The sequence below is a fragment of the Lentibacillus salinarum genome, assembly GCF_042679865.1.
GTDB lineage: Bacteria > Bacillota > Bacilli > Bacillales > Amphibacillaceae > Lentibacillus > Lentibacillus salinarum.
The window spans coordinates 1-57,671 of record NZ_JBHTNH010000026.1 but is presented as its reverse complement, the minus strand read 5'-3'; the positions used below and the strand labels follow the sequence as shown (position 1 = coordinate 57,671).

The following is a 57,671-nucleotide window of genomic DNA, read 5'->3' as shown; positions in this document are numbered from 1 at the left end:
ATTGGTTATAATTGTCAATTCTTTATCTTTTATATAATCTACCATTTCCACAGTGGTGGTACCGGAATCAATAAAAATAATATCCCCGTTTTCAACGAATTCAGCTGCTGCCTTGCCGATTTTCTGTTTACTCTCGATGTTGTGTACTTTTCTGTCATCAAACGGTACCGTTGTGTTGGGTTTATTAACCTCTACACCCCCATAGACCTTTTTAAACGCCCCACCTTCTATTAAAGTTTGGACATCTCTTCTGATCGTATTTTTTGACACACCGAATTCCTTCACCAGTTCGTCCAACGAAGCCGAACCATGTTCATTGATATACGCTTTGATTTTATCCAATCGTTTTATTTTTAACACCTGTTATCATTCCTTTGTTTCATACAGTGGTATTTCAAGATGGGTTTATTTTGGTTAACTCTTGATATGATTCTACCATTGTTATGGCTTTCATACAATCTTTTTACAAGTTTTATCTAATCAAGTCCGAAAAACTTGAATCTCATTCCAAATAAAAACAAAAAACCAAGGTCTATATTCTCCTCCTGAGATAGACCTTAGTTTTATTATTAGTTACCTATTAAAATGAGCGATCAACCCTTGACAGCTCCCATTGTCATTCCCTTAACCAGGTGTTTTTGCACAACGAAGGAAAAAATCAATACCGGAATAACGGATACAGTCGCTGCAGCCGTCAAGGCTCCCCAATTTGTTTCATATTGCGTGATAAATGTTGAAATACCTGCAGGGAGTGTCATCATGTCTGTTGAGTTTAAAAGAAACATCGCAAACATAAATTCATTCCATGTCAAAATTAATGTGAATATCGACGTTGCCACAAATCCGGGCAACACAAGGGGCAGTACAATAATATGAAATGCTTTCATCCTGGATGCACCATCAATCATGGCAGATTCCTCAAGTTCTTTCGGTACCTCATCAAAGAATGCTTTTAACATCCAGACAACAAAAGGCAAATTAAAGCCCGTATAAACAATCAGCATCGCCCAATAAGTATTAATCAGCCCCAGTTGCTGCATAATAAGATACATCGGTATAACCACAACAATCGGTGGCAGCATTCGAGCTGTTAAAATGAGAAATGATAACCGCTCGTTTCGATTTTTCTTCAATTTGAAACGTGCCAAACTATAGGCAGCATAGGCGCCGATTCCCAAACATAAAATCATCGATACAAACGAAATAATCATACTGTTAAGGAAAAATTGTATAAAAGTGCTCCCTTCTGCAAAGATACCACTAACTGGATCAAAGTAATGCTCCCAGGTCAGATCCTTAGGAAAGAATGTTTGTGTATTGGCGAACAACTCATTTTCATTTTTTAAACTTGTAATCACCATCCAGTATAACGGAAACAGTACAAATAGGATCGAACCCGCCAAAAAAATGATTCGAAAAATCGTGGATCCAAGTTCACCTCGTGCAATCATACTATTAATTTTAGACATCGGCAGTTCACCCTCCTGTTAGTTTTTAGCTTGCGTTGTATTCATCATTCTGATCAATATAGTCGAGATGATGATTGTAATGATCAACACAATAAACAACCCTGCTGCAGCAAATCCGAAATCAGTGAACTTCATCGATGTACGGTACATCAGAAAACTGATTGTTTCAGTTGCTCGTCCAGGGCCTCCCTGTGTCAGCACAAATACCTGGTCAAATGTACGCAAGGCATCCATCGTTCGAATAACTAACGCAACGACAAGAATTGGCTTTAACATCGGGATTGTAACAAATCGAATGATCTGAAACTTGGATGCACCATCAATTGCCGCCGACTCAAATGGATCCTGCGGCAATGCCTGTAATCCGGCAAGAATTATCAGAAAGCACATCGGCATCCATTGCCAAATATCTACAAAAACCAATGACATAAATGCCAAAGTTGGTTCACCTAAAAAGTTTATCTTCGGCAAGCCAACACCCTGCAGTAAGTAATTAATGATACCCATGTCTGTATTTAGCATAAGGCGGAAAACAATAGCAACCACAAGCGGTGATAACATCATGGGGATAATCAGTACCCAGCGTAAATAGCGCATAGCTTTTCCATCTTTTGAAACCATCAGTGCTAACGTAAAACCAAGTACTATCTCAATTGATACTGCAAACAATGTATATAGCAGGGTAACCATAATAGCATTCCAGAAATCCGAACTGCTAAAAACATCTGCATAGTTGGACAGACCGGTAAATCCTGTGGCATTCCCAAATGTGTCATACGAAGAAAACGATACGACAAGTGAGTAGATGATTGGAAATAGCGTGACAATACCCAATAAAATTAAAGTTGGTAGCAACAATAAATAGGGAAGCCTGGTCTCTTTTTTTAATCTAGAGGATGGTCCATCGTTTTTTGGGTCCTTCATTCTCTTTTGACTGCTCTGAGTTTTTTCCACTTGAAAATTGTCATTATCCGCCTGGTGAGCCAGATTATCGCTGTTACGCATTCTCCGTTGAACCTCCCTTTGTCTTGGAAAATAATAGAGGGAACAGCGCCGACATGGCGACGCTGCTCACATGACCATCAGTTGTAATAACCATTATCCTCCATCAGTTTTTCTATTTCATCCGCAGCCTGAGTAAGCGCTTCTTCAGGTGTCAAATCTTCAGTTAAGGCCTGATTCAAAACAGTTCCGTAAATGGATTCAACCTCTGAATACAGCGGTGTACGCGGACGGAAATTCGCATTTTCCAATCCATCGGCTACCGCCTCAAGATATGGGATGTCCTCATTTAGTTCAGAATCTGTCAAGACACTTTTGCGCGTTGGAAGCCCACCAGATCTGGTCATTTCAACTTGAACCTCTTCAGAAGATGCCCATTTGATGAATTCGAGTGCGGGATCCTTATTCTCGGAAATTTGCGGAATCCCCATAATCCAGTTGCCAATCATTGGTGCATGCTCTTGCCCTTCAGCTTTTGGCACCAAAGAATAACCGATTTTTCCTTTAACAGCAGAATCTTCTTTTTCCATTTCTTCTCCCCAAACCGGCCAAACAACTGACATCAGGCCATCTCCTTGTCCCATGACACGTCCAAGCTCATCAGCGTTATAGTTAGCCACACCATCCGGTGCATATTCTTTCAAACTTACATATAACTCCAATGCTTCGATCGCTTCCGGGTTATCCAGAGTTACATTCCACTCATCATCGAAGAAATTAGCTCCGTGTGACCACAAAAAGGCACTGAAATTTGAAGCAATCGCATTCCCTCTTGCTCCACGGGGAACGAAACCATATTCGATTTCATCTTTATGTTCCTCTGCTGCCGTTACAACGTCATCCCAGGTCTCAGGTGCCTCATCTAAAATATCCTTACGATAGAAGAATAGTTGGACATTCCCCACTGCCGGAACGCCATAATAACGTGGTTCTTCATCCGGATCTGACCCAGGAAGACGCGGACCGCTGGGAGCAGGCCACATGCTGACTTGACGGGACATTTTTGCAAAATCATCATCCGGCGTGTAATCCAATTCATCAAGCGGTGTTAGAAAATCTCCCCCCGCAAACATTGGCATCCAAGGATCGTCCGCAAAAATGACGTCGTAGGCTCCCCCCTCGGAGCGTAAATCATTGTAAATACGTTCATAAAGTGTGTCATAGTTAAACTCGTTCAGATCGACTTTAATCCCTGTCTCTTCTTCAAATTGCGGAACCAATTCACTAATCGCTTTCGTCTCTGCTCCCTTAACCATGGCCACCGAAATGGATTGTTCACCGTCTGAGCTTGAACCGCCATCCGATTCCCCTCCAGCATCATCACTGCTGCAAGCGCCAAGGATAAAAACAAATGTGAACAGCAAAGCACCAAATAACTTCTTCATTAATTTTTCACTCCTCCTAAATAATGTTAAAACGCTTTCAAAAGGATTTAAAAATAACAAATACCTACCCCATTATCCCCCTTTTTCTATTAAGTTAAGCGCTTTCCTATATACTATCATAGAATATAGATTTGACCAAGTTTTTTTCTGAAATTTTTTTAAAGTAGAAATCAGATAATTAACGGAGAGGTTTAATGAAAAGCCAGCTGCTGTTGAAAAAGGCTCCAAGTAGCACTTTGGTAGGGAATCCAGGATCTATCTGTATGATGACTGACCTATTTTAAAATACGGAGGTCTATTGATATGAACCGTCAGTTTTTATGAAATAAACGCCGGTTAGAGGTGTCAGGGTGCGGTTATCGGAAACCTAAAAGTATTCAGATTAGGTAACCGCTTCCCTTTTATGTTTATGACTTGATCGTTTCTACTCATGTAAAATACTTGTAAATAGAACTTGAAGTCATTTTGGATGGTCTTCTGTCTTTTCCTTTCAGCTCTTTTTTTCCAAAACCTTTTTTACTGCCTGTACAACATGATCAGTCGTCAGTTCATATTTCTTAAGCAAATCTTCATTTGGGGCTGATTCTGAATTTCTGTCTGTCACCCCTACCCGAACCATTGGAACAGGTTTATTCTCGACAAGGACTTCTGCAAATAGCACTTCCTAATCCGCCCATAATACTTTGCTCTCCTGCCGTTACGATGGCACCAGTTGCATTAGCTGCTTCTATAATCGCGTTATATTCAAGGGGGTTAATGGAAGGCATGTGAATAATGGAAATGGGCGCTATGTCATATCCGGATGGGCTTGCAGACGCGAATCAATGGCATCAAAGGTGTCCAACTCATTGATTGGAAAATAGCCGCGAAGTGCCAGCACGGTATACAGACCTACTGCAGAATGACCTTTTGACAGAACGAATCGATCACGATTTTCATCTAATGGATTTTCAGGCGTTATCGTCATTTCATTAAAATATACATTAACCAATACATCAATGGCCGACAAAGGCCCACCAATATGTACGGCACCGGCAATGATGAATTGTTCTAACCAGTAACTTCCTTAATTCTGCTGACTTGTTTTTCAAGAATGTCATTTTTTCCTTAGATAGCAATTGATGCAAAATCGACACCTACAGATAAATGCGCTCATTTTAAATTCAGTAAAGCGCTTAATCAAACATGTAAAAAGTAAAGGGCATTTATAATATATATATGCCCTCTCAATCTACTACTATTTTCTGCTTAATCATGCTCTAAAGGCTACTTTCCGGTGCAATCAGACGATTTGCGCTAAATGTATTGACACCAGTTTCTAAGCTTACGTTATTCTTTATGACAAATATACCATATCTTTTTTCTTGAACGATTGTAATGCCGCATTAGCAATCTCCAAACTCTTCTTTCCGTCCTTAGCATCAATTCGGGGAGTCTGACCATTTTGTACACAAGCTATAAAGTGCTCGATTTCTGCAAGAAAAGCCGCTTCAAATTTCGTCATAAAATCCGGAATATTATCGTGATAGCTGATATTATTTTTTAAGACGATATTATTGTGATGTTGGATAGAACCAATTTGAATAGCCCCTTCCGTACCGACTACCTCAGCACGAATATCATAACCGTAAACAGCATTTCTGCTGGCATCAATATTAGCTACTGCGCCATTATGAAATTCTAACACTGTAGCCGTTTGATCAACGTCGTCATATTTTTTCATAAATGGATGAAGAAGAACCGTCCCAAATGACTGAACGGATTTTATCTCGTCGTCCATTAAAAAACGCGCAATGTCATAATCATGAATACACATATCTATGAAAATACCGCCACTTTTTTCTATAAATGCTTCAGGCGGGGCTCCCGGATCACGACTCACAGCGCCAAAGTAAATTGGCTCCCCAATATCACCCTGCTCGATTCTTTGTTTAGCATGGGCATAAGCAGGATCAAATCGCCGCATGAATCCCACCTGACAAATGACTTTATTGTTCTCGACTTCTTTGATAGCCTCATCTGCTTCCTCAAGTGTTTCGGTTATAGGTTTGTCCACAAAAATATGCTTGTTCCTTCTGGCTGCCTGAATAATCAGTTCTGCATGGGTTGGAGAAGGACTGGCTATAATAACAGCATCAATGTCAGGACTGTCAAACACTTCCTGCGGCTCATCAGTCCACCAGTCGACACCAAGCTCTGATGCTGCCTTTCTTGCACTTTCTTGACGTGATGTCACAACCGCTGTTAATTCAGCGCCTTTAACTCTTTCTGCAATATTTTTTGCATGAACCATTCCCAGTCTTCCTGCACCAATTACTGCACAACGAATATTATTCACGGGTTATCACCGCCTTTTATATGAGATTAAAATTGCTTTATATATTTATTGAGCATGCATGGATAAAGCGCTTACCTTCAAAGCAAATAGTTTCACATCATTATATCGGTCAATCCGGTGATTTTATTGCCGAACGGACTAGGCTAATTCAATCTGGGAACCACTATCTCAAATACTACCTCGTGGAGGCTGCTAGACAAGGTTCGAGTGCACAACCCTGTTTATGCTGAGTATTACGCCAAAAAGCTAACGGAACTGAAACAATTTCCCGAGAAATGTATCCTTGCGCTTAGAGCTCGTAAACAGGTGGTTGGTCTTTTATCGCTGAAGAACATCCAAATTTACTACCCGAATTAGGGGTGGCTTAGTATAATAATACCGCTGCTCTGAAATAACCTAATTTTACTTGGCTGGGTTACTACAGGAGGACAGTTTAACCGTTAGGTCTTAAAGGAATACTTTAAATTTTTTCAACGAAACAATGGCTGCAGGTTTTTTGATCAACTTTCTTATAAAAATAAATAGTAAAAATGAACGCCTCTTGACTTTACCAAAACTTATTCTAACTTGTTCAGTCTTACTTCTTTCAATAGGTGAGCCTTGTGTTTAGGTAAAACTCAAGGTGTCTATATAAAAGAACATTACCTATATAACACGAAACGAAACGTTCTATTCTTTAACACCACCGCCACTCATTCCTGTAATGAGATATCTTTGAAAAATGATTGCAATAATGACTGGTGGTATCGAAGCTATAATCCCCCCAGTGGCTGTCATTCCAAAGTCTGTAAGATGGCGCCCACTAAATTCAGCGATCGCAACAGATATCGTTTTTGCTTCAAGATTTGAAGTGAAAATTAATGCATAGAAGAATTCTTCCCAGGCCATTAAGAAAGCCATTATCCCCGTCGCAATAAAGCCAGGTCTCGCGATCGGAACAATAATATGCCAAAGAGTTTGAAAACGATTGCATCCATCTATTGCTGCTGCTTCCTCAAAATCATTACTTATGGAAGAAAAATAGCTTTGCATTATCCAAACAACAAAAGGAATAATAAAAGTTGCATCCAGTAAAATAAGTGTTAGCTTCATGTTTAGCATATTCAGATTGCTGAATAGCAAATAAAGTGGAATCACAATAACCACCGGCGGTATCATATAGGTAAATAAGAATAAATAAATCATGTTTTTCCTGAATCTGAACTTAAGCCTCGCAAATGCATATGCCGCCACACCGCCAACAACTAAAGATAATATTGTGACTGCAATAGCTACTTGAACTGTATTAAACATTGCAACACGAAAAGTCTCTGCCATTTCATTCCCATGATTCAGAAAAATATCTGCATATCTTTGCCACGTAATGTTCTCTGGAATCCATTGAAGAGGTACTTCTTTTAAATCTTGCGTATGTGAAATACTGGTAATAAACATCCAAACAAACGGTCCTAACGTAAATGCAGTTATGATTACAGCAAAGATATACTGAATAATCTTTAACGGTCTGTTTTTAGACATGGTTAAGACTCCTCCCGCTTCAATGTTTTAATATAAAAGAATGTTAATATGCCAATGATAAAGGCGATTAAGTAGGAATAAGTTGCGCCTCCGGAATAATTAAGATTTTCAAACACTTCGGAATACGCCTTATATCCCAGCACCATTGTACCGTCTGCTGGACCCCCGCCAGTCATGACGTAAATTAAATCAAATACTTTGAAGGTTTCCATTGTACGGATAACAACAATAACTAAGATCATCGGCTTTAAGTATGGCAGCGTAATGGAAAAGAATCGGCGGAATATCCCTGCCCCATCAACGATTGCAGCTTCATACACAGAATTATTGACTAATTTTAAAGCAGAAAGCATAAATATAACAACGAGAGGAGTCATTTTCCAAGCATCTGCTAAAATAATCATATTCATAGCTGTCCATGGGGAACCAAGCCAGGACTGATATTCAGGTATAATATTTAATTGAGTGAGCAGAGCATTGAAAGCTCCATATTCCGGATGATAAATCCACTTCCAAATTGTACTGCTTACAACATTCGGTATAGCCCACGGAATAATTATAATGGCCGTTAAAAAGCCCAGCCCCTTTAGTCTTTCGTTCAGCAGCAAAGCAATTAAAATCCCCAGAAATAATTCAAGACCGATAGATACAAAAGAAAAGTAAGCAGACCGTCCTGCCGCTGCCCAAAATGCAGAATCCCCCAAAACTTCTATGTAATTAGATAGTCCATTAAATTCCCCGGTTCCACCCATCGAAAGATCCATATCCTGAAATGTATATCCAAAAGTACGTAACAGTGGATAAATAACAATCCCAAATACGATTAACACAGCGGGTAAAATTATAAGCCACGCAAATCTTTGTTCAGTTAGCCCCTTTTTCATGTTAATACAACCTCCATGGTTTACATAACGCTAATAAAACCTTTAATATATGCAAAAATCGTATGTTTCTTTCGTGACATTAATGGTAATGTCCACCTGCTTACAAAGCAGGTGGATCTTGTTCATAGGTTATTGCATTACACTCTCTGCTTCTTTTTGTAAATCTTTTAAACCTGTTTCAACATCTTTATTCCCTGTCAATACCTCCTGAACACCTACTTGAATTGTTTGTGACAATTCGCCATAGGCAGGTATTTTAGGTCGGCTTACCATATGATTAAACTGCTCTTCAGCGGTTTCTACCAATTCCGGATTATCTTCCAATACTTTTTCATCTGTATAGAGCGATTTCCAAATTGGCAAGGTGATTTCTATATTGTTCTTTTGAACTTCTTTTGATGTTAAGAATTGAATGTACTTCCAAGCTTCCTCAGGATTCTCACTTCCGGAAGTAATCCCTAAACCTTCGCCGCCGTAAACTGTTGAACTTTTCACATCTTCAGAACCCGGAACTATAGTGATCCCAAGCTTGTCAGCAATATCTGAATTTTTCACTTCGTTATACATAAAAGACCAGTTTAAAGCAAATGCAGAATCTTCATTGATGAAGTTATCCAATACATCCTGCTCCAGATATTCCGTGGAATTAGGATTGGATAGTCCAGTTTCTAGAGTATCTACCATAAACTCAGTTGCTTCTTTTATATTTTCATTTGTAAATGTTGGTTCGCCATTTTTAACTATGTCTCCACCAAGACCACTTGAAACGGCAACATAATCACAGACCAGAGCCTCACCCTGACTCCAACTCCACACAGTAGGATGCTCAACTATATCTTGATCTTTAATCTTTTGTGCTTGTTCTTTAAATTCCTCCCAAGTTTTTGGTGGGGAATCGATGCCTCCCTCTTCCAGCATTTCCTTATTGTAAAATAAGAATTTAGCATCATTTTTCCATGGCATTGCGTACATTTTGTCGTTATAAGTTACACCGTTAAGGATCGGATCAAAAATATCATCTTTATCCTCTTGAGATATCTCTCCTGGAACCTCCTGCAGGATACCAGCATTAGCAAATTGTGCCAGCCAAGGCAAATCGACCATTGTCACATCGTAATCACCGGTTTTAGCTGATGTTAAGATCTTTTGTTTCATAGAATTATAAGCAACAAATTCTAATTCTACATTAATGTTAGGATTTTCCTCCTCAAACTGTTTTGTGAGTTCTTTCATATCGTCTTCAGCCCCATCTCCACTTGGGAAAATAGCATTCACCGTCACGCTTTCATCTCCACTACCACTTTTTCCATTACTTGAGTCCTCAGAGTTTCCGTTTGAACATCCAACAACTACTAAAAGCAAAAACAGCAAAATGAATATTCTGAACATTAAATTTTTAAGTTTCATTACTATATCCTCTCCCTATTAGTTTTATCTATCTAAACATTAATGAAATCGCTTTATTAAAACGAATTAAAAAATTACACGAAATTTTTAGATGCTGCGGTCTTATCAAAAATAAATTCAGCAATTTCCAGATTGTTCAATAGACTGGCCGGTACCTTATGCGTGACCGGTCCGTTTATAATTTGATCTACAATAGGAGCTTTACTTTCCCCACTTGCAATTGTAACAATTTCCTTGGTCGACAGGATCAATTTCATTCCTAACGTTATCCCTTTTGAAACATTTACTGGAGAACTGAAATATTTTCTCGCGGATTCTCTGGTTATATTATCAAGTGTTACAATGTGTACCAATTCATCCACGGGAACGTCTGGTTCATTAAATCCTAAATGACCATTCTCTCCAATGCCCAGTAGTATAAAATCTAAACCGCCTAATCGATTAATGGCGTTTCGTATCCGGTTGCATTCACCCTCGGTTGATTCTGCTTTCCCGTCAAAGAAAATAATTTGATTTTCTTTGACGTTTAGCGGAGAAAATAAATATTCATCTAATGTATTGCGACAACTTCCCTTGTCAAAACCATCAAGACCAATCCATTCATCCAAACCAACAAAAGTAATCTTGCTAAGATCGACCGAATGATGCTTTGTTTTTTCTATAAAAATATCAAAGGTTCTTAACGGCGTATCCCCCCCGGCCAAGCAAACAACTGCATCTGGCTTTTGTTGAATACAGGAAAATATTTTTTCTGCTGCTAAAACTGATAATTCTTCATGGGTCTCTACAAATCTTGTTTTTGCCATTTTTATACCCCTAACCAGACGTTATCGACAGGAATTTCACTTCACTTGAAATTAGGAAGATATTCCTTATGAACATGCATATACTCATCCATAATTGCCTTAGCTGATTTATATGAAGGAACCAACGGATGAACCGTTAAAGAATTCACACCAGCAGTATAGTCACCTTTTGCTGCTGCTTCGACTGCAAATCTTTCATATATTTTAACCGGTTTAATAAGAGACATTGAAATATCAGGCACGTCTCCAATTGCCAGTGGAAAATAGCCGTTCTTATTAACAAGACATGGAACTTCTACCACATCATCATCGTGCAAGTCTCTTATTGTTCCATTATTAGGAACATTCAACGTTAGAATTTGTTGCTTATTATTCACAATGCTTTTAATGACATTAAGCGCCAGCCCTTCGTACCCTTCTTCTTCAAATGTAATTTCAACCTCTTCTTCTTTTTCATAGACATTATGAACATTACCAGATGTTTCACGAGACATATATGTTGATGAGCGTGTTTCAAGTGTTGCGCTATAATCTTGGAGTGCTTCTTCAATCTCTCCTTTCTTAACAAGCTTTGTTAAGCGATCCAATAATGAACGATTTAATTGTACTAGTTGCTGACCACGCGTTTCTTGAGAATCAATAATATTCTTATAAGCTTGTTCTTGATAATAAAAATAGTAAAGATATTCGTTTGGGAGCATCCCCATATTTCGAACTAATTCCGGATCGAAAAAGTTAAATATATGTGAAACACGCGAAAGTCGTTCATATTCATCAAGAATTTTCGGTAGTTTTTCTTCGCCTTTAACTAGTACAGATGGCACCCAGCCTAGATGATTAAGACCAAAATAATTAACTTGTAATTCAGAATGTGAGATTCCTAGAAATTTTCCAATTGCATTCTTTATACCGGCATGCGCGTCACATATACCAATGACTTTTTTATGTGCGCCGTATGTATTTAATGCTTGTGCTAATAGACCGGCAGGGTTTGTGAAATTTAATAACCAGGCATCCGGTGCAAGTTCATGAATGATCTTGGCGTATTCCAGCATCACAGGGATAGTGCGCAATGCCATTGCAAATCCGCCTGGACCGGTAGTTTCCTGACCAATAACACCATGTTTTAAAGAAATTTGTTCATCATTCACACGCGATTCTTCCTGACCGACTCGAATCGCAGAATAGATGAAATCTGCTCCTTCTACGGCATCACGGATGTCAGTTGTAAAATTAAGCTTGAAAGGGTTACCATTTCCTTTTACTAAATAACGGGATAATTCTCCCATCACTGATAGACGCTCCTGGTCTTTATCGAAAAGAACGACTTCGTCAAAACTGATATCATCATGCTTAAATAACCCATTAATCAACATTGGAGTTCGCATACCAGCTCCACCAAGTATCGTTAGTTTCATCATAAGTCCTCCTGTCTGTTTGGGTAGATTAATTCTGTTGGTATGTCTCGCCACATCGGACTCGTTTTTGTTCCGCCCATTCCTTCAACAGAACATCCGCCACAGAAATTACCCAGTTGAATCGCTTGTCTTACTTCATAGCCTTTTATAAGTCCAGCTAGTAATCCCGCAGAGAAAACGTCCCCCGCGCCTGTTGTATCAACAGGAATTCGTTTACTGCCTGATACCTTTTCGGTTGTGGTGCTTTTTTTGAAAATTGCTCCTTGTTCACTGAGTTTTACAACAATTAAGTTGTTTGGATTCAAATCTGCAAGAACAGCCAAAGCCCTATCGGGATCACTTTCACCAGTTATCTCCTGAGCCTCTTTCAGATTAGGTGTAAACAAATTACTTAATTTGATAATTTTTTTTAAGTCAGGACTATGAAGCCATTCCTTATTCCACCCTACATCTAAAGAAACATCAATCCCTTTTTCATTAGCATATTCAATGATTGATTTAGTTCTTTTTTCCGCACTTATATGTAAATATTCAGTCTCTATATTCCCCAAAACAGAATTCACATAGGCTCCATAATCAAAGTTCTGTATTTCATCCTCGTAGGAGACAAAAGAACGGTCTCCGCTATAATTCAAAGCAACAGACAAAGAGCGAAGAGGACGATCCAGTGATTTCATGTATGTTGTGATGACACCCTCAGCCTCAAGTTTTTCAATGATAAACTTACTCAAAAAGTCATTTCCGACTGGAGCTAGAATCGCTACCTTCAGACCAAGTCTCGATAATGCCACTGCAGTATTATAAGAAGCACCACAGGTGAACTCGAAATCATCACAGTATATTTCTTCCGATGGTTCCGGCAATTTGTCTATTTCCGAAAAAATAATGTCAACCGAGACAGGACCGCAGACGACAACATCAAACTTTTCCATATTTTCACCTCCTTGAGCGTTTACTTATCATGATGTTACAACAAATTTATTATGTTATTACTATAAATAATAAAATATAACGTATGAATAGTCAACACAATTCAGTGAAATTATTCTTCCTGCCCTAGTTTTAATTAAACACCAATTAATCATAGTTACGCTCCGTTATAAATTTAGACATATCCCCTCTAACAATAGTATTAGAATACTCAACCACACTATTGTCTAGTGTGTATGTATGCGAAGTTAACAAGAAAGATGGTGTGTTTTCCGGTATTTGGAGCATTTGGCAAATTTCCATTTCTGGTAACACCGGTTCAATCGATTCAATTGAATTTTTTATCGATACATTATACTTCGTTTTTAATAACTCAAATAAGGATGAAGAGCAATCTTCATTTACGAGATTTGGTGCAACTCGCCATGGAATATATGAAACAGAAAATTGATAAGGCTTATCCCCTGCATAGCGAAGCCTTTCAAGTTTGGTAACGGGGGCTTCTTCTTCAATTTCAAGACTATCTGCCATAAACGAGGAAGCTGGAACCAGCCCCAGATTTAAGACTTTAGAATAAGAGTTCATACCAGCTTTTCTCATTTGTTCAGAGAAACTTTTAATTTTCTGCGTAATATGTTCATTAATTTTTGGTGGAGCCACAAATGTGCCTTTGCCTTGTATTTTATAAATTGACCCCTCAAGTTCTAGCTGCTGTAAGGCCAAGCGAATGGTAGTTCTGCTTACACCGAATGTCTCACATAGTTCAGATTCTGTAGGAAGCTGGCTGTCAATGTCATATGCTTCACCTTGTATCATTTTTAAAATTTTGTTCTTAATAGTAAAGTATAATACAGTTCCTTTATTTTGTTGCATAGCCACCACTCCCATGAATTGTCTATTTTAACAAAAGTTTATTGTGTCATTATAACAAATTTGGTAATTAATATAACATAGCACTATTATCTGAAAGGTTTTAAAGAACGTCAAGGAAAAAAAGTTGACAAGTTGTAAATAATGGAAGTTTCATAAATTATACAGCTTTTTTTGGCGTTGAATTAGACTGTATATACCATCTTCAAACTTCGGCATCACTTGCCGCCACTCCACCTTTCTTCTAACCGGCCTCCCTCCAACTTCTTACGGACCCGATGGTAACATCTTTGGTTAGTTCCATTAAAAAAACACGCATCCCCTATCAACGATAATAAGGATTGCGTGTCTGGTCATTACTCTGTATAAATATCCACTAAAACATCCTCTCCAGCAGTTACACTCGATTGGCGGGTCTCATGATTCACTTTAAATTGATTACCATTTTGTTAATTTACCTTAGCATTGAAGTCAACCTTGTTTCATAGATTCAATGAAAACAAGGAAGCTGCCTTTATAATGGATATACCGCGGCTTTATAAACCCAAAACACCATGATGGATGATTTATACAAGACAATTTTTGTTGCATCTCATCCCATTTCTTTTGATGCAACCTTATTCAAGTGATGGATAATGACATTATCCATCACACCATTACCGCACATAAAGCTTTTGAAATCTAAAATGAACGGTGAACCATCCATTTCACTGACTGAGCCATTTGCTTCCTGAACAATCAAAGCTCCAGCGGCAATATCCCAAATATTCAATCCAGGTTCCCAATAAGCTTCAAGTCTTCCAGCAGCTACGTAGGCACAATGCAGGGCAGCAGACCCGAAAACTCTTATGTTTCTGCATAATGGTCCCAGTTCATTGATCTGATTCAATACAGCTTTCCGGTCCACATCAACATCGGCAGGAAAACCTGTTGCCAGCATACTCTCTGCCAGTACTGATCTGTCACTTACATGCAGCCTTTCGCCATTAAGAAAAGCTCCCTTTCCATATTCAGCACAAAACATTTCGTCATTATCCGGATTATAAATAATCCCTAATTTGATTTCCCCATAACTTATCATAGCAAGGGAAATAGTATATCCTGGCAATCTATGAATATAATTATTAGTGCCATCGATCGGATCGAGCACCCACAGATGCGGTTCACTTCTCAATAATTCCTCGAATGATTGACTCCCTTCACTGTAAATACTTTCTTCCCCAATTATTTTATGATTTGGAAATGCATCTTGTATTTTTTCCGTAATGAACGATTCTATTTTTTTATCCCATTCTGTTACCAAATCAAATTTTGATTCCTTGCGATCGACATTAAACGATGATTTAATACCGTCAATCAGCATCTCGCCGGATTCCCTCACGATATTTAAACTTGTATTTAGAAATTCCATGAATATTCACACGCCTTCATCATTTTTTTCCAGTACACTGACTGACTCTTCCTTCAAATGTAATCCAACCTCATCACCTTCGTGCTTTATGCCGTTATTCATATGTTCATAATCCATAATTGTCAGCAATATACCGTTGACTTCCACTTCATATTCAACACTATTGCCAAAGTAAGTAGTCTTCCGGATCACCCCGCTGAATTTCCCCTGTTCATCTATTTTCCAAAATTCAGGCCTTACAACACAATCAACCGTTTGCCCTTTCTCTGTTGGAAAACCCGTTTCATGGTTGATAGCCACTTCTCGTTCCATCATGGTCAGGATCATTTGATCACCATTTTTATTCTTTACGGTTGCCGGAACAAAATCAGCTTTGCCCATAAAGTCAGCAACAAAGTGGTTTCGTGGTCTTAAGTAAATGTTATACGGCGTATCTGCTTGCTGTAATTTTCCCTGATTCATAATAACGACTTTATCAGATATGGCCATCGCTTCTGTCTGGTCATGTGTGACATAGAGACTGGTAATGCCCAGTCGCTGCTGAATACTTCTCAATTCATCCCGCATATATTCTCTTAATTTCGCATCGAGATTGGATAAAGGCTCATCAAACAACAATACCCTTGGTTCCGTTACGATCGCACGTGCCAGGGCAACACGCTGCTGCTGCCCGCCAGAGAGCTGTGATGGGGAGCGGTTTTTCAGTTTTTCCAGATGCATCGTCTCCAAGACAGTGTTCGTCCGCCTTTCCACCTCACTTTTATTTACTTTTTTAATGTTCAGCCCGTAGGAAATATTTTCATAGACTGTTAAATGCGGAAATAAGGCATAACTCTGAAATACCATTCCTATATCCCGCTTATTGGGGGCAACTTTTGAAAAATCTTTATCCCCCACAAGAACACTGCCTGAAGTCGGGAACTCGAAACCTGCCAGCATTCTTAAGGTCGTCGTTTTCCCACATCCGGAAGGCCCCAGCAAGGTCACCATTTCCCCGGATTTCACTTGTAAATTTAAATGAACGACTGCAACAAAGTCTTCACCGTCGTCTGTTGACGGGAATTTTTTCACCAATTGGTTTAATTCCACTGAAGCTGACCTCGTTGCGATAGGTGCTTGTTCCATGCTATTCCCTCCGTGTCTTAAATTTACCGTTAACAAGCAATTCCATAAATGCAATGACTACTAGAATGATTGCGATTAAAATAATACAGTATGCTGCAGCCGCACCCATTCTGCTTGATTCTACCTGTGACAAAATTGAAACGGTGATCAGGTTCCAATTAACTGACACCAAAAAGATAATGGCACTGATGGAAGTCATCGATTTCACAAAACCATATACCAAACCGGAAAATAGGGCAGGTTTCATTAGCGGCAAGGAAATTTTCCAAAATGTTTTTAATGAATTGGCTCCCAATATAGTAGAAGCCTCTTCGATCGATGAATCGACCTGCCTTAAGCTATTGGTCCCTGCTTCTATACCTACTGTCACGTTCCTTGTGACAAAGGCCAAAATTAAAATCAGCCCAGTACCTGTCAGGAGTAATGGCTCATCATTGAATGCCAATATATAACCAATACCGACCACAGTTCCAGGTACAGCAAATGGTATGATACTAAAGAGCTCCATTAGCTTTTTACCAATAAATTGCTTGCGGATCAGTAAATAAGCAATGATCATACCTAATATTCCAATGACTGGCGTAGATGCCAATGCCAATATTAAAGTATCCTTGATTGAGTTGAAGCCAACTGTAAAAATATATTGGAAGTGTTCAAACGTCAAAGAATTATCCACACCCCAAAGTTTTACAAATGAACCCCATAAGACAGAACCATAAAACAACAGAACGACCCCGGTAATCAGCAAACAAAAAGTGAATAATGGATAGACGATATACTTTTCATTGATTTTTATGCTGCCCTGGCTCGGCTTTCCGGTTACAGTTACATAGGATTTTTTGCTGATCCAATATTTTTGGATAAAATACGCTGTTAATGCTGGCAGTAATAATGCAATTGCTATAAATGCCCCCGACCTCAAATCGTACATACCTGTAATCTGTAAATAGGCATCAACAGCAAGTGTATTATAATCGCCCGCAATGACCATAGGATTCCCAAAATCCTCAATCGACTTGATAAAAACAAGGAGTAATGAGCTTAACACTCCCGGTACAGCCAATGGAAATGTAATCGACTTGAAGACAGACCACCTTGATGCACCTAAATTAAGTGCTGCATCTTCCACTGAAGGATCAATTGATTCCAAAACGCCGCGCAAGTTGAGATAAGCGATTGGAAAAAAGGCCAGTATCTGGATCAGAACCAGACTGGTAAACCCATAAACATTGGTATCCTGCAAGCCCAGTAACCCGTTTGAAATAATCCCATTACGACCAAATAGCAAAATAACTGATAAAGCAATAACAAATGGCGGTGAAATAATGGGCAACAGGGCAATTAAATGAAAGAATTTTTTTCCCTTCATCGAAGTCCTGGTTACAGCAAAAGCAAAAATAAAACCGATAATCGTTGCAAAAAAAGCAGCAACCATCCCTAATTTCAAGCTATTCCAAAGTGTGCCCAGAAACGCGGAGCTCGTCAATTGCTCAATGATAATAGATGGGTCGAACCCTTCTTCACCAACAACAGTTGCTTTAAAAACCTCAAAAATAGGGTAAACTGAAAATAATAGTAATGATAGGAACACTAATATGATCAGCACTAATAGAAAGGGCTCTCTCATTAATGCTTTTAATTCTTTTTTTCTTAAAGAGAACTTTTCTCCAATGCTGGCTGCATTTGATTTCACCAGTGTCTAGCTCCTTTCTGATGTTTCAGCGGGGTATTTGTTCATGCCCCGCTGAAACAGTTTTGACTACTCTTGTGCTGCGTCCTGATTACGAACGTCGTCATTGAAACGCTCCAGTAATCGATCACGGTTTTCGCCAGCCCAGACAGCATCATAATCAACCACTTCCAGCTCACTTAGTTTCACCGCTCCTTCAGGAATTTCGGAGTCAGGATGAACTGGCAACCGAAATGATTCTGACTCAACATAAAGGTCTTGTGCCTCTTTTGAAACAGCCCAATCGATAAACTTTTTGGCATTTTCCTGCTGGTCACTTGGTCCATCGTTAATTAAAGCGACGGCACCGACTTCATATCCTGTTCCATCTTCAGGGAACGTTACCTCAATTGGATACCCCTCGTTTTTAGGTGCCAGGATATCATGAGAAAATGAGATACCCACCCCTGTTTCACCCAGCCCTGCCTGTTGTGCAGGAGCGGAACCGGATTTCGTATATTGCCGCATATTTTGATCAAGCTTTTTCAAATATTCAATTGCTTCATCTTCACCAAGAGATTGCACGAGTGTTGCATAAACCGTATATGCCGTTCCGGATGAGGACGGGTGCGCCATCGTCACTTCACCTTCAAACTCGGGTTTTAATAAATCTTCCCAGCTGGTTGGAGGTTCGACGCCATTATTTTCGCTCCATTCCTGATTGTTTGCAAAACCAAGCGCCCCGACATAGATTGGTGCCCAATGTTCTTCTTCATCCAAATACTGTTCAGGCAATTGATCAATACCTTCTGGCTGATAAGGCTCGATCAGCCCTGCATTAACACCTGCGACAAACGTATCAGAAGGCCCTCCGAACCATACAGCAGCCTGGGGGTTTGACTCCTCTGCTTCCAGTCGTGCAAGCGTTTCGCCAGCGGACAGTCTTACAAACTCGATATCAATACCTGTTTCTTCCTCGAATGCTTCGATGTATGTCACTACCTCTTGCTCAGGGAATGCGGTATAAAGACTTAATTTATCAGACGAGTTTTCTTCTACATCAGCACCGCTTGACTCATCTGAACCACACCCCGCCAAAATGATCCCCAACAAAAATACAGCACCCAACACTACGAAACTTTTTGCCTTCAAATAAAACCCTCCTTAAATTAATTAATATTATAAAAGTTAACGCTTACATAGAAACTTATAAATTAAATCATTTTCACTGAAAAATATGATTGTAAATTATATCCGCAATGGCATGCTCTTCATGATGGACGGTTTGATTAAATTTATAATCTGTTAAACTACTGTGGCAGTTCCCAACAATAAACCCTCTGGCGGCCTCTTCAAGCATCGGGAGATCATTTAAATTATCGCCAACACAGACGGTTGTAAAATCATGATTCAAATAATCCTGAAGGTGAAGTAAAGCTGAGCCTTTTGATGCTCCTTCAGGCAATATTTCCAAATAGTTGTGCTCGGAGTATACGAGTCCACAGGGGTATCCCCTTAACTTCACAATCTCTTCACACTTCGCCAACGTTTTCCTGTCAGAAGAAATTAAGAGTATCTTAGTAATAGGTCCTTTCAACACAGCAGGATTCGTAATCAGCTGGCACTCAACCTGATCTTTTTCCTCATGTTGACGGATAGTCTCATTTTTTTGTGTTGTATAAACACCTCCATTCTGATAAATCAATAAACCTAGTTCTGTTTCTTCCATTATGGTTTGAAAAGCTTCCAATAATTCACCGTAACCATCAAGCGATTTTTCTGCTATTCTGCTATGGGATTTCGGATGGTACAGCACTGCACCATTATACAAAATGATCGGGACGTCAATTTTTAGCAACTCTGCAAAAGGTAGTGCAGCTTGTTCCATCCGTCCGGTGGCAATGGTGAAAATACCACCGGATTTTTTAAACTCAGTTATGGCTCTTTGATTTTCTTCGCTAATTTGCTGTTCAGAATCCAACAAGGTCCCATCAAGATCTGATACAAGCAATATATTTTCATATCCTGCTATGGTAGATCCCCCCCCTTTAGGATGTTCGTCTTTTAATAAGATTGGCTTCCAATAGGATTGACTCACGATTTTCTGAGCCATTAATTAGATCCAGCAACATCGAAGCTGCCATCCTACCCATTTTTTTCCGGGGCTGTGCCATCGTTGTCAATTGAATCCAATATAAACTTGATAACTCAAGATTATCGAAACCAATCACCGATACTCGGCCGGGGACAGAGAGGTTGTATTGGGCCAGCCACTCTAAAGCCCCAATAGCAATCAAATCATTGCTGGCAAACACAGCAGTTATATCGGGATTTTTTTCAAACAGCCTTTGCATGGCATGTTTACCTGACTCGATGGTTCTCCCGGCTATTTCAATCTCCTTACCAGAAGTGTGGATATGGTGTTGATGCATGCAGTCCTTAAAACCTCTTAACCTTTCATTACTAATGAATGACTCTTTTGTCATACCTATGAAGCCGATACGCTCGTGTCCCTTCGACAACAGATGATGGACAGCTTTATATGCACCTGAATAATGATCCACGTCAATAAACGGCAAGTTTAAAGCGTCTGGCGTCCTTCTCCGCAGAAAGATTGCCGGGATTTCTAAATTTTGTATTAACGTTATTATTTCGTGATCCAAATTGTCTGGTGTAATAATGACACCATCCATTTTTCGATCAAGGACACTTTCTAAAAAATTCTTTTCCTTCTGCCTGGTTCTGTTGGTATTGCCATAAACAATTTGATAACCTTTGTCTGTCAAAGACTCTTCCACACCCACCGCTATGCTTGAAAAGAAGGGGTCAGCGATATCCGGAACCATCAAACCAATGGTATAGGTTTTATTATGAATTAAACTTTTGGCAATGCTATTAGGCCTGTAATTCAGGTTTTCAGCTGCTTCCAAAACCTTTTTCCTCGTATCCTGATTAATGTCTTTATGATTATTCAGAGCCCTTGAAACAGTAGAGACAGAAACATCCATGTATTTAGCAATTTCTTTAATCGTGACTATTTTTACTTCCCCTCTCCATCCCGGAAACGTTCCCGGTAACGTTTTCAATAACAAGAATATTACAAGTTTGACGAAAAGTCAATAACATTTTGAGACTCTTTTTATAATTCAGGGATGAGGAGGAACGGGATCGGTGTCCGACTTTTACCGAAATCATAGACAAACGGGTGCTGCTGCCGTTCAAATCTAAAGTGCACCATTATTAATAAACCTTCAATTACTTTAAAACTACAGAAAAATTAATAATTTTGATATAATAACATTGAGCTACATGAGCAGGTTGGGTGGTGGAACCTTTTCTGCTCGTTGGTAGACACGGTCATGTCACAACGGGGAGAGGGGTGATACCGCAAATGATTACACTTTATGATAGCATAATGTTCATGATCAGCTTTGGGTCGTTACTCATTGCGGTCATAGCGCTAATTGTGCTGATAATAAAAAAGGAATCCCCCACCTGTGAAAATGGAAACGGATTAGGGGATTACTCTCATTCGTTCCACCGCAACTTCTTGCGGTGTAGCTCATCGAAACTCCGACACACCACTGTCAGAGTTCTTTATAGTATTATGTTTTCGTCCCGGCCTGGAGAGCTTTGGTGATTAATTCCGGAAGCATCGCCTGATCACCGGCCGAAATCTTTTGCACCGTGGTATTGCTTGACGTGCGGTAAAACACAAGATATGAGTAGATTGTCGCATTGCCCCCACATCACCGAGGATCTTTCATCTACACAAAGGTATCAAGCATTAAAATGCCAATCATAAGACCGTAAAACGCCTGTCCCGGGTTGGCTGATAAAGCATAGCTGCCATCCTTTTTTCAAAGTTGATCTTAGTGTTACCGGTAAGATCGCCATTCAAATTGATTCCGAACATCCCTGTCCCCTGTTGAGCAGACCTAAATTACCGATAAATTTTCATCCCAGATATATTGTTTAATGACATTGCAAAACACCTCCAGGAACAGCCCCCTAGAAATGTTTTTACATAAACTCATTTATACCTAACGTAAGGAAAACAATTATCACAAAAACAAGTGCAGCATTTTGAAAAAAATTGTTTTTAAATTGTTTTGTTACATATTTTGAGTTTAACAGATACAGTAAAGTGATGGCTAAAAAAGGAATAAACGCTGAACCCAGTGCAGCATATAGGAGCACCAATCCAATTGGTTGATTAAACATTAAAAGTAACAGTGAAGGGAAGGTCAGCCATGCCAGAAAGAACTTATAAGCCGGATCTTTGATGGATACAGGGTTGCCGCTGCTATTCTGTGATAATTCTTTTTTCTTTTTGTTTTTCTTCATAATACGAATAAAATCTGCAAATAGGTAGGGGATCCCATTCCATGAACCAATTAATGAACTACAGGTAGCTGCCCAGAACCCAATGTTTAATATAAACTGTGGCGTTGAGCCAAAATTTTCACCATAAATATACAAAAAATCAAGCATACCCGCAGCCCCATCAAAAGATACGCTATTCCCATATAAAAATTGCGTGCTGACTATCATAAGAGATACTGAGAATATTCCGGTCATGGTATAAGCTACTGATACGTCTAGACGCATAATTGGTAACCAGGAAGCGTCCCGCCATCCTTTTTCGCGAATCCAATAACCATATGCTGCCAGTGCCAGTGTTCCTCCTATCCCACCAATGATACCCAGAATTCGGAACAGAGAACCATCAGGGATCCCTAATGAAAATGCTTCCATGGAGACATTACTCAGACTTGGAATGAGCATTATTGCTGAGCCAACAACCGTCACAAACATCGTTCCAATTAATACCATGATAACCCGTTCAAAGATTTTATAACGCCCGAACCATATCAAAAGAAAACCTGCAACGGAATGTATAATAGCCCATGCCCATATCGGCATTACAGGAAACATCGCATGCATCATGATACCACATGCTGTGGCTATTGCTGCCCCATAGATTAGACCGAATAAAGTGACATAGATTAAGAAATATCCCATCGTCCAACGCCCCAGAAGTCGCCACCCTTCCAAAATTGTTTTGCCAGTTGCCAGTGTCCACCTCGCAACACCTTCTGAAAGTAAAAGTTTTAACGACACACCTATAATTACTGCCCATGCTAAAACCATCCCAAAATCTGCACCAGCAACGGTTGACGTTACCAAGTCACCAGACCCAATTCCGGTAGCTGCTAAAATAATACCTGGACCGATAATCTTAAGTTTACTTTTAAAATTAATGGACTTTTCTGAATCAGCATCGGGTATTCTCTGTTCCATTAAGATACCTCCCGCAATCGTTTAAATACCTGCCAAAGACCAGCCTCTTATCATTTCATACCCAATCACCTGTGCACATCCGGCATGTTTGTTTCCGGCGACGCCTACAAAATGTTATCGCTTACAATAAGTGGTACATTATTTGTTCGTTTCTTATATGGGAAAGATGTATAATCGATTGTATGATAGTCCATCAAGTAACAATAATCAGAAAACTAAATGGGGTTTATTTAAAACCTTTATATCAAGTGATATGAGGTATCTTAATTTCCCGTTCCTGCAGCTTGAGCTGATGTATATTGCTTCTTCACAACTTACAACACTTCAAAGATAATACACCTTCTCTTGCCTATTTGCTGAAATCTTTCACTTGCAATGAATGATTAAATTTCCTTTATATGGCACAAAAACTCAGACCCCCATGTCCCCCACAACAAAATGAAAGAGGGCCAAAATGTCAACCCCCGTTACACTTTTTGCTATTCCCCTCGTTCTTATCAAGCTCGTCACCTACTTGATCTGGGTATATGTTCGTAGTCTCTGTCGGATTCCGCTCTCCCTAGTGAATGACCGGCATCATATCTTCAATCATGTTATAACCTTCATCATATTGTCCCGTCACTTTGTATGTTTCTGAGGCAGTTTCTCCTCAAGCCCTTTTTCATTGTCTGTCATTACTACCGTTCAACAAACATGACCGCCTCCGAGCTTGCTGTCAGTTCAATTGTCCAGACCACATTCGTCAAACGCTTCTTACCTATTTGCCATAATCCTGCACCCGGGTCGGTGTTCATGATCTTCTAATCGACTGATTCATCGAACACCGCATTATCTTTCACATTTTCCATTTATTCGGAAAATTCCTCTTTTATATGTCTAACCATTAGCCGCTTCCATAACCAAATAGCGTTTGAATATCATGAACAAACTTTTTGATTGCTACCAAAAGGACACAGAAAGCTCCTATAGGTATAGCCGCTTTCAGATGGTAAAGGGGTATAGAGACAGCAGTTGGCGTTGTTTCTTTCGTGGCAAACGATGCGGATGCCGCCTCTATGCCTTTTGTAACCAACACATATAAATACAAGAAAGCAAAAGCAAATGTAATCACATCACATATAGCTTTCGTTCTCGGGGAAAATTTTTCATAGAACAGATCCACCTTAACAAACGAATCTGTGTTAAGCGAATAAGCTCCGGACACACAAGCCAATAGTACCATCGAATACTGTATTGTGGTTGAAATCCATAAAGAAGGTTCATTGAAAAAATACCTCATAATCACATCAAATAGTCCAAAAAACAATGCATAAAGAATGAGCAACCAACCAATTCTGCCTAACCATTCACTAATCGAGTCAATTGTTAATTCAACTTTGCCCCAAATTCTCATTTAATTGGTTCGCCTCCTTTCGTTTTCATGACAAATGGATTGCATATGACGTAAAAACCATGCCGCCTCTTGTTGGTGGAAAGGTCGTTTTAAGTTGTAGAATAAAGCTCTGTAAAAACTAGAGAGGCGGCTGCTCCACAGTACTGTTGTCCTGTGAACTTTCCTGACTGCTATTCATTTCCTGGCTGCAGAAAAGAAACGAAACGATATACGTTTACTCGATTTTACCTTTATCCTCCAAAAATTGTTTCCACAACTCTACGCCCTCTGCATTACGTTCTGACTGATCTGCAATTTCAGGCCATACTTTTTCAATTGCCTCTGTACGCATTTCTTCCACATTGTCATCGCTTAATGTGATAACCTCTCCGCCACTATCCTCAAGTTCCTGTAAAGCTTTTTCGACACCTTCAGCATGCATGTCACTCGTTTTAAAGTAATTGGACTCGAAAACGTCATTGATTTGATCCCGTTGCCACTCATTCAGTTCATTCCAGGCATCCAAATTAACGTAAATTTCCTGATGTTGGGCAGGATTCCACCCGGGAAGCATCGCATAATCAATAACTTCATGAAAACTCATGTCATTCATGCCGCCAGTATCCCAAAAAGTGCCCTCAATCGTGCCTAAATCAATTCCTGAGTATATTTCATCACTTTCGAATGAGACCGGTGTCCCCCCCATAGCTTCAAAAAATAATGCCTGAGGACCACCAGCCCTTAATTTCTTTCCTTTTAAATCATCCAAACTATTAATGGGAAACGTGGTAAAAATCGAGTTCGGGCCCTGATTTGCCCAACCTGCCCATTGCAAATTTTCCTCATTGGCAGCCTCTTGGACAAGTTCACCAATTCGATAATCGTCATCTCCCCACATGGCTTCCCATGCTTCTTCAGAATCCTCGGCACCCATCGGCATACCATAAGCCAGCATTCCCTCAGGCATAATCCCGCCGTAAACAGTCGCCCAGCCGGCATATACATCGATAGTACCATTGCTGGCAGCACCGAATGCTTCATTTCCACTCACGATCGAACCGGCCGGGAGCAGGTCAATTTCAATCGTCCCTTCTGTCGCTTCTTCCACATCCTCAATCCACGGCTCAACACCATTCGCCCAACCAGCATCTCCGGAATCGAAGGCAGGCTGGAACGTCCATTGTGTGATGTCATCAGGAGGTCCGTATTCTTCATCTGACTCAGAAACATCAGCCTCAGATGCTTCCTCAGCTTGGCACCCCACTATCATAAGACAAGCAAAAACCAGTATCAAAACAAACAAATAGTATTTTTTCATCAATATAACCTCCCTCTATAAATAAATGCTTCGCTTCCAAATACTACAAATTGCTTTAAATTTCACAGGGACTTGATGACAACTACCACTTTCTCTTCACCAAGGTATCAATCATGTCCAATAGATTGAGAGTTCAATCATCCATTTATATTAAAACACAATGGCTCAATCTGCTAAAATTCGTGAACTTTCTACTTTCAATTTTTTGATGACAATCACCCATTTTGGTGGACTGTTTCCTGTAACGTTTATGCAAATAAATGTTAAAACATTCACCTCCCTGACATTTCAAGTAACTGTTTGCCCCCTTACCATTTATTAATGTGTCCTTACATATTAAGCATATTGCATGATGAATCACCTCCTCATGTTGGTGTGCTATCAAAGCATAGGCTGATAACTTTCGGGTCTGCAGCTATTCCATTACTTCATCGTACTAGGAAGCCATGTTACCAACTCTGGGAATAACATAAGCAGTATTAACGCAATAATCTGAATACCAACGAATGGCAACACAGAACGGTAAACATCCCCCATCGTGACATCTTTTGGCAAAATACTTTTTATCCAGAACAAAACAAAACCAAAAGGAGGTGTCAAATAAGCAATTTGTATATTAACGATAAAAAGAACACCGAACCATAACGTGCTTATGTCCAATGCATTTAAAATTGGCACAAATAAAGGTGTCACCATCATAATAATGGCCCAGTCATCCATAATCATTCCGAGTATCATAATAATGATCATCATCATAATCAGGGATCCCCACTCCCCGCCTGGCATTGCCAAAACAGCAGACGTTATGACGCTCTGTCCACCTATAGCACTAAAAATATTGACAAAAAAATTCGCGGCGATCAAAATCCAGAACCCCATACCAACAAGCTTGACTGTAAATATTAGTGAATCTTTAACGATTTTCCAAGTGAGACTTCGGTACAGAAGATTAATGAAAAGCGCGCCACCAGCTCCGAAAGCAGCAGCCTCTGACGGTGTAGCCACACCCAGCCAAATGACGCCTAAAACGAGAAATATAAGGACAAGAAAGGGCCAGATACCAACTACAGCGCCAAGCTTTTCACGTATCGTGTACCTGCTATCTACAGGAATTGCCGGTCCCATATGTGGCTGTATTTTACATCTTATACCAATATAAATGACATATAAAATAGATAATATTAATCCTGGTATGATACCACCCAAAAACAAGGCACCTATTGATTCATTCGCTAAAATGCCATAAAAAATGAAAGGGACACTTGGCGGGATAAGGGCACCTAATGCTCCCCCGGCACCGATTGAACCGATAGCGATTCCTCTATGATATTGATAGCGCATCATGGAGGGATAAGCTATCTGTCCCATAGTAATCGTAGCTGGAGGTGTAACACCAGTTATGGCAGCAAAAATCGTGCAAACTTGCACAGTACCCATTGCCAGACCTCCCGGAAGATGACCAATTAATTTATACGCCGCATCATATGCGTCCTGAGCAATACCCGAGTAGCGGATAATATTCCCCATAAAAATAAATAATGGCACTGTTACCAAAATATGCTGCCATGGCGTTGAAAAAAATTGACTGGGAGCAGAAGTCAGCACTTCCGGGGCAAACAGATAGCCAAATAAAGCAGCTGTACCACCCAGACCAAGAGCAACAGGCAACCCCAGAAACAGAACGATGAAAAGGCAAATAAACATTAATAGAATGATAAATATAGTATCCAATTTATCCTCTCCTAACTATATCTTGAAAACAAAACGTGGCGTAAAGAGGTGTTCATAACGTTGTCTTATTGCATATATTTTTCATGCTCAGTTTCCCAACTGTTAGAAGCAAATATAAAATAACTTTGAAAAAAACTAACAGCAGAAGCTTTAAGGGCACTGGAAAAGCAATACAACAAATATAACGGATTTCTGCATACAAGCCACCTCCACAATGTTGAATCCGTTTACAAAAACAGAAGAATCATCACCTAGGTTCTTGCCATTCATGTACCCTTTATTCAAACATTATAAATCCGATAATTCAATAACTTTTTGAATTTTAAAGCTATTAAGATTATAGATGACCATTATTACACTGACAAATAAGTCATATGTCATTTTTGTGCATTGGTAGAGGTAGAACAATTATTCATTGTTTTAAGGGTGTATACTTATACGTTATTGAATACCACGTCTATTTTGCAGCTGCATTATTTAAGATGATCGTTAAAAAAAGCCCCCTGCCACACACGTCGACAGAGAGCTTCCTTCAATTCTTATTGCCCCCACTCACCATAATCCAAATGCTTATACTTATCCAACAAACGCGTTGGCATCTTCAAAGCGTCTTTACGGAATGGCGGTGCGAGCTGCGTGCCATCGACATAAATATTCAGCACGGCAGGCTTTCGCTTTTTCAATACGTCTTCAATTGCAGGGACGATATCTTCCGGTTTATCGATCGTATAGCCAAGCGCACCCATGGATTTGGCTACTTCGGCAAATTCCGGTGCATCAATATTGGAACCGATATAACGATCATCATAGTAGTCGACCTGGTTTTTCTTCTCAGCTGCCCACGCTTTATTGTTGAAGACACAGGCTACCACCGGAATATTTTGCTCAACAGCTGTGCTCACTTCATGCAAGCTCATGCCCCATGCGCCATCACCGACGATCGCAAACACAGGTGCTTCCGGTTCGGCAAGCTGAGCACCCAGAGCTGCCGGATAAGCGAATCCGGTGTTACCGAACGTCAACGCCGCAATATGACGGCGGGTCTGGTTAAACGTCAAATACGCATTCGCTGTTGACGACACGTTTCCGATATCAGACGATACAATCGCGTTTTCCGGCATGGCTTTGGTCATCTCCAACAACGCACGGCGCGGATTAATTGGATTGCCATCCGCCATCGCTAAATCGACTAGTTCCTGATCCCATTCCTCTTTCCGCTTGGTCACAGCCTGTATCCGTGCGTTATCTTTTGCTGGTGACGGCAGTGCCGACTGCAGCTGACGATAAATTTCATCACTTACCGCCTTTGCATCGCCAATAATGCCTACTTCAACAGGATGCGTCCGACCAATCTGGCGTGGATTGATATCAATTTGAATGATTTTGGCATGCTTCGGGAAATAATCGATATCATAGCACGGCAATGTTCCGAATTGCGACAGGCGTGTACCGACTGCCAACACCACATCTGTCTCCTGTAATGAATACATCGCCGCTTTGGAGCCCATGTAGCCGATCGGGCCTACTGCCAGCGGATGATCAGCCGGGAAGGCGTCATTGTGCATATAAGCTGTCGCGCCGGGTGCTGTTAAATGTTCAGCGATTTTAACGACAGAATCCACGCCATTGGCATCCACCGAACCGCGGCCGGAGATGATCGCCGGATTCTTAGCGTTCTTCAACAGTTCTACAGCCCGGTCAATCGACGCCGGATCTCCCACGCCTCGTTTATCAGCCCGGTACTGATGTGGCTCCAGAATCACATCTTCCACTTCACCGTAGAACAAATCACGCGGAATATCGAACAGAACCGGTCCACGCTCGGCATAGGCGATCCGGAAAGCTGTCCGCAGTTTATCAGCAACCCGATTTTTATTCGTTACCTGAACGGTTTCTTTTGTAATATCCTTAAAAATCGATACCTGATTGGCTTCCTGGAAACCGTCCATGCCAATCGCATTCGTACCGGCAGACGGTGAAATGACGACCAGTGGGCTGTGCGCCTGATTTGCAGCTGCCACGGATGTCACCATGTTCGTAATGCCAGGCCCGTTTTGTCCGACAATGACACCCGCTGTGCCGGAAACGCGTTCATAAGCATCCGCCATATGACCGGCACTCTGCTCATGACGCACCGGGATGAAACGGATACCGGCTGCCGGGAATAAATCGAGCATATCCATGAACGCGGAGCCCACAATCCCATACACTTCCTTAATGTTTTCCGCCACCAATGTTTCGACGATAGCTTCACTCGGTGTCATTTTCTGTTTCTGATTGACTGCCTGCTTCATTTCTTCTGTTTGTTTGACCATAATTTGAAAGCCTCCTTAAAAATTGGTATGATCATCACCCGCTGGTGCATCAACCATCAAGTTTTCTTTTCTCTGCACAATCCCCCGTAATGTTTCCAAAAAAAGCTCAGTCGTTGATTTCAGCACCTGTTTTTTCCGGTAAGCGATGTAGAAGTGCCGTTTCAGTTTCATATTTGTGATGGTGTACGCTTTTAACAACCCTAATTCCTCTTCTTTTTTAATGGCGTTTTTTGAAATAAATGAAACACCCAATCCGGATTCAACAACTGCCTTTATCGCTTCGGTACTCCCCAGTTCCATAACAATCTGCAAATCATCATTCGACAATCCCGCTTTTTCCATATAATGATTGACAACTGAGCGTGTCCCTGACCCCTCCTCCCGGAATATAAGCGGTGATTGCTGAACATGCTCCAGTGTAATCAGTGCGTCTTCACTGGAAAAATAGTCGGGGGCAGCAATTAAAACAATTTCATCTTCCAGGAATGGTTCTAAACGAATTTGACTATCCTCTATCGGTGTTTCAATCAGTCCCACATCAATGAATTGATCTTTAATATGGTTGATAATCGCTTGCGAGTTTGCAATCGTCACCTGTATTTGGATTAAAGGATAGTTTTCTTTAAATTGTTTGAGAAACGCCGGTAAAATATATTCGCCAATTGTCAGGCTGCACCCCATCCCTAATTCGCCATAAGCCGTGCTTTCCATCTGCGTAATCTCTTTACGGGCCGAATCATTCATATGCACAATGTCTCTGGCATATTTCAACAGAATTCCGGCTGAATGGGTCATCTGAACTTTTTTCGTTGTCCGTTCAAATAGTTTGGTCCCCAATTCTTCTTCCAGCGACTTAATCTGTGATGTAATCGTCGGCTGTGTCACATATAATATTTTGGCAGCTTCTGAAAAACTATTTTTTTCGGCAACAGCGATAAAGGTCTTTAATCGTTCATAATTCACGTCTAAAACCTTCCCATCCAGCGAGTTTGCGACAGCTGTTAGTTTCTACATACTGTGAATGACGGAGCTGACTGTTTCAATGATAAAATCCAAATCCTCCTCAGTACTGGTAAGAGGTGGGGCAATAATAAGAATGTTGTTGCCACCCGGCACGGTATCACCGTTCTTACCGATGATGAGGCCTTTTTGTTTACACCGGCCGACAATCTCGCCCATTTTAGCGTCCGATAAAGGTTCTTTCGTGACCTTATCCGCAACCATTTCCAATCCCAGCAAAAAGCCAACCTGCCGCACTTCACCAACATTGTCGTGATTCATAAGGTCATGCAATTCAATTAGCTTTGATTCCCCAAGTTCATTCACCCGGTTGACGATGTTTTCGTTTTCAATGATTTCAATATTCTTCAACCCTACGGCGCAGGCTGCCGGATGACCGCCATAGGTTGACACATGGCGCAGGTGATTGTCTTTTCCTTCTGTTTTAAAGGCCTCATAAATCTCTGCTTTGACGGCCGTCGCAGCAAGCGGTAAATAACCACTTGTCAGGCCTTTCGCCATGGTCACAATATCCGGCTGCACACCAGCAGCATGCTTAAACCCGAACATTTTGCCGGTACGTCCAAAGCCGGCTACGACTTCATCCATAATGAGCAATACATGATACTTCTGACAGATGTCCGCCACACGCTGGATATATTTCATGGACGGGATAATCACACCGCCGCCGGAAATGAACGGCTCCATAATCACAGCAGCCACCGTTTCTTCGCCTTCCCACTGGATCATTTCCTCCAGTTCATCTGCCGCTCGTAAATCTTTCTCTTCCGGGGTCCCTGAATATAACGACCGGTAACTGTAAGGTGGTGCAACGTGCAAGAAACCTGGAGCTGATGGATCGTATTTGACCCGCCGATTTGCCTGGGCAGTCGCACTCATAGCCCCCATTGTCGAGCCGTGATACGCACGATAACGCGAAATAAATTTATATTTGCCCGGATTGCCTGTTTGCATGTGGTATTGCCTGGCTATTTTAAACGCTGTTTCGTTAGCTTCAGAACCGCTGTTTGAGAAAAATGTCTGATACGCCGCGCCCAGCAATTCACTGATTTTATTCGCCAGTTGAATGGCTGGCTGATGATTCATCGTCAATGGGAAATACGATAGCTTCTTCATCTGTTCAGCTGCTGCATCAACGATCTCTTGTCGTCCATAACCAACGTTCAAACACCACAGTCCGGACACGCCATCGAGATACGCATTTCCCTCTTCATCCTTAAACCAGGATCCTTCACCTGAGACAGCTACCATCTTTTTCGCATCCGGGTCGTGCTTATGCATGGCATTCCACAGATGCGACTCACGTTCTGCTACGCCCTTATTCATGTCAACTTCCGCCTTCATTTCTTCTCCCCCTTTTCATTAATTTATGATGCATTAGTGAGAGACCGGCTTACCGCCCAAAACAGAATCAATGGGCCCATAGATCATGTTATGCGTTTCCGCTACCGCTTGGTTCGTGACAATTCCCTCATGTGTATTGACACCTTTAGCGAACGCTCTATTTGTTTTCACGGTCTCTTCCAATCCTTTATTCGCCAAAAAGACACCATATTGACTCGTGTTATTGGTCAGTGACATGGTTGATGTCCGGGCGACAGCGCCAGGTATATTGGCCACAGCATAATGCAGGACGCCGTGCTTTGTATAAGTCGGGTCGTCATGGGTTGTCATCCGGTCGATCGTTTCAATCGAACCGCCCTGATCAACGGCAACATCAATGATGACCGAGCCGGGCGACATCTCCTTCACCATTTCTTCAGACACCAGCTGCGGTGCTTTCGCTCCCGGAATGAGCACTGCACCAATCAACAAATCGGCCTGTTTGACTGCTTCCCTGATATTAAGGGGATTGGACATCAACGTGTTGACGTTGCCATCAAATAAGTCATCCAGTTCACGTAATCGCTTTGCACTAATATCGAGAATGGTTACGTTGGCACGGAAGCCGGTAGCCATTTTTGCTGCATTCGTACCAACTGCCCCACCGCCAACGATAACGACGTTGGCTGGTTTAACACCCGGCACCCCGCTAAGCAGAATACCTTTCCCGCCTCGTTTGTTTTCCAGAAATTGTGAGCCGATCTGGACTGACATGCGCCCTGCTATTTCGCTCATAGGCGCAAGTAAAGGAAGTGCGCCATTTTCTTCCTGAATGGTTTCATAGGCGATCGCTGTTACTTTTTTCGCTGCCAGCTGGCGGGTTAGTTCCGGTTCAGCCGCTAAGTGGAGGAAAGTAAACAAGATAAGACCTTCACGCAAAAACGGATATTCGTCTGGTTGTGGTTCCTTTACTTTCATAACCATTTCCGCAGCCCAAGCTTCCTTAGCCGTCTTAACAATTTTGGCCCCCGCTGCTTCATATTCCGCATCTAGGAAACCGCTTCCATTACCGGCCGACGTTTCGATCAATACATCATGACCGGCATTAACAAACGCGGTGACGCCGGATGGTGTTAACGCAACACGGTTTTCATTGTTTTTAATCTCCATGGGTACGCCTACTAGCATTCAAATTTCCTCCCATCCTTGTAAAGTCAATCTTTTAAAGGTAACGGATACATCATGACGTCCGTACCAGTTTTAGTTGATTTATATATAGTATATGGGAAACGGTGGGAGGAATTCAATATTTTTTGTTAATTCGATTATTTTAAATAATAATAACATTTATAAGGCTTTTTAATGAATACGGAGAAGCGGCGAAGGAAATAGCCAACCAGGCAGATTCAGGTAAGTAGGATGCCCGTAAAAATATGCATATTAACCAAACTTACGGGATAAATTAATTTGAAAATTATACATATCACTGCGATAGTAAGCTTTTTCAAATTCAACGGTGGTGCCTTCCCGGTCTTTAATGACGCGCTCAGCAATTAAAACATGTGACTGCGCCGGAACATTCAAATGGATGGCATCTTCTTCAGATATAATCCCACCGCCAATCGTTTGACGCGCTTCCGCAAACCAAATTCCAAGTTCATTTTGTTCGATTTCATAAAGGGTTGCATCATTCAAGTCATAACGGGAAAGAGCTTCCCCAATAGCGACAGGGTAATAATGACATTCTACCCCAATGGGAACATCATCAGCATAGCGAACCCGTTTAATAAAAAAAGCCTCATTAAAACCGGTTATTTCCCGAATATTAGCTGACGGGGTTAGTTTATAAAGGTTAATTAATTTCGCCCCTGGTTTCATTCCCATTTGCTTAATCATTTCTGTCGTACTAGTCAGGTTCCCCAGCCACTGGTTAATGGGCTTCAGGGAAACAAACGTCCCGCTGCCATGCCGTTTTTCCAGAATCCCTTCCCGGACTAGAAGATTAACCGCCTCGCGTACGGTACTCCGACTGACATGATAGTGTTCCATGATCTCCCGCTCACTCGGAATTTGCCCTGTCAGTTCCCCCTGTGAGATTTGTTTTTCAATGATTGTTTTTAGCTGTACATGTAGTGGTAATGAGCTTTCATAGTTTAGTTGCACGTATTCGTTTCCTTTCTCAATTTAGTGTATTTTTAGCATAGCAAAAAACCGGTGAAAGAGGAAGGTTAATCCCTCACAACTCAGAGCTAATATCAACAACTGACAAGGATCTTCCCCTTTTCCTTATGAGCACTCCACTCATTCCCACTGCTTCATCTTCTCTATCACCCTTCGATAAATCTTGGATGCCATGGTTGTTTTGCCATCTGCTGTTTTCTGCTTGTGCCATTCATTATAGCTTGCCACCGCAATTAAAATGGAACCGGCAATCAGGAGGTATGCCCACCATGGCAGGTTTCCCCAATAGGCCCGAGTTTGCAGGAAAATGTTCAACAGTAATACCCCTACACCGACAAAGAAGAATACCTTTCGCTGATAGGCCATCCCGCCAAGCATCGAAGCGAGGGAAAGCACGCCTATGATCAATGCATCATAAATCGTTGAGCTGGCCAGACCATCCTGGATAAGCAACAAGGAAACAATAACCAGAGTTGCCCACTGCACATTATTCACAATCTTTGTATACGCACCGTCTGTGATTTTTTTCAAAACAATCACGACAGCCACCCATGGCAACACGTACAATTCTCGTTCGATTAAATCCGGGATTTGGATATTGCCAAGTAACACATAATAAGGCTGCAGTAAAAAGACGCAGGCAACAAACATCACCCATTTTGCTGGAATAGATGGCATGCGTTTTCGCTGTCCGATCAAATAAAGTGAAATCAACAGTCCGGGCAGCAGTTTTGTCCATAGTGCTTCAGCTGTGACGGCATATAAATTGTACAACGCGATAAAAGCGATAATCGAATACCAATCAACGTTGAATGGTAGTTTCCGATCCTTTTGTTCCTGATAGATAGCCGGATAGATTAGCCAACCAGCCAGCACAAGAACCCCGGCAAACCCAACCAGTCGAAACAGCATGACGTATTCCGATGATAGAAGCGCATCATCATACAGCCATAAAGCACCATAGACAAGAATAAGCGGCACAACAGTAAATAGATCCCATTTTTCCCGGTGCATCATAAACAGCGTCAACACAGCATAAAGCAGCGTCACCACAAATAACGTTGCATCAAAATCCGGCACGAGTGTAAATAGAAAAATGCCGAATACAGAAAAAGGAATCACGTAAAATGCGGTTCGTTTGGTCCACTTGCCTTTACTGACATACCACCCAATGGCCATGATGATACTTGTTAGGAGTGTTGCATATTGAATGGGTTCGTTTAGATCCAGCAACACAAACCATTGAACAATTCCGATCCAAAACGCCGTAAAACCACCATATAAAAAGCTTGAAATCTGCCATTCTGCTCGAGCAAAGCGAAGGCTTATACCATAAACAGCAGCAGCTATCAAAAATGCCCAAACCGTTTTTTCCCCATAAAACAGTAAACTCGTAAGTAAAGCGAACGGCAAGAAAAGGTGTCCTATCCACCCAAAACTTTTCCTGAGATTGGCATCATGCTTTCCCGCCAAGACGCCAGCAAGTAGAAGCAGAACGGCACCCACCACAAATTGCAGTGACTGAAAAAGATCCGATTGAATAACCATTTCCGCGTGAAGCGCATAAAGGACGGTCATGTAAAACAATAAGGAAAGGCCACTGACAACATACGATACGACCGTCCAGCCTGTTTTCCGGTAAAGTAAATAGGCCAATGCTACACCACCCAGCATAATTACGGCACGGAGTACAGCATCAACGTCAAAGGTAAATGTCAACCACATGCCCAGCCCGTAAAAGCCATAAGCTATAAAAAAGGCATGTTCCGCAAAAGCCATTCGATTGATGTGTTTCCATCCGAAGCTTGCGAGCAGAATAACGAGACTCGCCAACACAAAGCTCTCCGCTTCCATTGGCCCAGCGTCATAATATAATGCATCGCCACCCATTGCCGCATAGAACATCATAACGGCAAAACCTAATGATACGGCATGAATCCATAAGGAACTTTTGACCAAAAAAGCCCTTTGTTCATACCGTTCCATGAGCAATGCGGTCATGCTGATGAGAAGCAGCATCGTTCCTGCCTGCCACCAGTTCAGCACTATAAAATCCGCCAAAACTGCAAGGAGCATGACAACGCCGCCAACATCCCGGGAACTTTCCTTCATCTTCTGGAAAAAGGCCATTTGCATCAAACAGCCAAAAACAATATACAGGAATAGCCCCATTCCAAACAGCGGCAGCATTAATTTGTCATAACCAAACCATTCCCGGCCAAACAAAACAACCTCATATAAAGCGGTCAGCAAAAAGACAGGACTCAAATAAGCAAACAATAACCGTTTTGTCATGTTGGCAAGGAACGCAAAATTTAATGCGATTAACACATATGCCAGCAGCAAGACAAACGAGGGCTCATTCATTCTCATGATGATCCCCTCAAAGCTGATATACAAAAAAGCACAAGCCGACACAACGGCACTTGTGTAACGAAAGATTTGTTTTAATGCATGGTCATCTTCCATAAATCTTGGAATCGTCAAAAACACAAACCCTAACAAAGCATAAACAATAGCATTGGCCTCCTGTACAACCGAAAACTCGATCAGCTGGTAGGCACCATAAATAAGCATCAAACTAAAAACAAAACTATATTCCTTATGTCTCGTTACATAGATCATCGCAAAATAAAGCACCGCCGTAAGCAGCACGTTAAAGCCATACAACATTTCATGATTATAAAAAGTAAGCATCAGCAATGTCGAGAGAACGAGATTGCATTGAATATAGAGAACAAATTCCTTCGTAAACAACTGGATACGCTGGTTATCCTTCAACCGAGTGTAAATGAATACAAGTAAGGCATTAAACAACATGATACCAAGGTAAAATCCATCCACCGGTAAATATAACGCTGCTAGTAAAAAGCCTGCCAAGATCGTTATCGTAACATATGAAAACCAGACAAACAGCCGGGATGATTGCTTTACAGCAAGCTGAAGGTAGATTGGTAGCATAATAGCACTGCCGGCAGCCCCAAATAAATAACACCCTTCACCGGTAAATGAAAAATAAGAACCGAGCAACTCAAAATAGCCGACGGATAGAATGGCTATCGGTAAAAACAAGGCGCCAAGCACATAAAATGCAAATGCCGTTTTTTCGATTTTCAAAACACGCATCGTAACGAAGGCAAGCCCAAAAAATAATACGGAGACAAGCGTAATTAAACCCGATTTCATCCAATTGGCTAACGTTTCCCATGTGCTCGTAGCGAGAACCAGACCGCCAATCAGCAACATAACGACCCCAAGATTTAGTGACCAGGTAATATTGCGCTCGCGCACTTCCTGCGGGGATAATCGCTTCTTTTCTTTTACAGGTTCTGTCTTTGGTAATTCATGTGACGAATCTTCAACCGGGATCTCCATATCCTGCCTTGCCTTTTCCGCATCTGCTTCCTGTTGTTCCAGATCTACATAATACTGATCATGTGCCGCCACAACCTGTCTGTGTATGTCAGATGATATGTATTGTGCATCTTCAAGCTGCTCCAGCTCTTCCCTGACGATTCGCTGTCTTGACCTGATTTGAAAATCATCCATAAATCCCCCTCCTTTCTGCAGACCGGTTCCGCCCCTTTTAAACTTGTAAGATTTGAAGCGTGCGTTTTAATGGGAGTAAAACGCATTTTCAATTCTATCACACCGTTTGTCGTACTTGAATCACCTGTTCCAATACTTTGATATCTCTGATTTCCTACAGTTCTGGCTGTCCGGTATTAATTTTTCTCGATCGACGTATGTAAATCACTCTCGGGAGCTGCCGAAAAGTCCGATAGAACGCTTCTATACGCCCTAAAAGCTCTTGATAACAGCCGGAACGTCACTTAGGACGCTTCTAAATGCCCGAATAACTCTTAAAAGCGGCTGAAACGTCGTATAGACCACTTCTATACGACCAAACTGCTCTCGAAAACGGCCGGAACGTCACTTAGGACGCTTCTAAATGCCCGAATAACTCTTAAAAGCGGCTGAAACGTCGTATAGACCACTTCTATACGACCAAACTGCTCTCGAAAACGGCCGGAACGTCACTTAGGACGCTTCTAAATGCCTGAACAACTCTCGAAAACGGCCGGAACGTCATATAGAACGCTTCTAAAGGCCCGAATTACTCTCCAAAACGGCTAAAACGTCGCATAGACCACTTCTATACGACTGAACTCCTCTTAAAAACGGCCGGAACGTCACTTAGAACGCTTCTAAAGGCCCGAATAACTCTTAAAAGCGGCTGAAACGTCGTATAGACCACTTCTATACGACCGAACTGCTCCCGAAAACAGCCGGAACGTCACTTAGAACGCTTCTAAAGGCCTGAACAACTCTCGAAAACGGCTGAAACGTCGCATAGACCACTTCTATATGACCGAACTACTCTTAAAAACAGCCGGAACGTCACTTAGGACGCTTCTAAATGCCCGAACTACTCTCGAAAACGGCCGGAACGTCATATAGAACGCTTCTAAAGGCCCGAATGACTCTCCAAAACGGCTAAAACGTCGCATAGACCACTTCTATACGACCGAACTACTCTCCAAAACAGCCGAAACGTCACTTAGAACGCTTCTAAAGGCCTGAACAACTCTCGAAAACGGCTAAAACGTCGCATAGACCACTTCTATACGACCGAACTACTCTTGAAAACAGCCGGAACGTCACTTAAAACGCTTCTAAAGGCCTGAACAACTCTCGAAAACGGCCGGAACGTCACTTAGAACGCTTCTAAAGGCCTGAACAACTCTCGAAAACGGCTGAAACGTCGCATAGACCACTTCTATACGACCGAACTACTCTCGAAAACAGCCGGAACGTCGCTTAGAACGCTTCTTCTCGGATGTCGACGAAAGGTCCAATAAAGGAAGAGTCAACTTCCTCACGTGCGGCGCTCACGGCTTTCACAACGCTTCATAAATATTGAAGAAACCTACAGAAAGACTTTTCCCTAAAGAAGTACTGCCAAATGAATGGCCAGTAGTTGGATATGCTCAGACAGTTGCATGACGGGATAAACTGTTTACCATAAAGTAGATTCCGCGTGCGTTTTTCCATGCCAGCACGAATAATCATGATGTTTCGTTAATAATGTACAAGTATAGCCTTCATTTCAGGGGAGATATTGAATGATACGGAAGTTATTACCTGGATTAAAGAAACTTGTGCCATATGATATCTCCCATTTACCAGGCGATATCACAGCTGGTGTGATTGTTACTTTTCTCTTGCTCCCTCAAAGCATCGCTTATGCAACCATTGCAGGGGCCCCTATTACGATGGGATTGCTTGCAGGAACGTTTCCATTAATTATCTATGCACTATTTGGAAGCTCCAACTATTTATCTGTCGGACCTGTTTCGATGGCATCCCTGTTGGCGTTTGCTGGTATATCCCGTTTGACGGACGTCGATTCGGAACAATTTTTGGAACTGATGATCCTGCTCTCCCTATTGGTGGGAATCGTTCAACTCATGATGGGGATTTTAAAATTTGGTTCTATCGTCAAGCATATTTCTCAAGCCGTCATTGGCGGTTTTACCTCCGCATTGGCTATCATCATCATTTTAAATCAAATCGGTGCCATCATGGGCGTAACATTGCCTGAGTATCAAAATATCGGTGCCTCCTTCCTGGCAATCATCGAACACATTCCTAAGGCAAACGTTCTAACGGTCCTGCTGGGTTGTGTTAGTTTTATCTTTTTAATTCAATTAAAAAGGAAATTCCCAATATCGCCCGGTCCATTCATTGTCATTTTTGTATCCATCGTCGCAGTGGATTATTTTGACTTGGACACAATGGGTGTGGAAATTGTTGGTGCCATTCCTAAAACATTTTCGGATGTATCGATGGTCATGCCAACAATAGACATGCTTATCTCTCTCATGCCGATTGCGTGTATCATTGCGATCTTATCATTCTTTGAATCATTTTCTATAGCCAAAACCTTGGCAGACAAGGAAAAAGGAGCGATTTATCCGAATCAGGAATTCGTCAGTTTGGGATTTGCCAATATGACCAGTTCGTTTGTGGGAAGCATTCCGGTTGCCGGCTCTATTTCACGAACGGCTGTTAATTATGAATCCGGTGCCAGAACAAACCTGTCCCTTTTCACAACCGCGGTTTTAATGGTGGTTGCTATATTATACATGACGCCTTCATTTTACTATCTACCCAAAACAGTCCTTGCAGCCATTATCATCTATGCTGTTATGAAACTGATCAACGTCAGGCAATTAAAGGGGTATATCAGACATTCGCTTTGGGATGCGGTTATTTTTTTAACAACATTCCTGGCTACATTAATGGTTAATATGTTTATTGGGTTGGTTATTGGGATGATTCTTTCTTTCGGAATGAATCGATAGATGAAGCGGAAGTTGCGTTAAATGACCGGTTGCTTCATAAAAACGTTGGTATTTTTCAATTCGCTGCAGGGATTCATCCATCTCTCGCTTCTCACAAACACCCCTCCACCCGCTCAAAAACATCATCCGCTCCAATGCCTGTCAGTAACGGCACGCCATCAATAACATTTTTCTTGATATGATCCGGAACGATCGTGGTCGCGATAATCACATCATAAGCATCCCAGCCATGATTGGCGTCACTAACCTTTCCCTGATGGAGTTCCACTTCATCCAGGAGCTTCTTTTCCATGAGCCAGCTTTTTAGTTTCTCAATGACGACGGTTGATGTCGCCACACCTGTCCCGCAAATAATGAGCATTTTTTTCATGATGGGGGTCCCCCTCTGTTTTTGAATTTATTGATAAACACTAAGCCACCGAAAGCCAGCAGCCCAATGAATCCAATTCCGTACCAGTGCAATAGTTTTCCGAGCCCTGCAAACAATCCTGTCGTCCAAACGGCACCATCGACCAGTGCGGAAATGCTTGTATAATCGTCCATATCGAAATCAGCCGCCATAGCCATCTCGGTAAATAATGGGGTGATCCAAGTTGCGATATATAAACCGATGCCGATGTATACCGTTGCCGCTATGAGCGTTCTGAGAATATTCCCTCTAAATACTGGCACCATTAAGCAGACGAGGAATGGGAGTGTCGCCAAATCGCCGAATGGCAACACCGTATTGCCTGGCAGCACGACCGCTAACAAGAGCGTGATCGGGACCATGAGCAAAGAAGCCGATAAAACAGCCGGATGTCCAACAGATAAAGCGCTGTCCATGCCAATATATAAATCCCGGTCCGGAAATCGTTTCTTAATTATGTTGCTGCCAGCTTCGGAAATGGGATTTAGACCTTCCATTAATAGCGCCACCATTTTCGGCATCAGCACTAAAACAGCGCCCGTTTTGATGGCCAGCTGCAATGTATCCGTCACATTGTAACCAGCCAAAACGCCGATAATCAGGCCAAGCAATGTGCCAATGACCATCGAATCGCCTAAAAAGCCAAACCGCTTTTGAATGGCTTCCGGGCTGGCCTCGATCCTGTTTAACCCCGGAACACGTTCAAACACAGCATCAAGGGGTTTTGCAAGAAAGTACGATGGCGCGGACGCCGCGTGCGGGAATGTGATCTGTTTATAACCAAAGTAATTCGCAATATCAGGCGCCAGCAAATCGGCCAGCAGGAAAATAACGAGCACATGAACCGCTATGGTAAACAGCCCCAAAGCAAAATCATTCGTCATGGCATAAACGAGAGAGCCGGTGAACGCTACATGCCAGTAGTTCCACACATCGACATTCAATGTTTTCGTCAATCCAAACAGCAGCAGGACAAAATTGATACCGAGTGCGATTGGAATCGCCAGGCTGCCCAATGCAGTTCCATATGAAATCGCCGCTGCGGCCGACCAGCCGACATCAATCGTGTTTAAATCAAAATCAAAGCGGGCGACCATCGATTCAGCTGCCGGCCCTAAACTTGACGTCAATAATTCAATGATCAGGTTCAATCCGACAAATCCGATCCCAACTGTCAGCCCTGCGTAAAAGGCATTTTTTAGCTTTGTCCCTAAAATAAGCGCAAATACGAATATAATCATTGGGAGCATGACATTTGCTCCCAAATCGACAAACCATTGTAAGACTTGCAAAGACTCACCCCTCTGTCAGCACAATCTGCTTTCAACCCCATCAGGTGACATAACGTCAGCCAAAAAACTTGTGATAAAGCGACTTGGCTTCTGTCGCATCATTTGTCCCGTGGATAAGCACACGGCCATCTTTAAACATGACCATGCGATTGTGATTGGCTTTAAATTGAAGCAGAAATGAATTTTGCTCCACTTTTCCCAGTTTCGACAAATTCGCTGCCACCCTCTCCAGGTCTCGTGTTTCCTTCGATGCCGGCCGGATTTGCACCGTATTACGCCCGCAAAGCACTTCGGTTTTCGTCTGGGATTGGCTCAAGAATGGGTGAATCGGCTCCTTCCCGCAGGACGGGCAATCTACCTTTTGTAATTTATCCACGTTGACGGTGGACTGTTCATTTTCCCAGACATCGAATGAAATTAGCTCGCGCCGCAAGCTGGCCCAGTTTTCCGTCAAAATTTTGAGTGCTTCAGCTGTCTGGTGCCCAACCACGATCTGCACGACCGGGCTGATCACGCCGCCTGTATCGCAGGTCAATCCGCCGATCGGGATACCTTCCATTAAACAATGTAAGCACGGCGAGGTGCCTGGCACGATCGTATAACTGATCCCATAACTGGCAACAATCGACCCATAAATCCACGGAATCCCATATTTTTGTGCCGCATCATTGATGATCATGCGAATCTCAAAATTGTCGGTAGCATCCATAATCAGATCAACACCCGATACGAATTGTTCCATCTCAGCCGGGGTGACATCGGCAATATGCGCCTCAATCGTCACGTCACGATTGATCGCTTCCAATCGTTCCCTGGCCGAAACAGCTTTCGGAATGTGATTTTCAGCATCCTTTTCCGTAAATAATTGTTGACGCTGCAGGTTGCTCCATTCGACATAATCCCGATCCACAATCGTGATTTTGCCGACACCGGAACGGACTAAAATTTCCGCATTGCCCGTTCCAAGTGCGCCGGCCCCTATTACCAGGACATGCTTATTTTGAAGCAACGTCTGTCCTTCTTCCCCAATACCGGGAAATAATACTTGGCGGGAGTACCGTTCAAACATTAGACACTAATTCCTTCCATGGGACTGCTTGCGGTAGCATAGCGTTTTTTCGGAATCCGTCCTGCTTCATAGCCTAATCGGCCGGCTTCTGTCGCCAGCTTCATCGCTTCAGCCATTTTAACGGGATCCGAAGCTGCTGAGACGGCTGTATTCAAGAGAACGCCATCACCCCCCAGCTCCATCGCTGTCACGACATCTTTCGGCGAACCGATCCCGGCATCGACAATGACAGGCACCGTTAATTGTTCGATAATTAAGCTTAAATTAAGCGCATTAACAATCCCCCGGCCGGAACCAATCGGCGAAGCCCCGGGCATAACAGCATGAGCACCCGCTTCTTCAAGCCGCTGCGCCAGCACAACATCATCCGACGTGTACGGTAAAACCGTATAACCCTCTTTCACCAGTTCCTCAGTTGCGTTTAACGTTTCGATGGGGTCAGGCAGCAGTGTTTTGTCGTCGCCTATCACCTCCACTTTGATCATGTCACACAGCCCTGAGGCATTTGCCAGTTTTGCGGTGCGCACCGCTTCTTCAGCTGTTTTAGCACCTGCTGTATTCGGCAGGAGACTATATTTTTCCACATCAAGCTTTTCCAGAAAATTCGGCTGGGACGGTTCAAAAATATTCATCCGCCGCACTGAAAACGTCAGGACATCGGTTTCTGAGACATCCACCGCTTGTTTTTGCATATCAAAATTGGGATATTTACCTGTTCCGAGAAATAATCGAGAATTAAATGATTTGTCACCAATTGTTAACATTCAACCGCCTCCTACAAATTGGACTAATTCAATTTTGTCACCATCTGCCACTTTCTGCGCCGTGTGCGTCTCTTTATCCAGTATGTCGCCATTGTGCTCGACAATGACTACCGGATTGTTAATGTTAAAATGCTGTTTCACATCCGCGATTGTCTTCACCGTATCAGGCATTTCGGCCATGTTGCCATTGACAATGAGTTGCATAAGTTCACCCCCTTTGAAACATGAGTCCACTGCGACAGTCCGTTAACGAATATCATAACGTCGTACAGCTACCAGCGGATCGTCCGCCAACAAAATACCCGACAGGACCGCAACACCGGCAGCACCGGACGCCATAACATCGCGCGCATTTTCCGGGGTAATGCCGCCAATCGCCATGACCGGGATCGATGTGCTTTGGACCACTTCCCGCAGCCCCACCAGTCCTCTCGATTCCACACCAGGTTTTGAACCACTTTCAAAGATGTGACCGTAAAACAGATAATCTGCTCCATCCGCCTCCGCAGCTGTGGCTTCATCGATCGAATGAACTGAACAACCGATGCGCAAACCGCTATACAGATGCCGGGCTTTGGCAACACCAATGCTCCGGTGTGTCAACTGCACACCCGCGACCGCCTTCTTGTAGGCTGTTTCAGCATTTGTATTCACAACGATTTTCCCTTGCGGCACTTCCGCTGCTATGAAGCTATCAATGGTCTCCTCCAATTGACTGACCGTCCACGTCTTTTCACGCAGATGGATATAATCAATATATGGATGAATCTGCTTAACGATCGAAATCAATTCCTCGGGCGACTGTTTTCCAGTTGAAATAACATGAAGCTCCTGAATACGCATCCCTCCTCCTGTATTCACCGGCCCAACGAAAAAAACCACTTTCCAAAAGCCAATGGAAAGTGGTTTGAGCATCGCTATCAACAAGGAACATAGTGCTGTTCAACTTGCCACTTCCCTACGCCGGCTTTAACCGTCTCAAGTTCAAAGGGTCTCAGAGTAGCCACTCCGATCTCAGCCTTTTACAAAAGCACCCCTAGTGGAATTACAAAATTATTCAATTTAACATTAAATTAACACGAAAATTCAGATGTGTCAAAAAAGCGTAAGGAATACAGCATCGGTTGAAACCTCCTGGAGTCCCTAATATATTGCTTGATCGGAATAAGACATGCTAAACTGTATCCCATATAAACTAGATTGATAGCTGTTCCGGACTGACTGACGGTTTGTCGCCACATGATAAACCGTTTTAATAATGCCAGTAGGTGAAACGTCAATCAGTGGCGTGGTTGGGCCTGCAGGATGTGGTCATGCAGACGTTGGCAATTGACGTGGCGGTTTTAGTCTGCGTTTCCTCCCCCCCATTGCACTAATAATAAGGAAGAAAGACTAATTACTCGGGCGTCGTTGAGCCTGCATCGCGCAAACCCGAACAAAATCGGACATATACTGGCCGTTGAGTGATGCGTCCATCCGATTATCAACCAGAGTGGGGCGGTTATCGACCGGAGAATGCCGAACTTCAACCGGAGTGGGGCGGTTATCGACCGGAGAATGCCGAACTTCAACCGGGACGGGGTGGCTATCAACCGGAGAGCGCGGAACTTCGACCGGAGCGGGGCGGTTATCAACCAGAGAACGCCGAACTTCAACCGGAGTGGAGCGGTTATCAACCGGAGAAGGCTGAACTTCAACCGGAGTGGCATGGTTATCGACCGGAGAATGCCGAACATCAACCGGAGTGGGGCGGTTATCGACCGGAGAAGGCTGAACTTCGACCGGAGCAGGGCGGTTATCAACCGGAGAAGGCTGAACATCAACGGGGCCGCACTTATCATTCCTGATTTCGCCCCGCAGGCTTGACGCGGGGGCTACGGCGAACAGGACGTGCCGGGCCGACAATGCGACAGGACGCCCGAATTTTTGTCGGCCTGCCGGTTACATACGTGATAAAACAAGAACATGGAGGTGGGGAAGATGGAGAGACTGGTTAAAGATTTGATCATGATCGTGGCCGGAACATTACTTTATGCCCTGGCGCTGACCTTTCTGGCAATCCCGAACAATCTCGCTGACGGCGGTCTTCCGGGATTATCGATTATATTACACTATGCGTTTGACTGGTCACCGGGTATTGTGAACTTCATTTTGGCATCGATCATCATCCTGATTGGCTATCGCGTATTGCCACGACGCACCATTTTTCTGACTGTGATCACCGCGCCGCTCATTTCATTTTTTATGTATATCACCGAAATCGGAGTTGATTCGTTGGGAGACCCGCTCGTATCAGCCATTTTCGCGGGATTTTTCATTGGTATCGGCGCCGGCCTGATTTTTCGGACCGGCAGTTCCATGGGTGGGACTAGCGTTATTGCGCGTATGCTGAACCACAACTTCGGACTGGATTTGACGCGGACCAACTTTGCGCTCGACGCAGCTGTTGTGACATCCGGTCTGTTTATCATCGGTCCGCTCCACACCATGTATACGATCGTTTCATTATTTGTTGGTAAAAAGGCGACAGATCTGATCATCGAAGGGCTTGACACACGAAAAGCCGTCAGCATCATTTCCGCTTATGCCCCGGAAATAACCGATGAAGTCGTTCAGCAAATGAAAACAAGCGCAACGGTATTTGAAGGCTATGGTGGTTACATGAAAGATAACGCTGATATGGCCTACATCATCATTAACAAATACCAGATTATGAAACTCAAACGCATCATCAACACAGTCGATGACAGAGCCTTCGTCGTCATCCACGACGTCCGTGATGTATTCGGCGGTAGCTTCTCCTGGTCAAAAAAACCATAGTAACGGAGGTATCGTTATCTCGGGCGGGAGATTGCGCCCTCGAGCTGAAGATTGTGCGCTCGGGCTGAAGTTTCCCCGCTCGGGACGAAGATTCTGCCCTCGAGCCGAAGACTGTGCCCTCGGGCTGAAGTTTTTCCGCACGGGCTGAAGATCGAGCTCTGCCCTACTAACAAAACGGAACAGGGCTGACACACCAGCCCTGTTCCATTCACAAATTATTCAGTTGGTATGCCGTCAAGCCATTCGTCAACCAGATCGGGATTATTATCAATAAATTCCTGGACAACTTCTGCCGGATCCTCATCTTCCGCATGGACTTTCGGCATCATTTCATCAATCATCTCATACGTTTCATCATATTGTTCCATCACTTTGTATGCTCTTGGCGCATCTTCCTCCAGGCCATCACGGGCGACTGTATAAATCTGATCACCAGCCCCACCATAAATTTCCTCTGGATCCTCTAGCATTTTCAAATCCATTGTACCGAAAATCCAGTGTGGTTTCCAAAGCGGCACAATAATCGGTTCTTCATTTTCAACAGCTGCCTCTAATTCAGCAAGCATCGCCGCTTCAGAGCTTGTCGTCAGCTCCCAATTGTCCAAACCATATACGTCAAACGCTTCTTCCGTGTTTTCCATAATGCCGGCACCTGGATCGATTCCGACAACCTCCCAATTAACTGATTCACCAAGTTCCTCATTATCTTTTAAATCCTCAATTGAATTCACATCTTCCATGTAACTCGGAACGGACAAAGCCAGTGGTGCCTCATCAAGCACCTGTTTGACCTGGACAATATCGTCTTCATATTCCTCCCAGTATGATGCGTGGGTGGCCGGAAGCCATGCGGATGTATGGAAGTCAGCCGAACCATCGGCAACACTGGACCACATCGGGCCGGCCTCGACCTGTGTCAGTTCAACATTGTAACCGACTTTCTCAAGCAGTGCACCCAGCATATGTGTACTGATGGTTTCCCTTGCCCACGCCACGTAAGGCTGGGTTAAATCCTCCTGCCCCAATTCAGGCCCGTCACTTGTTTCTTCAGTGCCCTCGTCTTTCGAGGCATCCGTATCTTCTTCCTCTTCGCCATTACCTCCGCATGCTGCCAAGAGCATTGACAACATAAGAAGCAACACAAAGGCTGTCAAACCAAATTTGATTTTGCGATTGATAAAAATAGAAAAAACCCCCTTTTTGTATATAGTTGTCAGCCTAATTGACCCTTATATGATAGGTATGCCTGTTTGCTAGTAATCTACCAAACAACGTATGACGTGTTGGTTGGATAATTAGAAATTAACCGGCAAATGTGACAACTAGTCTTTATCATAACAAAAATAATGGTCTTAATATAAATGAGTATCATGACGATACGGCTTGTATATAACATTATACGTGTGATACTAGCGCATAAATTTTATTATTGAAAAACTTTTCAGGATTATGGGCTAATATGCCTGTTTTTTGGACTTTGCCAAATAAGTAAGGCAAACACGCTGCCCAACAGCCGCAGTTTCGCCACCGGCACAAAACTCCCCTCTCTTTTCAACCTCTGATGACGATTTTATTTGGTTTCACTTGATGTCTTACATTCATAATGAAACCAATTTTCCCAACAATTCTTATTGACTGTAAGTAATTTTTCGATTATAATATCCTAAAATATTCAGATGATTAGTATAGCTTTCGTTTTGATGTCAAAATATTATCAAAATAGAAAAATGCTATTACATGATCTTCATGACTAACAACCAGGAAAGGATGAGCATTAACGTGATGAACAAGAACATACGCGCACTTGCTGTATTGCTTATAATCGTTTCCGCGGCAATGGTACTAGCAGCCTGTGGGAATGACGAAAATTCAGCAGAAAATTACCCGGATCGCGAAATTGAGATGACTATTCCGTGGGATCCGGGTGGAGGCAGTGATATCGAGGGACGTGTGGTAACGGATCATGTATCAGAGGCTTTGGATGAATCAATGGTCGTCGTTAACGTTCCGGGTGTTGGCGGAACGGTCGGCATGGAAGAATTATTGGAACAGGATGCCAATGGCTATCATATCGGGCAAATGCATGAAGGCCATTTAGTGGCGCACCACACGGATGTCACAGATGTCAATTATGATGATTTTGAGCCGATTGCTTCCATGTCAGCATCCGATCAGCTCCTGGCTGTATCAAATGACTTAAATGTTGACTCATTGGAAGAATTCGTTGAATACGGGCAAGAAAACACCATCGATTTTGGCGGAACGGTCAGTGGCATTCCCCGTGTTTGGGTGGAACAAATTGGCCAGGAACTCGATATCAACTATAATCTGGTCGGTTATGAAGGTTTGGGTGAAGCCGTCCAGGCACTGGCAGGCGGCCATGTCGATGCGGTTATTGTAGACTATCCCTCAGCGGCCGAATTTGTTGAAGCCGGTCATATGTCATTCCTGGGCATTGGTACAGAGGAAAGAAATGACACGCTGCCGGATGTCCCGACATTCAAGGAAAAGGGTTATGATTTGACTATGGGGATTAACCGCGGCTACGTGGCGCCGGGCGGTACCGATCCGGAAATCATTGAAATGTTAAGCAACACATTTGAAGAAGTAGCCAATCGTGATGCGTTCGTTAAAGAGATAGAAGATCTGGGCGCAAGTGTCAACTTTATGAATCATGACGAATACGCCAACTACCTGGAAAATCAGAATCAAGTCATTAAAGAAACAATCGAAAATATCGAATAGACAAGCATCTGACAAAGAAAGGACGAGCGATCGTCCTTTCCTTATTCTAATCATGCATAAGTGGGGAGAATAATATGGGAGAAATTGTTATCGGGATTCTTTTAATCCTGTTAAGTGCCATCATCTATTTTAATTCCGGTGATTTTCCGCAAGTCAATGAAACCCATTTGGATCCCGGCTCCTACCCAAAACTGATTGCGTTGCTGCTCGCATTACTGGCAGCAGCGCTTGTCATCAAGCAATCCATTTTGCTTGTGAAAATGAAAACATCAAGCTTTGACGGAGGTTTCCGGGCATTTGCGGCCAAGCAATGGAAGGAATACAAATTGATCGTGTTCATACTGGCCGCCCTCGGGTTGTATATTGTGTTCATGGATGTTATCGGATTTATCATAACCAGTATTCTATTTATGATTGCTGCCGGTTTGATCATCGGACCGCGACATAAGAAACAAGTCATCATCATTAGTGTCATATCTCTAATTGTCACGCTAGGCATGTATGTTTTTTTTGAAAATGTACTGTACATCAGATTCCCGGATGGACTGCTCTTATAGAATCAGTATGTGAGGTGAAAAAATGCTCGATTTATTATGGCTTGGTATAAATGAAATCTTTCAGTTCCATATTTTAATTGTTATCTTTTTAGGTGTCATAGCAGGCATTTTAGCCGGCGTCATTCCCGGTTTTACCGTGACAATGGCCATCGTGCTGACCCTGCCGCTAACCTTTGGGATGGAACCTGTCACAGGTATCGCGGCTATGATCGGGGTACTCGTTGGTGGTATGTCAGGCGGTCTGATCACCGCTGCCTTACTCGGCATTCCCGGCACCCCATCTGCTGTCGCGACCACATTTGATGCCTATCCTATGGCACGAAAAGGTCAACCGGGAAAAGCATTATCGATTGGGATTTGGGCATCCTTTTTAAGTTCGATTGTCAGCCTTTTCCTACTCATTTCCATCGCACCGCAGATTGCCAATCTGGCGCTTATGTTCGGCCCATGGGAAATGTTTTCACTGATCGTCGCTGCCTTGACCATCATCGCCAGTGTGACAGGTGAATCTATCTTAAAAGGCTTGATTGCCGGGCTGTTCGGTTTACTGATTGCCACAGTTGGCGCTGATCCGATTGCTGGCATTTCCCGTTTCTCGTTTGATAGCCAAACACTCCGGGCCGGCATCCCCTTTCTGGTCGTTCTAATTGGCATGTTCGCGATTTCCAGACTACTCAATTCAGTGGAACGCTCAGAACTTGAAAAAGATCTGCAGCAGAAGCAGGAGGATAAAATCCAGGGCATCAAGTTTGTCCTGAAACCGAAAGAAACATTCATGACGGTCATCCGAAAACCGGTAAACCTCATCCGCTCGTCCGCTATCGGGGCTATCATCGGGGCCATACCCGGTGCTGGCGGCAGTATCGCTAACATTATCGCCTATGACCAATCCAAAAAATGGTCAAAGGAATCCGAGAAATTTGGAACCGGTCATGAAGAAGGTGTCGTTGCATCTGAAGCCGGCAATAATTCCACGGTTGGCGGTGATCTGATCCCGACCATAGCCCTGGGGATTCCGGGCTCGGCCGTGACCGCTGTCTTATTATCAGCTTTAATGGTTCACGGCATAAATCCAGGCCCCTTGCTGATTACGAACGAACCAAACATTGTTGGTGGTATCTTTTTGGCCTTTTTGGTGGCCTCGTTTTTTATGCTGATCACGCAGTTTTTGGGGATTCGCCTCTTTGTTCGGGTGACAGAAGTACCTGCCCGTATTTTGGTTCCGGTTATCCTGGTACTATGTGTGATTGGCACATTTGTGTTAAATAACCGTGTTACGGACCTGTATCTATTGTTCATCATCGGGATTATCGGCTACTTTTTTACAAAATACAAATTTGCGCTAGCTCCTATTATTATTGGAGTCATTCTCGGCCCAATCGCTGAAGTTAATTTACGCCGGGCTTTCATGTCCGATCCTGACTGGACATTATTTCTGAGTCGCCCGATCTCATTAGCGTTCCTGATACTGGCTGTCTTATCGATTGTTTTCACTATATGGCAGACCCGGAAAGCAAAAGCGAAAAATTAATAACCTTTAAAGTCCCCCTTCCTGCTCCACGCAAGAGGGGGTAAATTTTCCTGTAACATTGTCGATCTATTCGGTGTTTTGTCGGAGAACTTCATATTCAAGTTACATCCCTTCATCCGTGATCCGGCGCAGTTTCCGCTTTGCTCCCTTACCCCAGCTTTTCACTGCTTCTCTTGAGGTGTCTTCCTGCTCGGCAATCGCCGTGATCGTCAGGCCCTCGACCACATGATACGTCACCCATTTCCACTGATTTTCCGTCAGCTCGTCCTTTATTGTTTTCCATAAAGCTGCTGAATCGATTCCTTCATATGGAAACGGCGTATCAGCAACTTGCATGACCGGGTAGGCGGTTCCATGACGCCGATAATAATTGCCATCCTTCATTCGTGTCGATTGTTCCTGCAGGTAAATGGCATCCTTTTCGTGTTCCCGGTTCTGTTTGCGCATCAAATCAATTAGGCGGTTCCGGATCGTATAGTTAAAGTATGTTGCCAGCGGGCCTTTGTCCGGCTCATATTTCTCATAGGCATTCCACATAGCAACAAGACCTTCCTGATAATATTCATGATGCGGATCCCTAATATTCAGCCGGTGAATGTGATAATGAATCCTCAGCTCATTTTGCTTAAAAATTTCCTCAAATGTGAATCGCTTTTGCTTTCCCTCCATCGTATTTCCCCCTCGACATAAAATTGATAAGTCCTGTTTTAATTACTATCGTATCGAAAGGTGTTTTGGGGGCATGAAAAGAAAAAATTTTTCAAGCTGCCTCGTGATAGACCCGAGGTGATAATAATTTAACGCCATTTTAGAACATGAGTTCCCATAAGTAAAGCGGTTTGGGTGAATTTTTTTAATTGTGCCCCCTGCAGCACATTTTGTTCGATTATGATTATGAAGGGGACTATACAATGCCGTTCCAGGAAGGATGCACCGAACGGGGAACGCGATCTAACCGTACATTGACAGAAAGATTCACAAAATAGATGCGTGTTTTTTCGGCTAACTAGGGAAACGATAATTGGGACATAATGAAAAGGAGTGTTACAACATGAGTGAACGCATTTTTATCAGCCCCGCCAAATATGTGCAGGGGAAAAACGCGATTAAAAATATCGGGCAATATGTCAAAGATCTCGGTGAACAAACTGTCGTCATAGCAGATGAAACGGTTTGGGACATTGCCGGACATGATGTGGTTGAACAACTGAAACAGGAAAACATTACGGCTGAGGAGGTCCTGTTTAACGGGGAAGCTTCCAAGACGGAAATTGAGCGGATTACAGACACTGCCAATAAAGCGAACGTAACCGTCGTCATCGGTGTCGGCGGCGGTAAAACACTGGATACCGCCAAAGCAGTCTCCGATGAAGTAAACGGCTACACGGTGATTGTGCCGACAACTGCCTCGACGGATGCACCGACAAGTGCACTTTCCGTCGTTTATTCGGATAAAGGCGTTTTTGAAGGGTATCGTTTCTACAAGAAAAATCCGGACCTCGTTGTGATCGATACGAAAATTGTGGCAGGCGCACCACCGCGTTTTCTGGCCTCAGGAATTGCCGACGCGTTAGCGACATGGGTCGAGGCCCGCAGCGTCATCAAAGTTGGCGGCGACACGATGGCAGGCGGCAGCACAACGATCGCTGCGCAGGCGATTGCGGAAAAATGTGAAGAAACCCTCTTTCAATATGCCCACCTGGCCTATGAATCCGTCAAAGCCAAGTCGGTTACACCAGCACTGGAATCGATCGTGGAAGCGAACACCCTACTCAGCGGTTTAGGCTTTGAAAGCGGGGGACTCGCAGCAGCCCATGCCATTCACAATGGCTTCACCGCGTTGAAGGGCGACATCCACCACATGACTCATGGTGAGAAAGTCGCGTTCGGCACACTTGTCCAGCTCGCTCTGGAAAAGCATAGCATTGACGAAATCGAGCGCTATATCACATTATATGTCAGCCTCGGTCTACCGGTCACACTCGAAGACATCCACTTAAACGATGCATCCCGCGACGACCTTATGAAAGTGGCCGAAGCAGCAACAACCGAAGGCGAAACCATCCACCAGGCCTTCAACATCACAGCAGACGACGTGGTCGATGCCATCTATGCAGCCGATCAATATGCACAGGCTTATAAGAAAAAGCATGCAAACTAATCATGCGATGTTTACGACATAAAAAAGCTTGCGGACTGTTTCCCGCAAGCTTTTTAGCATTGAAGACGGTGCGATAAGGGCTTATGACACTTTCTGTTGTTCTTCCTTAGCTTTTTTCTGAAAACGCTTGGTTTCAAAAATGATCACACCCGATAACCCAAGCAATCCGATCAGGTTAGGCGCGGCCATCAAGCCATTCAAGATATCAGCCAGCGTCCAGACCGCATCAAGTGATGCTGTCGCACCGACGAAAATAAATAGAACAAAAATGGTACGATAGGCTTTGACAGCAGTCGGGTTCTTAAACAAGTATTGGAAACATTTTTCCCCATAGTAGGCCCATCCCAAAATGGTGGACGTGGCAAAAAACAGTAACCCGAATGTTATTAAATACGGTCCTGCACTGCCCAGCAAGGTACCGAAAGCGGAAGCCGTCAGCACCCCTGCTTCGATGGATCCATCCTGCCAATTGCCGGACATAACAATGGTAATCCCGGTGATGGAACACACAATAAACGTATCAATTAAAACTTGAGTCATGGAAACGAGAGCCTGTCTGCCCGGCATGTCAGTTTTGGCCGCAGCTGCAGCAATAGGGGCAGAACCCAAACCTGCTTCATTGGAAAACAAGCCCCGCGCGATCCCAAAACGTATCGCAGCACCAACGGCTCCACCAGCAGCAGCTTCACCTGAAAACGCATAAGTAAAAATCGTTCCAATCGCTTCCGGTACCAGATTAATATGCATGATCATAACAATTAAGCCGGCAGCGATATAAAATACTGCCATAATCGGAACAAGGAAAGCAGTTACACGGCCGATCCATTTAATGCCGCCAATAATAACCAATCCTGCAAAAACAACAAGCACGATACCGGTAACCCAAAAGGGCACGGAAAACGTACTGTTCATTAAATCGGCAACGGCCTTTGCCTGCGTCCCGTTGCCAATGCCAAATGCAGCAAGGGCACCAAATATCGCAAACAACACACCAAGCCATTTCTGTTTTAAGCCGTGTTCCAGATAATACATGGGACCCCCGGCCATATTTCCCTCGGAATCTTTCACACGATACTTTACAGCTAGAATAGCCTCACCATATTTAGTCGCCATTCCGAAAAAGCCAGCGACCCACATCCATAAAATAGCTCCGGGTCCACCCAAAACAACAGCGGTTGCTACACCGACTATATTACCAGTTCCAACTGTAGCTGCTGATGCGGTCATAAGCGCCTGAAAATGGGAAATATCCCCATCCGATTTTTTATCCTGGTTTCTGGAAAAAGCAAGCTTTAAAGCATAAGGCAGTGAGCGAACCTGAAGGGCACCAAGTCTAATCGTTAAATAAATTCCTGTCCCTACCAAAAGAACAAGCAAAGGCACTCCCCAAACAATATCACTTACCTGGCCTAAAAACTCTTCAATTTGCGCCATAAGCGTCTCCTCTCTATTAGAGTGATATCAAGCGACCAAAACCCTATTCCCTCCTTTTTTGTGCAGTTTTTGCTCATCTTTTAAGCGATGCGTTATCACACTTATCTATTTATTATAAGTTAACCGAAAATTTCGTAACATGTCAAGAAGAAATTTCAAGCAAAACCATCCTTAGTATTAAGGTTGAGGGTGAGCCGTTCTCGTTCCCACGCATACCGCAGAGCGATAACCTCATTTTTGGGGATAAAGTGAATCTACAGGACGCCCGAGTGTTTGTCGACCTTCCCGTTTCAAGCGGGATAAAAAAACTGTCCCAAATATCACAATCACATGACGTTTGGGACAGCTTTCATATTTCTATGACGATTTCAACTGTTTCACCTGTTTTGCTTCCTGTTTATCCATCCGGTTGTTTTTCAGGAACATATAGAACGATGCGCCGAATATGATGACGTAACCAATCACACTGAGCAGCGTCGGAATTTGGCCAAATAGAACAATGCTCAACAGCGCCGAATAAACGACCGTCGAATAGAAGAAAATCGAAATCTCGTTGGCCGGTGCGAACTTATAAGCAAGCGTTATACCAAACTGCCCCACCGTTGCAAATGTACCTGCCAGGATGAGCAGAACCCATTGCTGCCAGCTCATCGGTTCATAAAGTGTAATCGTGAACGGCAGCAGGACAAGCGTTGTAAAAAATGAAAAATAAAATACGACCGTATAATGCTTTTCCTTGTTCCCCAGGACACGGAGAAGCGTATAAGCGCCGGCCGCAAACACCGCGCCAAGTACCCCGACAATATAAGGGAATATCTCAACGGAAAATTCCGGTTGAATGATAAACAACGCCCCGACAAAGGCCACAAGTATGGCAAAAACCTGAAACCGCTGAGCCTTTTCTTTCAGGAAAATCGCACAAAAAATAATGAGTATGAACGGACTGAGTTTGTTCAGCATCTCGGCATCGGATAACACGAGATGGTCAATCGCATAAAAGTTCAGCACAATCCCCACTGCCCCAAGCGCCGAACGGGACAGCAGCAGTTTCTGATTCTCTCTTTTCCCAAACATTCTTTCCTTATGACGTAAAACAAAACCTAATGTGATGATAGCGGCGATTATATTACGGAAAAAGGCCTTCTGCATGGTTGGCAAATCTCCGGAAAGCTTCACAAAAGCCCCCATGAGTGAAAAACCTAACGCAGAGACCAGTAATAACAGAATTCCTTTATTTCGATCAGACATCGTTGTTCCTCCAGTTGTTTTATCAATCGAATTCACATGCAAATTTGGTTTATAGGTGCAGTGTTACGGCTCGTGTTTGTGGTGTCCCGGCACATTTTTGACGCGCTCACGCCCATGTTCGGTGTACGCGTGCCTATGTTTCCAGAACGCGTGTCGAAACGCCTGTTATCTGGAAAGCTATCGGCACCAATTGACTATCTTAATACAAAACTAAATCAATGGAAAGAAATCTGTTTGGAAGACGTTGTTAATGCCTTCATTTCACGCGGTGAATCACTTAACGGCCGGTTTTGTTCCCCACTCAAATACGGATGCACTACACCACTTCCCTAGAAGTCCGGTGAAAAACTATATTTTTCATCCATCAAAGATGCGAGAGATGCGAGCAAAGACCCGAATTTTTCTTGGATTCTCTTAAAAATAAGGGGAATAAAGTGATGATGGTGGTGTATTTCATCCCGATTTTTCGTTTCAGCG

The 57,671-nt window shown here is 42.9% G+C and carries 49 protein-coding genes and 1 riboswitch (1 of these 50 running past the window's edge); of the genes, 8 read left to right on the top strand and 41 right to left on the bottom strand.

Annotation, left to right across the window (positions count from 1 at the left end):
- The 21 genes from ACFQ4A_RS12180 to ACFQ4A_RS12080 form a co-directional block, all read right to left on the bottom strand.
- A protein-coding gene (locus ACFQ4A_RS12180; protein ID WP_382400989.1) for a DeoR/GlpR family DNA-binding transcription regulator crosses the window boundary here: on the bottom strand, positions 1-360 show its start. 399 nt of this gene lie to the left of the window's left edge; only the first 360 of its 759 coding nucleotides appear in the window; it begins with the start codon at positions 358-360; the stop codon falls past the left edge of the window.
- Positions 361-593: 233 nt separating this feature from the next.
- Entirely contained in the window at positions 594-1,469 is an 876-nt protein-coding gene (locus ACFQ4A_RS12175) for a carbohydrate ABC transporter permease (protein WP_382400987.1), read from the bottom strand.
- 18 nt (positions 1,470-1,487) lie between these two features.
- Positions 1,488-2,474, bottom strand: a complete 987-nt coding sequence (locus tag ACFQ4A_RS12170) for a carbohydrate ABC transporter permease (RefSeq protein ID WP_382400985.1) — start codon at positions 2,472-2,474, stop codon at positions 1,488-1,490.
- Positions 2,475-2,551: 77 nt separating this feature from the next.
- Positions 2,552-3,856, bottom strand: coding sequence for an extracellular solute-binding protein (locus ACFQ4A_RS12165; RefSeq protein ID WP_382400983.1), 1,305 nt, complete (start codon positions 3,854-3,856; stop codon positions 2,552-2,554).
- 490 nt (positions 3,857-4,346) lie between these two features.
- On the bottom strand, positions 4,347-4,517 hold the full coding sequence (locus tag ACFQ4A_RS12160; protein WP_382401129.1) for a hypothetical protein: 171 nt from the start codon (positions 4,515-4,517) through the stop codon (positions 4,347-4,349).
- Complete coding sequence (locus tag ACFQ4A_RS12155) at positions 4,486-4,623, bottom strand: hypothetical protein (protein WP_382400981.1); 138 nt, start codon at positions 4,621-4,623, stop codon at positions 4,486-4,488. Before ACFQ4A_RS12155 ends, ACFQ4A_RS12160 begins: the two co-directional genes overlap by 32 nt.
- Before the next feature lie 20 nt (positions 4,624-4,643).
- Positions 4,644-4,865 (bottom strand): hypothetical protein, encoded by a 222-nt coding sequence (locus tag ACFQ4A_RS12150; RefSeq protein WP_382400979.1) that lies wholly within the window; start codon positions 4,863-4,865, stop codon positions 4,644-4,646.
- A 327-nt stretch (positions 4,866-5,192) separates the two neighbouring features.
- Positions 5,193-6,194, bottom strand: a complete 1,002-nt coding sequence (gene iolG / locus ACFQ4A_RS12145; protein ID WP_382400977.1) for an inositol 2-dehydrogenase — start codon at positions 6,192-6,194, stop codon at positions 5,193-5,195.
- Between the two features lie 669 nt (positions 6,195-6,863).
- Entirely contained in the window at positions 6,864-7,712 is an 849-nt protein-coding gene (locus ACFQ4A_RS12140) for a carbohydrate ABC transporter permease (protein ID WP_382400975.1), read from the bottom strand.
- Between the two features lie 2 nt (positions 7,713-7,714).
- Positions 7,715-8,596, bottom strand: a complete 882-nt coding sequence (locus ACFQ4A_RS12135) for a carbohydrate ABC transporter permease (RefSeq protein ID WP_382400972.1) — start codon at positions 8,594-8,596, stop codon at positions 7,715-7,717.
- 129 nt (positions 8,597-8,725) lie between these two features.
- Positions 8,726-10,003 carry an ABC transporter substrate-binding protein gene (locus ACFQ4A_RS12130; RefSeq protein WP_382400970.1) on the bottom strand — a complete coding sequence of 426 codons (1,278 nt, stop codon included), beginning with the start codon at positions 10,001-10,003 and terminating at the stop codon, positions 8,726-8,728.
- A gap of 74 nt (positions 10,004-10,077) precedes the next feature.
- Complete coding sequence (locus ACFQ4A_RS12125; protein ID WP_382400968.1) at positions 10,078-10,809, bottom strand: glucosamine-6-phosphate deaminase; 732 nt, start codon at positions 10,807-10,809, stop codon at positions 10,078-10,080.
- A 41-nt stretch (positions 10,810-10,850) separates the two neighbouring features.
- A complete protein-coding gene (locus ACFQ4A_RS12120; RefSeq protein ID WP_382400966.1) occupies positions 10,851-12,227 on the bottom strand; it encodes a 6-phospho-beta-glucosidase in 1,377 nt (458 codons plus the stop codon).
- The gene (locus ACFQ4A_RS12115) at positions 12,227-13,159 is read right to left on the bottom strand and encodes a carbohydrate kinase family protein (RefSeq protein WP_382400964.1); all 933 of its coding nucleotides are present in this window, start codon (positions 13,157-13,159) and stop codon (positions 12,227-12,229) included. The genes ACFQ4A_RS12120 and ACFQ4A_RS12115 overlap by 1 nt, the downstream gene beginning before the upstream one ends.
- Positions 13,160-13,304: 145 nt before the next feature.
- Positions 13,305-14,030, bottom strand: a complete 726-nt coding sequence (locus ACFQ4A_RS12110; RefSeq protein ID WP_382400962.1) for a GntR family transcriptional regulator — start codon at positions 14,028-14,030, stop codon at positions 13,305-13,307.
- Positions 14,031-14,619: 589 nt separating this feature from the next.
- Positions 14,620-15,438 carry an inositol monophosphatase family protein gene (locus tag ACFQ4A_RS12105; protein ID WP_382400960.1) on the bottom strand — a complete coding sequence of 273 codons (819 nt, stop codon included), beginning with the start codon at positions 15,436-15,438 and terminating at the stop codon, positions 14,620-14,622.
- Between the two features lie 6 nt (positions 15,439-15,444).
- Positions 15,445-16,563: an ABC transporter ATP-binding protein gene (locus tag ACFQ4A_RS12100; protein WP_382400958.1), complete on the bottom strand. Its 1,119-nt coding sequence runs from the start codon at positions 16,561-16,563 to the stop codon at positions 15,445-15,447.
- Position 16,564: 1 nt separating this feature from the next.
- Positions 16,565-18,256 carry an ABC transporter permease gene (locus ACFQ4A_RS12095; protein WP_382400956.1) on the bottom strand — a complete coding sequence of 564 codons (1,692 nt, stop codon included), beginning with the start codon at positions 18,254-18,256 and terminating at the stop codon, positions 16,565-16,567.
- A 66-nt stretch (positions 18,257-18,322) separates the two neighbouring features.
- On the bottom strand, positions 18,323-19,384 hold the full coding sequence (locus tag ACFQ4A_RS12090; RefSeq protein WP_382400954.1) for an ABC transporter substrate-binding protein: 1,062 nt from the start codon (positions 19,382-19,384) through the stop codon (positions 18,323-18,325).
- Between the two features lie 73 nt (positions 19,385-19,457).
- Positions 19,458-20,345, bottom strand: coding sequence for a Cof-type HAD-IIB family hydrolase (locus ACFQ4A_RS12085; protein ID WP_382400952.1), 888 nt, complete (start codon positions 20,343-20,345; stop codon positions 19,458-19,460).
- Positions 20,281-21,318, bottom strand: coding sequence for a LacI family DNA-binding transcriptional regulator (locus ACFQ4A_RS12080; RefSeq protein WP_382400950.1), 1,038 nt, complete (start codon positions 21,316-21,318; stop codon positions 20,281-20,283). The genes ACFQ4A_RS12085 and ACFQ4A_RS12080 overlap by 65 nt, the downstream gene beginning before the upstream one ends.
- A 305-nt stretch (positions 21,319-21,623) precedes the next feature.
- Between ACFQ4A_RS12080 and ACFQ4A_RS12075 the strand changes: the two genes are divergently transcribed.
- Positions 21,624-21,872, top strand: coding sequence for a putative holin-like toxin (locus ACFQ4A_RS12075; RefSeq protein ID WP_382400948.1), 249 nt, complete (start codon positions 21,624-21,626; stop codon positions 21,870-21,872).
- Between the two features lie 383 nt (positions 21,873-22,255).
- On the opposite strand, the gene ACFQ4A_RS12070 is transcribed toward ACFQ4A_RS12075, so the two are convergent.
- The 10 genes from ACFQ4A_RS12070 to ACFQ4A_RS12025 all read right to left on the bottom strand — a co-directional run bounded on the left by ACFQ4A_RS12070 (position 22,256) and on the right by ACFQ4A_RS12025 (position 38,345).
- Positions 22,256-23,536: an Nramp family divalent metal transporter gene (locus tag ACFQ4A_RS12070; RefSeq protein WP_382400946.1), complete on the bottom strand. Its 1,281-nt coding sequence runs from the start codon at positions 23,534-23,536 to the stop codon at positions 22,256-22,258.
- 883 nt (positions 23,537-24,419) lie between these two features.
- Complete coding sequence (locus ACFQ4A_RS12065) at positions 24,420-24,929, bottom strand: TRAP transporter small permease subunit (RefSeq protein WP_382400944.1); 510 nt, start codon at positions 24,927-24,929, stop codon at positions 24,420-24,422.
- Positions 24,930-25,143: 214 nt separating this feature from the next.
- Positions 25,144-26,226, bottom strand: a complete 1,083-nt coding sequence (gene dctP, locus ACFQ4A_RS12060) for a TRAP transporter substrate-binding protein DctP (RefSeq protein WP_382400942.1) — start codon at positions 26,224-26,226, stop codon at positions 25,144-25,146.
- Between the two features lie 423 nt (positions 26,227-26,649).
- Complete coding sequence (locus tag ACFQ4A_RS12055; protein ID WP_382400940.1) at positions 26,650-27,957, bottom strand: TRAP transporter large permease; 1,308 nt, start codon at positions 27,955-27,957, stop codon at positions 26,650-26,652.
- 539 nt (positions 27,958-28,496) lie between these two features.
- The gene (gene xsc / locus ACFQ4A_RS12050) at positions 28,497-30,272 is read right to left on the bottom strand and encodes a sulfoacetaldehyde acetyltransferase (protein WP_382400938.1); all 1,776 of its coding nucleotides are present in this window, start codon (positions 30,270-30,272) and stop codon (positions 28,497-28,499) included.
- A gap of 15 nt (positions 30,273-30,287) precedes the next feature.
- Positions 30,288-31,235: a selenium metabolism-associated LysR family transcriptional regulator gene (locus tag ACFQ4A_RS12045; protein ID WP_382400936.1), complete on the bottom strand. Its 948-nt coding sequence runs from the start codon at positions 31,233-31,235 to the stop codon at positions 30,288-30,290.
- A gap of 45 nt (positions 31,236-31,280) precedes the next feature.
- Entirely contained in the window at positions 31,281-32,636 is a 1,356-nt protein-coding gene (locus ACFQ4A_RS12040) for an aminotransferase (protein ID WP_382400934.1), read from the bottom strand.
- 33 nt (positions 32,637-32,669) lie between these two features.
- Complete coding sequence (gene ald / locus ACFQ4A_RS12035; protein WP_382400932.1) at positions 32,670-33,803, bottom strand: alanine dehydrogenase; 1,134 nt, start codon at positions 33,801-33,803, stop codon at positions 32,670-32,672.
- 252 nt (positions 33,804-34,055) lie between these two features.
- The gene (locus ACFQ4A_RS12030) at positions 34,056-34,778 is read right to left on the bottom strand and encodes a GntR family transcriptional regulator (protein ID WP_382400930.1); all 723 of its coding nucleotides are present in this window, start codon (positions 34,776-34,778) and stop codon (positions 34,056-34,058) included.
- Between the two features lie 138 nt (positions 34,779-34,916).
- Positions 34,917-38,345 carry a hypothetical protein gene (locus ACFQ4A_RS12025; protein ID WP_382400928.1) on the bottom strand — a complete coding sequence of 1,143 codons (3,429 nt, stop codon included), beginning with the start codon at positions 38,343-38,345 and terminating at the stop codon, positions 34,917-34,919.
- 1,577 nt (positions 38,346-39,922) lie between these two features.
- Between ACFQ4A_RS12025 and ACFQ4A_RS12020 the strand changes: the two genes are divergently transcribed.
- Entirely contained in the window at positions 39,923-41,164 is a 1,242-nt protein-coding gene (locus ACFQ4A_RS12020; protein WP_382400926.1) for a SulP family inorganic anion transporter, read from the top strand.
- A gap of 91 nt (positions 41,165-41,255) precedes the next feature.
- On the opposite strand, the gene ACFQ4A_RS12015 is transcribed toward ACFQ4A_RS12020, so the two are convergent.
- The 6 genes from ACFQ4A_RS12015 to ACFQ4A_RS11990 are packed head-to-tail and all read right to left on the bottom strand — an operon-like array spanning position 41,256 to position 45,541.
- The gene (locus ACFQ4A_RS12015) at positions 41,256-41,534 is read right to left on the bottom strand and encodes a PTS sugar transporter subunit IIB (protein ID WP_382400924.1); all 279 of its coding nucleotides are present in this window, start codon (positions 41,532-41,534) and stop codon (positions 41,256-41,258) included.
- A complete protein-coding gene (locus ACFQ4A_RS12010) occupies positions 41,531-42,865 on the bottom strand; it encodes a PTS galactitol transporter subunit IIC (RefSeq protein ID WP_382400922.1) in 1,335 nt (444 codons plus the stop codon). Before ACFQ4A_RS12010 ends, ACFQ4A_RS12015 begins: the two co-directional genes overlap by 4 nt.
- A gap of 55 nt (positions 42,866-42,920) precedes the next feature.
- Positions 42,921-43,934, bottom strand: a complete 1,014-nt coding sequence (locus tag ACFQ4A_RS12005; RefSeq protein WP_382400920.1) for a MoeB/ThiF family adenylyltransferase — start codon at positions 43,932-43,934, stop codon at positions 42,921-42,923.
- On the bottom strand, positions 43,934-44,698 hold the full coding sequence (locus ACFQ4A_RS12000; protein WP_382400918.1) for a thiazole synthase: 765 nt from the start codon (positions 44,696-44,698) through the stop codon (positions 43,934-43,936). Before ACFQ4A_RS12000 ends, ACFQ4A_RS12005 begins: the two co-directional genes overlap by 1 nt.
- Complete coding sequence (gene thiS / locus ACFQ4A_RS11995; RefSeq protein WP_382400916.1) at positions 44,699-44,902, bottom strand: sulfur carrier protein ThiS; 204 nt, start codon at positions 44,900-44,902, stop codon at positions 44,699-44,701. It lies immediately after the preceding gene.
- A gap of 42 nt (positions 44,903-44,944) precedes the next feature.
- Entirely contained in the window at positions 44,945-45,541 is a 597-nt protein-coding gene (locus ACFQ4A_RS11990) for a thiamine phosphate synthase (protein ID WP_382400914.1), read from the bottom strand.
- A 95-nt stretch (positions 45,542-45,636) separates the two neighbouring features.
- A riboswitch (TPP riboswitch) is annotated at positions 45,637-45,746 on the bottom strand.
- A 467-nt stretch (positions 45,747-46,213) separates the two neighbouring features.
- On the opposite strand from ACFQ4A_RS11990, the gene ACFQ4A_RS11985 reads away from it, so the two are divergent.
- Entirely contained in the window at positions 46,214-46,564 is a 351-nt protein-coding gene (locus tag ACFQ4A_RS11985) for a hypothetical protein (protein ID WP_382400912.1), read from the top strand.
- Positions 46,565-46,678: 114 nt separating this feature from the next.
- Positions 46,679-47,518, top strand: a complete 840-nt coding sequence (locus ACFQ4A_RS11980) for a YitT family protein (RefSeq protein WP_382400910.1) — start codon at positions 46,679-46,681, stop codon at positions 47,516-47,518.
- Between the two features lie 215 nt (positions 47,519-47,733).
- Here the strand turns inward: ACFQ4A_RS11980 and ACFQ4A_RS11975 are convergent, their stop codons facing one another.
- Complete coding sequence (locus ACFQ4A_RS11975; RefSeq protein WP_382400908.1) at positions 47,734-48,648, bottom strand: glycine betaine ABC transporter substrate-binding protein; 915 nt, start codon at positions 48,646-48,648, stop codon at positions 47,734-47,736.
- A gap of 652 nt (positions 48,649-49,300) precedes the next feature.
- On the opposite strand from ACFQ4A_RS11975, the gene ACFQ4A_RS11970 reads away from it, so the two are divergent.
- The 3 genes from ACFQ4A_RS11970 (at position 49,301) to ACFQ4A_RS11960 (ending at position 52,351) form a co-directional block, all read left to right on the top strand.
- Positions 49,301-50,263, top strand: a complete 963-nt coding sequence (locus ACFQ4A_RS11970) for a Bug family tripartite tricarboxylate transporter substrate binding protein (RefSeq protein WP_382401121.1) — start codon at positions 49,301-49,303, stop codon at positions 50,261-50,263.
- 74 nt (positions 50,264-50,337) lie between these two features.
- Positions 50,338-50,820 carry a tripartite tricarboxylate transporter TctB family protein gene (locus ACFQ4A_RS11965; RefSeq protein WP_382400906.1) on the top strand — a complete coding sequence of 161 codons (483 nt, stop codon included), beginning with the start codon at positions 50,338-50,340 and terminating at the stop codon, positions 50,818-50,820.
- Positions 50,821-50,842: 22 nt separating this feature from the next.
- A complete protein-coding gene (locus tag ACFQ4A_RS11960; protein ID WP_382400904.1) occupies positions 50,843-52,351 on the top strand; it encodes a tripartite tricarboxylate transporter permease in 1,509 nt (502 codons plus the stop codon).
- Between the two features lie 102 nt (positions 52,352-52,453).
- Here the strand turns inward: ACFQ4A_RS11960 and ACFQ4A_RS11955 are convergent, their stop codons facing one another.
- Positions 52,454-53,020 (bottom strand): sigma-70 family RNA polymerase sigma factor, encoded by a 567-nt coding sequence (locus ACFQ4A_RS11955; RefSeq protein ID WP_382400902.1) that lies wholly within the window; start codon positions 53,018-53,020, stop codon positions 52,454-52,456.
- Positions 53,021-53,402: 382 nt separating this feature from the next.
- Here ACFQ4A_RS11955 and ACFQ4A_RS11950 point away from each other — a divergent pair, with 382 nt between their 5' ends.
- A complete protein-coding gene (locus tag ACFQ4A_RS11950) occupies positions 53,403-54,512 on the top strand; it encodes a glycerol dehydrogenase (RefSeq protein ID WP_382400900.1) in 1,110 nt (369 codons plus the stop codon).
- Between the two features lie 81 nt (positions 54,513-54,593).
- Here ACFQ4A_RS11950 and ACFQ4A_RS11945 read toward each other — a convergent pair whose 3' ends face one another.
- Both ACFQ4A_RS11945 and ACFQ4A_RS11940 read right to left on the bottom strand, forming a co-directional pair.
- A complete protein-coding gene (locus ACFQ4A_RS11945) occupies positions 54,594-55,946 on the bottom strand; it encodes an alanine/glycine:cation symporter family protein (protein WP_382400898.1) in 1,353 nt (450 codons plus the stop codon).
- A 357-nt stretch (positions 55,947-56,303) separates the two neighbouring features.
- The gene (locus ACFQ4A_RS11940; RefSeq protein WP_382400896.1) at positions 56,304-57,194 is read right to left on the bottom strand and encodes a DMT family transporter; all 891 of its coding nucleotides are present in this window, start codon (positions 57,192-57,194) and stop codon (positions 56,304-56,306) included.
- Positions 57,195-57,671: the final 477 nt, after the last annotated feature.

Coding starts and splice junctions, on each gene's coding strand:
- ACFQ4A_RS12085 (WP_382400952.1), bottom strand. CDS start 20,345: ATGGCTCAGAAAATCGTGAGTCAATCCTATTGGAAGCCAATCTTATTA.
- ACFQ4A_RS12125 (WP_382400968.1), bottom strand. CDS start 10,809: ATGGCAAAAACAAGATTTGTAGAGACCCATGAAGAATTATCAGTTTTA.
- ACFQ4A_RS12040 (WP_382400934.1), bottom strand. CDS start 32,636: ATGAAGGCGGAAGTTGACATGAATAAGGGCGTAGCAGAACGTGAGTCG.
- ACFQ4A_RS11970 (WP_382401121.1), top strand. CDS start 49,301: ATGAACAAGAACATACGCGCACTTGCTGTATTGCTTATAATCGTTTCC.
- ACFQ4A_RS11990 (WP_382400914.1), bottom strand. CDS start 45,541: ATGCGTATTCAGGAGCTTCATGTTATTTCAACTGGAAAACAGTCGCCC.
- ACFQ4A_RS12105 (WP_382400960.1), bottom strand. CDS start 15,438: ATGGAATTTCTAAATACAAGTTTAAATATCGTGAGGGAATCCGGCGAG.
- ACFQ4A_RS11940 (WP_382400896.1), bottom strand. CDS start 57,194: ATGTCTGATCGAAATAAAGGAATTCTGTTATTACTGGTCTCTGCGTTA.
- dctP (WP_382400942.1), bottom strand. CDS start 26,226: ATGAAAAAATACTATTTGTTTGTTTTGATACTGGTTTTTGCTTGTCTT.
- ACFQ4A_RS12115 (WP_382400964.1), bottom strand. CDS start 13,159: ATGGAAAAGTTTGATGTTGTCGTCTGCGGTCCTGTCTCGGTTGACATT.
- ald (WP_382400932.1), bottom strand. CDS start 33,803: ATGCTAGTAGGCGTACCCATGGAGATTAAAAACAATGAAAACCGTGTT.
- ACFQ4A_RS11960 (WP_382400904.1), top strand. CDS start 50,843: ATGCTCGATTTATTATGGCTTGGTATAAATGAAATCTTTCAGTTCCAT.
- ACFQ4A_RS12175 (WP_382400987.1), bottom strand. CDS start 1,469: ATGTCTAAAATTAATAGTATGATTGCACGAGGTGAACTTGGATCCACG.
- ACFQ4A_RS12135 (WP_382400972.1), bottom strand. CDS start 8,596: ATGAAAAAGGGGCTAACTGAACAAAGATTTGCGTGGCTTATAATTTTA.
- ACFQ4A_RS12065 (WP_382400944.1), bottom strand. CDS start 24,929: ATGAGAATTTGGGGCAAAGTTGAATTAACAATTGACTCGATTAGTGAA.
- ACFQ4A_RS12155 (WP_382400981.1), bottom strand. CDS start 4,623: ATGCCTTCCATTAACCCCCTTGAATATAACGCGATTATAGAAGCAGCT.
- ACFQ4A_RS11950 (WP_382400900.1), top strand. CDS start 53,403: ATGAGTGAACGCATTTTTATCAGCCCCGCCAAATATGTGCAGGGGAAA.
- ACFQ4A_RS12140 (WP_382400975.1), bottom strand. CDS start 7,712: ATGTCTAAAAACAGACCGTTAAAGATTATTCAGTATATCTTTGCTGTA.
- ACFQ4A_RS11980 (WP_382400910.1), top strand. CDS start 46,679: ATGGAGAGACTGGTTAAAGATTTGATCATGATCGTGGCCGGAACATTA.
- ACFQ4A_RS12000 (WP_382400918.1), bottom strand. CDS start 44,698: ATGTTAACAATTGGTGACAAATCATTTAATTCTCGATTATTTCTCGGA.
- ACFQ4A_RS12170 (WP_382400985.1), bottom strand. CDS start 2,474: ATGCGTAACAGCGATAATCTGGCTCACCAGGCGGATAATGACAATTTT.
- xsc (WP_382400938.1), bottom strand. CDS start 30,272: ATGGTCAAACAAACAGAAGAAATGAAGCAGGCAGTCAATCAGAAACAG.
- ACFQ4A_RS12120 (WP_382400966.1), bottom strand. CDS start 12,227: ATGAAACTAACGATACTTGGTGGAGCTGGTATGCGAACTCCAATGTTG.
- ACFQ4A_RS12015 (WP_382400924.1), bottom strand. CDS start 41,534: ATGAAAAAAATGCTCATTATTTGCGGGACAGGTGTGGCGACATCAACC.
- ACFQ4A_RS12165 (WP_382400983.1), bottom strand. CDS start 3,856: ATGAAGAAGTTATTTGGTGCTTTGCTGTTCACATTTGTTTTTATCCTT.
- ACFQ4A_RS12075 (WP_382400948.1), top strand. CDS start 21,624: ATGATTACACTTTATGATAGCATAATGTTCATGATCAGCTTTGGGTCG.
- ACFQ4A_RS11985 (WP_382400912.1), top strand. CDS start 46,214: ATGCCGAACTTCAACCGGAGTGGGGCGGTTATCGACCGGAGAATGCCG.
- ACFQ4A_RS11975 (WP_382400908.1), bottom strand. CDS start 48,648: ATGTTGTCAATGCTCTTGGCAGCATGCGGAGGTAATGGCGAAGAGGAA.
- ACFQ4A_RS12025 (WP_382400928.1), bottom strand. CDS start 38,345: ATGGATGATTTTCAAATCAGGTCAAGACAGCGAATCGTCAGGGAAGAG.
- ACFQ4A_RS11955 (WP_382400902.1), bottom strand. CDS start 53,020: ATGGAGGGAAAGCAAAAGCGATTCACATTTGAGGAAATTTTTAAGCAA.
- ACFQ4A_RS12100 (WP_382400958.1), bottom strand. CDS start 16,563: ATGGAACAAGCACCTATCGCAACGAGGTCAGCTTCAGTGGAATTAAAC.
- ACFQ4A_RS12020 (WP_382400926.1), top strand. CDS start 39,923: ATGATACGGAAGTTATTACCTGGATTAAAGAAACTTGTGCCATATGAT.
- ACFQ4A_RS12110 (WP_382400962.1), bottom strand. CDS start 14,030: ATGCAACAAAATAAAGGAACTGTATTATACTTTACTATTAAGAACAAA.
- ACFQ4A_RS12070 (WP_382400946.1), bottom strand. CDS start 23,536: ATGGAACAGAGAATACCCGATGCTGATTCAGAAAAGTCCATTAATTTT.
- ACFQ4A_RS12005 (WP_382400920.1), bottom strand. CDS start 43,934: ATGTTTGAACGGTACTCCCGCCAAGTATTATTTCCCGGTATTGGGGAA.
- thiS (WP_382400916.1), bottom strand. CDS start 44,902: ATGCAACTCATTGTCAATGGCAACATGGCCGAAATGCCTGATACGGTG.
- ACFQ4A_RS11945 (WP_382400898.1), bottom strand. CDS start 55,946: ATGGCGCAAATTGAAGAGTTTTTAGGCCAGGTAAGTGATATTGTTTGG.
- ACFQ4A_RS11965 (WP_382400906.1), top strand. CDS start 50,338: ATGGGAGAAATTGTTATCGGGATTCTTTTAATCCTGTTAAGTGCCATC.
- ACFQ4A_RS12130 (WP_382400970.1), bottom strand. CDS start 10,003: ATGAAACTTAAAAATTTAATGTTCAGAATATTCATTTTGCTGTTTTTG.